Annotated in this window: 54 protein-coding genes and 1 pseudogene (1 of these 55 running past the window's edge); 54 read left to right on the top strand and 1 reads right to left on the bottom strand. The window is 47.2% G+C overall.

Annotation, left to right across the window (positions count from 1 at the left end; all coding sequences use genetic code 11):
* The 48 genes from QM657_RS16135 to QM657_RS15900 form a co-directional block, all read left to right on the top strand.
* Nucleotides 1-176: the 3' portion of a carbohydrate ABC transporter permease gene (locus QM657_RS16135; protein ID WP_415067722.1), read on the top strand. Its footprint begins 661 nt before the window's first position; the window shows 176 of its 837 coding nt (coding positions 662-837); the start codon falls outside the window, past its left edge; its stop codon occupies nucleotides 174-176.
* Nucleotides 177-258: 82 nt separating this feature from the next.
* Nucleotides 259-1,797 (top strand): glycoside hydrolase 43 family protein, encoded by a 1,539-nt coding sequence (locus QM657_RS16130; RefSeq protein ID WP_415067721.1) that lies wholly within the window; start codon nucleotides 259-261, stop codon nucleotides 1,795-1,797.
* On the top strand, nucleotides 1,748-3,529 hold the full coding sequence (locus QM657_RS16125; protein WP_415067720.1) for a family 43 glycosylhydrolase: 1,782 nt from the start codon (nucleotides 1,748-1,750) through the stop codon (nucleotides 3,527-3,529). Before QM657_RS16130 ends, QM657_RS16125 begins: the two co-directional genes overlap by 50 nt.
* Nucleotides 3,483-4,163 carry a rhamnogalacturonan acetylesterase gene (locus QM657_RS16120; protein WP_415067719.1) on the top strand — a complete coding sequence of 227 codons (681 nt, stop codon included), beginning with the start codon at nucleotides 3,483-3,485 and terminating at the stop codon, nucleotides 4,161-4,163. Before QM657_RS16125 ends, QM657_RS16120 begins: the two co-directional genes overlap by 47 nt.
* A gap of 8 nt (nucleotides 4,164-4,171) precedes the next feature.
* On the top strand, nucleotides 4,172-5,959 hold the full coding sequence (locus QM657_RS16115) for an ABC transporter ATP-binding protein (RefSeq protein WP_415067718.1): 1,788 nt from the start codon (nucleotides 4,172-4,174) through the stop codon (nucleotides 5,957-5,959).
* A 172-nt stretch (nucleotides 5,960-6,131) separates the two neighbouring features.
* Entirely contained in the window at nucleotides 6,132-6,281 is a 150-nt protein-coding gene (locus QM657_RS16110; RefSeq protein ID WP_415067717.1) for a hypothetical protein, read from the top strand.
* A gap of 51 nt (nucleotides 6,282-6,332) precedes the next feature.
* Nucleotides 6,333-8,939 (top strand): alanine--tRNA ligase, encoded by a 2,607-nt coding sequence (gene alaS / locus QM657_RS16105; protein WP_415067754.1) that lies wholly within the window; start codon nucleotides 6,333-6,335, stop codon nucleotides 8,937-8,939.
* A 145-nt stretch (nucleotides 8,940-9,084) separates the two neighbouring features.
* Nucleotides 9,085-9,261, top strand: a complete 177-nt coding sequence (rpsU, locus tag QM657_RS16100) for a 30S ribosomal protein S21 (RefSeq protein WP_008975787.1) — start codon at nucleotides 9,085-9,087, stop codon at nucleotides 9,259-9,261.
* A gap of 130 nt (nucleotides 9,262-9,391) precedes the next feature.
* Nucleotides 9,392-9,658: a YabP/YqfC family sporulation protein gene (locus QM657_RS16095; protein ID WP_415067753.1), complete on the top strand. Its 267-nt coding sequence runs from the start codon at nucleotides 9,392-9,394 to the stop codon at nucleotides 9,656-9,658.
* Between the two features lie 22 nt (nucleotides 9,659-9,680).
* On the top strand, nucleotides 9,681-10,910 hold the full coding sequence (locus QM657_RS16090; protein ID WP_415067716.1) for a sporulation protein YqfD: 1,230 nt from the start codon (nucleotides 9,681-9,683) through the stop codon (nucleotides 10,908-10,910).
* Entirely contained in the window at nucleotides 10,911-11,927 is a 1,017-nt protein-coding gene (locus QM657_RS16085) for a PhoH family protein (protein ID WP_415067715.1), read from the top strand. It abuts the gene before it with no gap.
* Nucleotides 11,917-12,414, top strand: a complete 498-nt coding sequence (ybeY, locus tag QM657_RS16080) for an rRNA maturation RNase YbeY (protein WP_415067714.1) — start codon at nucleotides 11,917-11,919, stop codon at nucleotides 12,412-12,414. The genes QM657_RS16085 and ybeY overlap by 11 nt, the downstream gene beginning before the upstream one ends.
* Nucleotides 12,411-13,565 carry a DUF3048 domain-containing protein gene (locus tag QM657_RS16075; protein ID WP_415067713.1) on the top strand — a complete coding sequence of 385 codons (1,155 nt, stop codon included), beginning with the start codon at nucleotides 12,411-12,413 and terminating at the stop codon, nucleotides 13,563-13,565. The genes ybeY and QM657_RS16075 overlap by 4 nt, the downstream gene beginning before the upstream one ends.
* Entirely contained in the window at nucleotides 13,552-15,228 is a 1,677-nt protein-coding gene (locus QM657_RS16070) for a putative polysaccharide biosynthesis protein (protein ID WP_415067712.1), read from the top strand. Before QM657_RS16075 ends, QM657_RS16070 begins: the two co-directional genes overlap by 14 nt.
* A 54-nt stretch (nucleotides 15,229-15,282) precedes the next feature.
* Complete coding sequence (locus QM657_RS16065; RefSeq protein WP_158376331.1) at nucleotides 15,283-15,669, top strand: hypothetical protein; 387 nt, start codon at nucleotides 15,283-15,285, stop codon at nucleotides 15,667-15,669.
* A gap of 71 nt (nucleotides 15,670-15,740) precedes the next feature.
* Nucleotides 15,741-16,961, top strand: a complete 1,221-nt coding sequence (locus QM657_RS16060; RefSeq protein ID WP_415067711.1) for an NAD(P)/FAD-dependent oxidoreductase — start codon at nucleotides 15,741-15,743, stop codon at nucleotides 16,959-16,961.
* Complete coding sequence (locus tag QM657_RS16055) at nucleotides 16,958-18,553, top strand: NAD(P)/FAD-dependent oxidoreductase (protein WP_415067710.1); 1,596 nt, start codon at nucleotides 16,958-16,960, stop codon at nucleotides 18,551-18,553. Before QM657_RS16060 ends, QM657_RS16055 begins: the two co-directional genes overlap by 4 nt.
* Before the next feature lie 70 nt (nucleotides 18,554-18,623).
* Nucleotides 18,624-19,487 carry a glutamate 5-kinase gene (gene proB, locus QM657_RS16050; RefSeq protein ID WP_415067752.1) on the top strand — a complete coding sequence of 288 codons (864 nt, stop codon included), beginning with the start codon at nucleotides 18,624-18,626 and terminating at the stop codon, nucleotides 19,485-19,487.
* A 9-nt stretch (nucleotides 19,488-19,496) separates the two neighbouring features.
* Nucleotides 19,497-19,718, top strand: a complete 222-nt coding sequence (locus QM657_RS16045; RefSeq protein ID WP_415067709.1) for a DUF896 domain-containing protein — start codon at nucleotides 19,497-19,499, stop codon at nucleotides 19,716-19,718.
* On the top strand, nucleotides 19,696-20,238 hold the full coding sequence (locus tag QM657_RS16040; protein WP_415067708.1) for a 5-formyltetrahydrofolate cyclo-ligase: 543 nt from the start codon (nucleotides 19,696-19,698) through the stop codon (nucleotides 20,236-20,238). Before QM657_RS16045 ends, QM657_RS16040 begins: the two co-directional genes overlap by 23 nt.
* A 33-nt stretch (nucleotides 20,239-20,271) precedes the next feature.
* Entirely contained in the window at nucleotides 20,272-21,516 is a 1,245-nt protein-coding gene (locus tag QM657_RS16035) for a glutamate-5-semialdehyde dehydrogenase (protein WP_415067707.1), read from the top strand.
* A gap of 96 nt (nucleotides 21,517-21,612) precedes the next feature.
* Nucleotides 21,613-22,398 carry a MotA/TolQ/ExbB proton channel family protein gene (locus tag QM657_RS16030; RefSeq protein ID WP_415067706.1) on the top strand — a complete coding sequence of 262 codons (786 nt, stop codon included), beginning with the start codon at nucleotides 21,613-21,615 and terminating at the stop codon, nucleotides 22,396-22,398.
* A gap of 11 nt (nucleotides 22,399-22,409) precedes the next feature.
* Nucleotides 22,410-23,216, top strand: coding sequence for a flagellar motor protein MotB (locus tag QM657_RS16025; RefSeq protein WP_415067705.1), 807 nt, complete (start codon nucleotides 22,410-22,412; stop codon nucleotides 23,214-23,216).
* Between the two features lie 326 nt (nucleotides 23,217-23,542).
* Nucleotides 23,543-25,054 (top strand): ribosomal protection-like ABC-F family protein, encoded by a 1,512-nt coding sequence (gene abc-f / locus QM657_RS16020; RefSeq protein WP_415067704.1) that lies wholly within the window; start codon nucleotides 23,543-23,545, stop codon nucleotides 25,052-25,054.
* 116 nt (nucleotides 25,055-25,170) lie between these two features.
* Entirely contained in the window at nucleotides 25,171-26,613 is a 1,443-nt protein-coding gene (gene miaB / locus QM657_RS16015; RefSeq protein ID WP_415067703.1) for a tRNA (N6-isopentenyl adenosine(37)-C2)-methylthiotransferase MiaB, read from the top strand.
* Between the two features lie 44 nt (nucleotides 26,614-26,657).
* Nucleotides 26,658-29,312 carry a DNA mismatch repair protein MutS gene (gene mutS / locus QM657_RS16010; protein ID WP_415067702.1) on the top strand — a complete coding sequence of 885 codons (2,655 nt, stop codon included), beginning with the start codon at nucleotides 26,658-26,660 and terminating at the stop codon, nucleotides 29,310-29,312.
* A gap of 26 nt (nucleotides 29,313-29,338) precedes the next feature.
* On the top strand, nucleotides 29,339-31,261 hold the full coding sequence (gene mutL / locus QM657_RS16005; protein ID WP_415067701.1) for a DNA mismatch repair endonuclease MutL: 1,923 nt from the start codon (nucleotides 29,339-29,341) through the stop codon (nucleotides 31,259-31,261).
* Entirely contained in the window at nucleotides 31,258-32,211 is a 954-nt protein-coding gene (gene miaA, locus QM657_RS16000; RefSeq protein ID WP_415067700.1) for a tRNA (adenosine(37)-N6)-dimethylallyltransferase MiaA, read from the top strand. Before mutL ends, miaA begins: the two co-directional genes overlap by 4 nt.
* A gap of 3 nt (nucleotides 32,212-32,214) precedes the next feature.
* On the top strand, nucleotides 32,215-33,510 hold the full coding sequence (locus QM657_RS15995) for an aminotransferase class I/II-fold pyridoxal phosphate-dependent enzyme (protein WP_415067699.1): 1,296 nt from the start codon (nucleotides 32,215-32,217) through the stop codon (nucleotides 33,508-33,510).
* Nucleotides 33,511-33,578: 68 nt separating this feature from the next.
* On the top strand, nucleotides 33,579-33,830 hold the full coding sequence (locus QM657_RS15990; protein ID WP_415067698.1) for a DUF4321 domain-containing protein: 252 nt from the start codon (nucleotides 33,579-33,581) through the stop codon (nucleotides 33,828-33,830).
* Between the two features lie 54 nt (nucleotides 33,831-33,884).
* On the top strand, nucleotides 33,885-34,580 hold the full coding sequence (gene radC / locus QM657_RS15985; RefSeq protein WP_415067697.1) for a RadC family protein: 696 nt from the start codon (nucleotides 33,885-33,887) through the stop codon (nucleotides 34,578-34,580).
* Nucleotides 34,581-35,480 (top strand): rod shape-determining protein MreC, encoded by a 900-nt coding sequence (mreC, locus tag QM657_RS15980; RefSeq protein WP_415067696.1) that lies wholly within the window; start codon nucleotides 34,581-34,583, stop codon nucleotides 35,478-35,480.
* 15 nt (nucleotides 35,481-35,495) lie between these two features.
* Nucleotides 35,496-36,014 carry a rod shape-determining protein MreD gene (mreD, locus tag QM657_RS15975; protein ID WP_415067695.1) on the top strand — a complete coding sequence of 173 codons (519 nt, stop codon included), beginning with the start codon at nucleotides 35,496-35,498 and terminating at the stop codon, nucleotides 36,012-36,014.
* The gene (locus tag QM657_RS15970) at nucleotides 36,007-38,871 is read left to right on the top strand and encodes a penicillin-binding transpeptidase domain-containing protein (RefSeq protein ID WP_415067694.1); all 2,865 of its coding nucleotides are present in this window, start codon (nucleotides 36,007-36,009) and stop codon (nucleotides 38,869-38,871) included. Before mreD ends, QM657_RS15970 begins: the two co-directional genes overlap by 8 nt.
* Nucleotides 38,872-38,892: 21 nt before the next feature.
* A complete protein-coding gene (gene minC, locus QM657_RS15965) occupies nucleotides 38,893-39,558 on the top strand; it encodes a septum site-determining protein MinC (RefSeq protein ID WP_415067751.1) in 666 nt (221 codons plus the stop codon).
* Nucleotides 39,559-39,621: 63 nt separating this feature from the next.
* On the top strand, nucleotides 39,622-40,413 hold the full coding sequence (gene minD, locus QM657_RS15960; RefSeq protein ID WP_415067693.1) for a septum site-determining protein MinD: 792 nt from the start codon (nucleotides 39,622-39,624) through the stop codon (nucleotides 40,411-40,413).
* An 11-nt stretch (nucleotides 40,414-40,424) separates the two neighbouring features.
* Nucleotides 40,425-40,703, top strand: coding sequence for a cell division topological specificity factor MinE (gene minE, locus QM657_RS15955; protein WP_415067692.1), 279 nt, complete (start codon nucleotides 40,425-40,427; stop codon nucleotides 40,701-40,703).
* A gap of 2 nt (nucleotides 40,704-40,705) precedes the next feature.
* The gene (locus tag QM657_RS15950; protein ID WP_415067691.1) at nucleotides 40,706-41,830 is read left to right on the top strand and encodes an FtsW/RodA/SpoVE family cell cycle protein; all 1,125 of its coding nucleotides are present in this window, start codon (nucleotides 40,706-40,708) and stop codon (nucleotides 41,828-41,830) included.
* Nucleotides 41,831-41,847: 17 nt separating this feature from the next.
* Entirely contained in the window at nucleotides 41,848-42,243 is a 396-nt protein-coding gene (mgsA, locus tag QM657_RS15945; RefSeq protein WP_158376309.1) for a methylglyoxal synthase, read from the top strand.
* A gap of 14 nt (nucleotides 42,244-42,257) precedes the next feature.
* Nucleotides 42,258-43,226, top strand: a complete 969-nt coding sequence (locus QM657_RS15940; RefSeq protein ID WP_415067690.1) for a D-alanyl-D-alanine carboxypeptidase family protein — start codon at nucleotides 42,258-42,260, stop codon at nucleotides 43,224-43,226.
* An 88-nt stretch (nucleotides 43,227-43,314) separates the two neighbouring features.
* The gene (locus QM657_RS15935) at nucleotides 43,315-43,734 is read left to right on the top strand and encodes a twitching motility protein PilT (RefSeq protein ID WP_367565677.1); all 420 of its coding nucleotides are present in this window, start codon (nucleotides 43,315-43,317) and stop codon (nucleotides 43,732-43,734) included.
* A 139-nt stretch (nucleotides 43,735-43,873) separates the two neighbouring features.
* Nucleotides 43,874-45,289: an HlyD family efflux transporter periplasmic adaptor subunit gene (locus QM657_RS15930; RefSeq protein WP_415067689.1), complete on the top strand. Its 1,416-nt coding sequence runs from the start codon at nucleotides 43,874-43,876 to the stop codon at nucleotides 45,287-45,289.
* Between the two features lie 12 nt (nucleotides 45,290-45,301).
* Nucleotides 45,302-45,997 carry a YggS family pyridoxal phosphate-dependent enzyme gene (locus QM657_RS15925; RefSeq protein ID WP_415067750.1) on the top strand — a complete coding sequence of 232 codons (696 nt, stop codon included), beginning with the start codon at nucleotides 45,302-45,304 and terminating at the stop codon, nucleotides 45,995-45,997.
* A 101-nt stretch (nucleotides 45,998-46,098) separates the two neighbouring features.
* On the top strand, nucleotides 46,099-46,620 hold the full coding sequence (locus tag QM657_RS15920) for a cell division protein SepF (protein WP_415067688.1): 522 nt from the start codon (nucleotides 46,099-46,101) through the stop codon (nucleotides 46,618-46,620).
* Between the two features lie 166 nt (nucleotides 46,621-46,786).
* A complete protein-coding gene (gene aroB / locus QM657_RS15915; RefSeq protein WP_415067749.1) occupies nucleotides 46,787-47,869 on the top strand; it encodes a 3-dehydroquinate synthase in 1,083 nt (360 codons plus the stop codon).
* Between the two features lie 10 nt (nucleotides 47,870-47,879).
* Complete coding sequence (lspA, locus tag QM657_RS15910) at nucleotides 47,880-48,398, top strand: signal peptidase II (protein ID WP_415067687.1); 519 nt, start codon at nucleotides 47,880-47,882, stop codon at nucleotides 48,396-48,398.
* Nucleotides 48,399-48,433: 35 nt separating this feature from the next.
* Nucleotides 48,434-49,312 (top strand): RluA family pseudouridine synthase, encoded by an 879-nt coding sequence (locus tag QM657_RS15905; RefSeq protein WP_415067748.1) that lies wholly within the window; start codon nucleotides 48,434-48,436, stop codon nucleotides 49,310-49,312.
* 104 nt (nucleotides 49,313-49,416) lie between these two features.
* The gene (locus tag QM657_RS15900; RefSeq protein ID WP_415067686.1) at nucleotides 49,417-50,064 is read left to right on the top strand and encodes an AAA family ATPase; all 648 of its coding nucleotides are present in this window, start codon (nucleotides 49,417-49,419) and stop codon (nucleotides 50,062-50,064) included.
* Between the two features lie 63 nt (nucleotides 50,065-50,127).
* Here the strand turns inward: QM657_RS15900 and glmS are convergent, their stop codons facing one another.
* Nucleotides 50,128-51,945: a glutamine--fructose-6-phosphate transaminase (isomerizing) gene (gene glmS / locus QM657_RS15895; RefSeq protein WP_415067685.1), complete on the bottom strand. Its 1,818-nt coding sequence runs from the start codon at nucleotides 51,943-51,945 to the stop codon at nucleotides 50,128-50,130.
* Between the two features lie 417 nt (nucleotides 51,946-52,362).
* Between glmS and QM657_RS15890 the strand changes: the two genes are divergently transcribed.
* From QM657_RS15890 to QM657_RS15865, 6 genes and pseudogenes are all read left to right on the top strand, one after another.
* A complete protein-coding gene (locus QM657_RS15890; RefSeq protein ID WP_415067684.1) occupies nucleotides 52,363-53,220 on the top strand; it encodes a Cof-type HAD-IIB family hydrolase in 858 nt (285 codons plus the stop codon).
* Between the two features lie 201 nt (nucleotides 53,221-53,421).
* Nucleotides 53,422-54,882 (top strand): annotated as a pseudogene (locus QM657_RS15885) (LCP family protein); the annotation flags it as partial.
* Between the two features lie 33 nt (nucleotides 54,883-54,915).
* Nucleotides 54,916-55,452 carry a dCTP deaminase gene (gene dcd, locus QM657_RS15880; protein ID WP_415067683.1) on the top strand — a complete coding sequence of 179 codons (537 nt, stop codon included), beginning with the start codon at nucleotides 54,916-54,918 and terminating at the stop codon, nucleotides 55,450-55,452.
* 99 nt (nucleotides 55,453-55,551) lie between these two features.
* Complete coding sequence (locus tag QM657_RS15875; RefSeq protein ID WP_415067682.1) at nucleotides 55,552-55,911, top strand: molecular chaperone Hsp90; 360 nt, start codon at nucleotides 55,552-55,554, stop codon at nucleotides 55,909-55,911.
* A gap of 307 nt (nucleotides 55,912-56,218) precedes the next feature.
* Nucleotides 56,219-57,163: a GNAT family N-acetyltransferase gene (locus QM657_RS15870; protein ID WP_415067681.1), complete on the top strand. Its 945-nt coding sequence runs from the start codon at nucleotides 56,219-56,221 to the stop codon at nucleotides 57,161-57,163.
* 299 nt (nucleotides 57,164-57,462) lie between these two features.
* Nucleotides 57,463-57,671: hypothetical protein (locus tag QM657_RS15865; protein WP_415067680.1), on the top strand; the 209-nt coding region annotated here is incomplete at its 3' end.

The raw sequence follows: 57,671 nt of genomic DNA, 5'->3' as shown, positions 1-57,671 counted from the left end.
TGAAGCTGAGAGCTCTTGTCATGGGAAGCGACCTGCCCACCGCAATCGGAGGCGCAACAGAGAACACGGTGAAAAATGCATCGGTTATTATTGCAATCCTTCCCTTTATGATCATTTATCCGTTCTGCCAGAAATATTTTATTCAGGGCGTAAACATTGGAGCCGTGAAGGAATAATAGCTTTCGGCATGGAAAGGGAGCAGTTTTCTGCTCCTTTTTCTTTTTATAATGATCCAGATAAAAAACGACTAAGGAGATCATGACTATGTATCAAAATCCGATTCTGTATGCGGATTATTCTGACCCGGATGTGATCCGGGTGGGAGATGACTATTATATGGTGTCCTCTTCCTTTGCCTATCTTCCCGGCATCCCCCTTCTCCATTCCAGGGACTTAGTGCACTGGGAGATCATCAATCACTGCGTCCCTTCTCTGCCCTTTGAGAAATACAACAATCCCTCTCACGGCTCCGGAACCTGGGCCCCGGCTATCCGCTACCGCAACGGGATGTTCTACGTTTTCGTGCCTCTTGCGGATGAAGGGATTTTTGTGGCCCGGTCCGCCGATCCTTATGGGGAGTTCACCTTAAATTGCCTTCACGAAGCGAAGGGTTGGATTGACCCCTGCCCATTTTGGGATGACGATGGGAAGGCCTATATGGTATTCGCTTATGCCAGAAGCCGCAGCGGCATCAAGCACAGGCTGGACCTGGTAGAGATTGATCCGGACTGCAGGAAGCTTGTGGGAGAGCCTGTCACCATCTTTGACGGGGAACAACTGGGGCCGACTACAGAAGGGCCCAAGCTTTACAAGCATCAGGGCTTTTATTACATCCTTATGCCCTCCGGCGGAGTGTATCCCGGCTGGCAGTCCGCTTTACGGTCTGAGTCTGTAACAGGACCTTATGAATATAAAATTATCATGCACCAGGGAAATACGGATATTAACGGGCCTCATCAGGGAGGCTGGGTTACGGGGCCTGACGGCAGACACTGGTTTATCCATTTCCAGGATGTGATTGAGCTGGGAAGAATCGTCCATTTACAGCCCATGTGTTTTCACGCGGGCTGGCCCTTTATCGGAAGCGAGCAAAATGGAGACGGCATAGGAGAGCCGGTAAAGGAGTGGAGCCTTCCGGTGGAAGGGCAGCCCCAATACCGGATCGCCCAGTCTGATGACTTTTCCGGCAGTTCTTTAGGGCTCCAGTGGCAATGGCAGGCCAATCCCAGAGCCTCATTCTTTTCCTTAAGCGGCCATCCGGGAATCCGTCTTTTCTGCCTTGCCAATCCTGTCAGGGAGAATCTTTTATGGTATGCGCCTAACGCGATGACTCAGATTCCCCAGCATCAGGCTCTTTCCGCTGTGACAAAGGTGAGGCTTCAGGGAGACAAGGCGGGGGATATGGCAGCTATCGGAATGATCGGCCATTTTTACGCCTATTTAGGCCTTGTGAAAGCAGAAGCCGGCAATGAGCTGGTGCTGTTTTCAGGAACCGTGACGGAAAAGGAATTTGAGGGAGAGGCAGAGGAACAGCCTTTTGCTTCCGTTCCCTATGACGGTGATACGGTTTATTTCAGGCTGGAACTCTTTAAGAACAAGACCTACCGGTTCGCCTGGTCCCCGGACGGAATCCGATACACCTCCATAGGAGGGGCAAATCCCCTTGCCAGGGCTACCTGGACCGGGGCGAAGCTCTGTCTCTGGAGTGCCAATAAAAGGAACTTTATTTCAGAAGGGTACGGAGAGTATGAATTTATACACATCGAAGACAGAAGCGGCTGCGAAGAAGGCCTTTGAGGCGGCCCAAAGAGGGGATAAGAAGGCGGTTCTTGGCCTGATTGACCATTCCTTTAACATTGAAGACTGTGACCAGGAAGGAAACAGCCTGCTTCACTATGCGGTAAAGGGAAAGAATTTAGACCTTGCGGCCTTTCTGGTGGAAACGTGCGGTATGGATCCGGCATGGGCCAATCAGGCCATGGTGACGCCTTGGGACCTGGCAAAAGGAAATGCCCCTTTTGAGGAATATTTCCAGTCGGTCTGCGGCTTTTCCAGAGAAAATTGCTACAGAAATCCGGTGCGCCGGGGCATGCATCCCGACCCCAGCATCCTGCGGGTGGGAGACGATTACTACATGGTCAATTCCAGCTTTATCTATTTCCCTTCTATTCCCATATCCCATTCTAAGGACCTGGTTCACTGGAAAGTCATCGGATACGGGGTGACGGACAGAACATGGGCTGAGGAATTTTTAGGAGGGCTGGAGGGAGGAAGGGGCTTCTGGGCTCCGGACATCAGCTATAATAAGGGAAGGTTCTATATATGTGCAACCCTAAGGAACAATGATGATGCACCTTACATCCAGACTCAGATGGTCACCAGCGCATCGAGGCCGGAAGGCCCTTACGATACACCTGTCATCCACAATGTTCTGGGAATCGACCCCTCCATCTTTACGGACGACGACGGAAAACGGTATATGCTCATAAACCGGGGAGCCAGAATAATGGAGATATCGGAGGACGGAAAGAAAATCCTTTCAAAGCCCTCTCTCATATGGTACGGTCATTCCGGCCACGCTCCGGAGGGCCCCCATATTTTAAAAAAGGATGGCTGGTATTACTGTTTTCTGGCAGAGGGCGGTACGGGAAAGGGACACATGATTTCTGTGGCCAGATCAAAAGACCTGCTGGGGCCTTACGAGAACTGTCCCTATAATCCCATTATGCATCAAAAAGACGAGATGGGCGCCATCCAGTGCTGCGGCCACGGAAAGCCGGTTCAGACCCCGGACGGAAGATGGTTCATGGCCTACTTGTGTTCCCGCTTCATTGACCACCAGTGGGGGATGCTGGGCCGGGAGACCTGTCTTGATGAGGTCACCTGGACAGCCGACGGCTGGCCCGTCATAAACAAAGGAAAAGGTCCCTCTTATATGGCAGCTTTGCCCTTTCCCGATATGGAGAGAAGAGAGTGGGAAATTCCGGATTCCGAAACCTGGCTGTCACCGAGAACAAAAGACCCGGAGCTGGTGGGGGAAGACCGGGATGGGACCTTGTGGATCAAGGGAGACGGCCAGGACTTAAATCAGAGGGAATGCAGAAGCCTTTTGGTGAAGTGCCAGCCGGATTTCCAATTTTCTATGGAATTTGAAATGAGTTTTCCTGATGAGGGAAAAGAGAAATTCACCTCTGATGCAGGGGTGACCCTTTATTACGATGAAAACACCTACATAAAATTCGGAGTGACGGAGACCTTTGTCTTTGTATCCGAATATGTGGACGACACCTATGTGAGAACAGAAACAAGCCCCTTCCGCTTTCATGGACCGGTAACCTTTCGGGTGGAGACGGACGGGCTTGTGAGAACTTTCTTTTTCAATAATAAGCTTCTGTGGCAATGGACGGATGTGACTTCTATCTGTTCCGAAGGCCTTTCAAAGGGCAAGCGCTTTACAGGAGCCATGTATGGAGTGTATGTAAATGGCAAAAATCTTTTACGCTGGAGACAGCACGGTAACGTTCAATAAGATATCCACCTATCCCCAGACCGGGATTTCCCAGGCAATGCTTCTGTATTTAGAGGATTCGGTGGAAATGAAAAGCTTTGCCCGGAATGGGCGCAGCACAAAATCTTTTCTGGAGGAAGGCCGTCTGGCTCTCATAGAAAAGGAGATAGGAGAAGGGGATTTCCTCTTTATCCAGTTCGGCCACAACGATGCAAAGGAGGACCCCCAAAGGCATACCGACCCGAATACCACCTACAGGGAAAACCTGATGCAGTTTATCTCTGTTGCAAGGGAAAAAGGGGCCTGGCCGGTCCTCATCACCCCTATTGCCAGAAGACATTTTGATGAAAACGGTGTGTTTCTGCCGGGAAGCCACGGTGCTTATCCGGAAGCCATGAGGCAGACGGGAGCAGCGGCAGGAGTGCCGGTGATCGACTTAACCTCCATGACGGAACGCTGTCTGGAGGCTTTGGGAGATGTGGCTTCCAAGGCATATTTCATGTGGCCAAAGGACGATACTCATTTAAAACCGGAGGGGGCGGTCCTTATGGCAGGTTTTCTCTGCCGGGAGCTGGAAAAGCTCGGTTCTCCCTACCGGGAGCTTTTGGAAGTCCGGGCGGAGCAGACAGAATACGCGGGACTTGATGTTTCTTAGGAGCGGCTATGGAAAAATATGAAGACATTGAGCGCCGGTTTGTCCGCAGCTATCAAAAGTACGGAGACCGCTCAGTCATGGTTCTTTTCAGCTTTTACAGGGGCCAGTACCATAAGTTTTTTATTTCCACCTTCTTTTTCGTCATAAAGCATGCGCCCAGCCTGCTTTCCGCCCTGCTGATCGCCAATGTGATAAATGGGGTCATGGAAGGAGGAGAAGCCGGAAAACACGCTATTTTCCTCAACGTGGCCATCTGGCTGGGACTTTTGGTTGTCCACCTGCCAGCCAACTGGCTTCATAATATGTATGTCAGCCGGGTCATAAGGAAAACCGAGGCAGGCCTGCGCGGGGCCCTGGTGAGAAAGCTCCAGGAGTTGTCCATCCCCTACCACACGGAGACCCAGTCCGGACGGCTTCAGTCCAAGATCATCCGGGATGTGGAGGCGGTGGAAACCTTATCTGCCCAGCTTTTCGTCAGCATGATGAATATCTTCATGAACCTGGTAATCACCTTGTCCTTAACGGCTGCAAAGAACCGGATCGTGCTTTTGTTCTTTCTTTTGGTGGCTCCGGTGAGCTCTATCACCATCATCGCCTTCCGAAAAAGGATACACAGAGAAAACCGGGCATTCCGCCGGGAAATGGAGGAGACCAGCGCAAAGGTTATGGAGATGGTGGAACTGGTTCCTGTCACAAGAGCTCATGCCCTGGAAAAAAAGGAAGTTGAAAAAATCCGGGAACAGCTTAGAGAAACGGCAGAAAAGGGATACCGTCTGGATATGATTCAGGCCCATTTCGGCGCAGTGAGCTGGTGTATATTTCAGGTGTTTCAGGCTTTATGCCTGGGATTTTCCGGTGTTATGGCCTTAAACGGACTTGTTAAGGTGGGGGATGTGGCATTTTACCAGTCCAGCTTTACGACTGTGGTCAACCAGTTCACCTCTCTCATAAACCTTCTTCCGATTCTAACAAAGGGAATGGAATCCGTCACCTCCATCGGTGAGGTTCTGGCTTCTGAGGATGTGGAGCGGAACGAGGGAAAGACGGAAATGAAGGAATTGAAGGGGAACTACGCCTTTCACAACGTGAAGTTCTCCTATCACGGTTCTGAGGAACAGGTGCTTCACGGTTTTGAATGGAAGGTGAAGGCGGGAGAGACTATCGCCCTGGTGGGAGAATCAGGTTCCGGAAAGACCACGGTGCTGAATTTAATCATCGGCTTTATCACCCCTACGGATGGAAGGCTGCTGATTGACGGGCTGGATATCAATGATATTAATTTAAGAAGCTATCGGAGGTTTATCTCCGTGGTGCCTCAGACACCGGTGCTTTTTTCCGGTACAGTCAGGGAAAATATTATATACGGCCTGGAGGATGTGACGGAAGAAGCCCTTAACCATGCCGTAGAAGCAGCAAATTTAAAATCAGTTATCGCAAAGCTTCCCCAGGGGCTGGATACCATGATCGGAGAGCACGGAGGCAATTTAAGCGGCGGCCAGAGGCAGAGAATCTCCATTGCACGGGCTATTATACGGGATCCCAAAGTGATTATTCTCGATGAGGCTACATCGGCTCTGGATACCATTTCCGAAAAAGAGATCCAGGATGCCCTGGACCGGCTCATTAAGGGCAGGACTACCTTTATTGTAGCTCACAGACTGTCTACCGTAAGAGGGGCGGACCGGATCGTGGTTCTGGACAAAGGCAAGATCCGGGAGGAAGGGAGCTATCAGGAACTTATGGAATTAAAGGGTGAATTCTATGAGATGGAACGGCTTCAAATGGCCCTGAGGTAAAAAAAAGCCGGAAATACTGTAAAAAGCGTCTTGATAAGGCTGTAAAAGCCATTTTCCAAGGCGCTTTTTGTTTGAGCAAAAAAAATTCCCAAGGTATATCTTGATAAATAAAATTCCTTGTGATAGGATAGTAAAATGAGTCGTACTATATAAACTTTCGGGAGGAAGAAATATGACAGCAATATTTGGAAGTTTTATGGAAACCGCAATCAAATTTCTGGTTTTTCTTGCCATTGCCCTGGGCGGAATTGTATGCGGAAAAAAATACAGAGATCACAAAGATGCAGGCAAGGCCGGCGATGTGATAGCAGAGACAAAATAGTAAACGGAGGACAGTAACGTGAAGAAGTACGGTGTAAATGAACTGAGGAAAATGTTCCTTGAATTTTTTGAAAGTAAGGGACATCTGGCGATGAAAAGCTTTTCCCTGGTTCCCCATAACGATAACAGCCTGCTGCTGATCAACTCAGGCATGGCTCCCCTTAAACCATATTTTACAGGCCAGGAGATTCCCCCCAGAAACAGGGTGACCACCTGCCAGAAGTGTATCCGTACAGGCGATATTGAAAATGTAGGCAAGACAGCCCGCCACGGCACTTTTTTTGAAATGCTCGGAAACTTCTCCTTTGGAGATTATTTTAAGAAAGAAGCCATCCAGTGGTCATGGGAATTTATGACCCAGGTGGTAGGACTGGAAGCGGACAGGCTCTATCCGTCAGTATATTTAGAGGATGATGAAGCCTTTGATATATGGAATAAAGAAATCGGCATTGCCCCTGAGAATATTTTCCGCTTCGGCAAGGAAGACAACTTCTGGGAGCACGGCGCAGGCCCCTGCGGCCCATGTTCTGAGATTTACTATGACAGAGGCGAGAAATACGGCTGCGGAAAGCCGGAGTGTACCGTTGGCTGCGAATGCGACCGCTATATTGAGGTGTGGAATAACGTATTCACCCAGTTTGAAAGCGACGGCAAGGGCCATTATGAAGAATTAAAGCAGAAGAATATCGATACAGGCATGGGTCTTGAGCGTCTGGCAGTGGTGGTTCAGGATGTGGATTCCATCTTTGATGTGGATACCATAAAGGCCCTTTTAACAAGAGTCGGAGAGCTGGCAGGCAAGACCTACAAAGAGGATTACCAGGTGGATGTTTCCCTGCGTCTGATCACAGACCACATCCGTTCCTGTACCTTTATGATTTCAGACGGAATCATGCCTTCCAACGAAGGCAGAGGCTATGTACTGCGCCGTCTGTTAAGAAGAGCAGCCCGTCACGGAAAACTCCTTGGAATCGAAGGAAAATTCCTGGCAGAGCTTTCTGAAACCGTCATCACGTTATCCAAAGACGGATATCCTGAGCTGGACGAGAAAAAGGCCATGATCTTAAAGGTTCTCACCCAGGAAGAGGATAAATTCAACAAGACCATTGACCAGGGACTTGCCATTTTAAATGATTTACAGGAGGAGATGGTAAAGAACGGCGAAACCGTTCTTTCCGGAGAAAATGCCTTCAAATTATATGATACCTATGGATTCCCTCTCGATCTGACATTGGAGATTCTGGAAGAGAAGAATTTCAGCGTAGATGAAGACGGCTTCCAGGCTGCTATGAAAAAGCAGAGGGAAACTGCCAGAAACGCCAGAAAGACCACCAATTACATGGGCGCAGATGTGACCGTATACCAGTCCCTTGACCCGGCTCTTACGACAGAATTTGCAGGTTATGACACATTAGTGCTGGATTCTTCCATTTCCGCTCTCACCACAGAGACAGAGGTGGTGGAAGCCTTAACTGACGGGGAACTGGGAACCATTGTAACGGAAAAGACTCCGTTTTACGGCACCATGGGCGGCCAGCAGGGCGATGTGGGCTATATCTGCAATGAAAAGGGAGAATTCAAGGTAGAAGATACCATTCACTTACAGGGCGGCAAGGTAGGCCATGTAGGAAAGATGGTGCGTGGAATGCTTCAAAGCGGAGATGCGGTCACCCTGCGTGTGAGCGAAGAAAACCGCCAGAATACAGGAAAGAACCACAGCGCTACCCACCTTCTTCAGAAGGCGTTAAGAACCGTATTAGGAAGCCATGTAGAGCAGGCTGGCTCTTTTGTGGATAAGGATAAGCTGCGTTTTGACTTCACTCATTTTTCAGCTCTGACACCGGAGGAGATTTTCCAGGTGGAGGCCCTTGTCAATGAAAAGATCAAGGAAAGCCTGGCTGTAAAGACTGAGGTCATGAACCTGGACGATGCAAAAAAAGCCGGAGCTATGGCTCTCTTTGGAGAGAAGTACGGGGAGACAGTCCGCGTGGTGCGGATGGGCGATTTCTCCACCGAGCTTTGCGGCGGAACCCATATTTCCAATACAGGAGTCATCGGCGCATTTAAGATTCTTTCAGAGACAGGAATCGCAGCCGGAGTCCGCAGAATCGAAGCCTTAACAGGAGACGGTCTGACACGTTATTATCAGGATACGGAAAGAGAGCTTCACGAGGCCGCAAGGGCAGCCAAGGCAACTCCTTCCACCCTGACTGCAAAGATCGAATCCCTTATGGAAGAAATCAAAGCCCTTCATTCTGAAAATGAGAAATTAAAGAGCAAGCTGGCAAATGATTCCCTCGGCAATGTGGCAGATCAGATCAGAGAAGTAAACGGAGTCAAGGTTCTTGCCACAAAGGTTCTCGACGTGGATATGAACGGCCTTCGCAATTTGGGAGACCAGTTAAAAGATCAGTTGGGAGAAGGCGTCGTTGTCATTGCCTCCATTCAGGATGGCAAGGTGAACTTAATGGCTTCTGCCACAGATGAAGCGCAGAAAAAGGGCGCTCACGCAGGAAACTTGATCAAAGCCATTGCCTCTTTCGTGGGCGGCGGCGGCGGCGGACGGCCTAATATGGCTCAGGCCGGCGGCAAGAATCCGGCAGGAGTTGACACGTGTCTTGAAAAGGTTTACGAAGTAGTTGCAGAACAGGTGAAATAACCGGTTCTGTGACGATAATTGAAAAAATAATAATTTTTTTCTTGACGAATGGCAAAATTATGCTATAATCATATCAGTGCTATAAAATACCCAAACAGTTGTATTATGCACAAGTACACAACTGGAGGGAGGTTAGGTGTGAGCTATGTCAAATGTAATCGTTAAAGATAACGAGACCTTAGATAGTGCTTTACGCAGATTCAAAAGAAACTGTGCAAAAGCAGGTATCCAGCAGGAAATTCGTAAGAGAGAGCATTACGAGAAACCAAGCGTAAGACGTAAGAAAAAGTCTGAAGCTGCAAGAAAACGTAAATATAACTAATTGTTAAAAGATGAATCCCTGGTCATGTTTCGGCATGACCAGGGGTTTTTTCGACTTTTGGAGGGCGATAGAATTTTCCCGCTTTTGTCTGCATATAGTGTAGGGAAGCAGAATGGAAAGGCGTATGGATATGTTGGAGGGATCAAAGGAAAAGGCAGCTTCCGCTTTAAGGCTTCCCAAGGATGTGGTCTTGGGCGAGGTGCTCATATCCTTTTTAGGACGCCGCAGCGTTGTCATTGAAAACTACCGGAGCATCATTCTCTACACGGATTGTTCCATCAAGCTTCAGGCCAAAAACTGCCGGGTGATTATTACCGGAAACCGGCTGATGATCGAATATTACACCGGGGAGGAAATGAAGATCACCGGCTACATAAAATCCCTGGAGTTTGAATAACAGGCAAAAGGAGGTGAGGCAAATGATTATGTGGCTGAACCGTTACATATTTGGATATCTTTTTGTGGAACTGACCGGATTTTCTCCGGAACGTTTCTTCAATATATGCAGCGTTCATGAAATTGAATTGTGGAAGATTGTAAATACGGGGTCCTCTTACCGTTTTTTCATGTCAGTGAAAGGGTTTCGAAAGATCAAGCCCCTGGTCCGTAAATCGAAGGTCAGACTTAGGATATTAAAAAAGTTTGGACTTCCTTTTTTTTTATACCGAAACCGGAAGAGAAAGGCGTACGGTGCGGGTTTTGCAGGCTTTTTTATCCTTCTTTACTGCCTCTCCCTCTTTATCTGGGACATTGAATTTGAAGGAAACCGGATGTATACCTATGACACCCTTTTGAAGTATTTTGAGTCAGAAGAAATCCATTATGGAATGAGAAAGTCGAACATTGACTGTGACGCCCTGGAGGAAGCTCTCCGGACGAATTTTCCGGAAATCACCTGGGTATCGGCCAGGGTATCAGGAACCAGGCTTTTGGTTAAGATAAAGGAAAATGAGGTGCTGTCTGAGATTCCTGCAAAGGATGAGACTCCCTGTAATATTGTGGCGGAAAAAGACGGGGTGATCACCTCCATGATCGTGCGAAGCGGCGTGCCAAAGGCGGCCATCGGGGATCAGGTGGTAAAGGGACAGGTGCTGGTCAGCGGCGTCCTTCCCATCATCGGAGACAGCGAAGAGATCATGAATGTTCACTATATCCGCTCTGATGCGGACATTACTGCCAGAACAGAATACCATTTCACAAAGCAGATTCCCCTTTTGCAGAAAATCGACGTGGAAACAGGAAAAACCAGAAGGGGCTTATATGGGAAAGTTTTTGACTATTCCCTTCTCCTCATCCAGCCAAGGGCAGAGGGAACCACATGGAAGATCACCATGGAAGAAGAACAGCTTCATTTGTTTCAGAATTTTTATCTTCCAGCTTATTTTGGAACAATAATCGGAAAAGAATACATTTCCTATGAACGCCCCTACAAGGAGGAGGAAAAAAAGCAGCTCGCTGATGAGATGAATGAAAGACTGAAAAAAAAATTATTGGAAAAAGGGGTACAAATTCTGGAAAATCATGTTAGAATACTAGATAACGAATCTCTATGCCAGGCTGCCATAGATTTTGTGGCAGAGGAGCCTATAGGCAGGCGGGAAGGGCTTGAGATACAAAGAACAGAGGAGCCAAAGGAGACCAGTCAATAGATGAGCGTAATTGAGACAATCATAGATATTCCGGTGGAACACGAAAAAAATGTCTGCGGACAATTCGACAGCTATTTAAAGAAGATTGAAAGAACTCTTCACGTCACCATGATCGGACGGGATGGGGCTCTTAAGATCATAGGACCGGAGCAGATGGTCCAGAGAGCAAAAAGCGTATTCAGCAACTTGATCGAGCTTTCCAAGCGGGGAAATGTCATCACTGAGCAAAACGTGGACTATGCCCTTTCCCTGTCATTTTCCGACAGTGAAGGCCAGATTCTGGAAATTGACAAAGATATTGTATGCAGGACTGTGGCAGGAAAACCGGTAAAGCCAAAGACCATGGGACAGAAGCATTATGTGGATCAGATCCGCAAAAAGATGATCGTTTTCGGCATAGGGCCGGCAGGAACCGGAAAGACCTACCTGGCTATGGCCATGGCCATCCAGGCTTTTAAAAACGGAGAGGTGAACCGGATCATCCTGACCCGGCCTGCCATTGAAGCGGGAGAGAAGCTGGGCTTTCTTCCGGGAGATTTACAAAGCAAGATCGATCCGTATTTGAGGCCCTTATACGATGCCCTTTATCAGATCATGGGAGCGGAGAGCTACCTTCACAATTCGGAGAAGGGGCTGATCGAAGTGGCTCCCCTGGCTTATATGAGGGGCCGGACTTTAGATAACGCCTATATCATTCTGGATGAGGCCCAGAATACCACACCGGCCCAGATGAAGATGTTCCTGACCAGAATCGGCTTTGGATCAAAGGTGATCGTCACCGGAGACCAGACCCAGAAGGACCTGCCTGCAGGCGCTACATCAGGTCTTGATACAGCCGTGCGGGTGTTAAAGAGAATTGACGACATCGGCTTTTGCTATTTGAGCAGCAGCGACGTGGTCCGTCATCCTCTTGTCCAGAAAATCGTACAGGCATACGATTCTTATGAGTCCAAGAAAAAGCCGGAAGAACGAAAGACAAAGACCGTGACAGGCAGAAAGGCGCGCAATGACAATTAATATTGAGTACGAGGCGGAAAAAAAGCTGGACATTCCTTATGAAGATATTATAACGAAAGTGGTGGAAGAAGCCATGGATTATGAGGAATGCCCTTACGAAGCGGAAGTCAGTGTACTGATTACGGACAACCGGGAAATCCAGCAGATCAACCGGGAATTCCGCAATATAGACAACCCCACCGATGTCCTCTCCTTTCCCATGGTGGAATACGAAACCCCTTCTGATTTCGATTTTCTGGAGGAAGAGGGCGGAGACTGGTTTAATCCTGAAACAGGAGAGCTGATGCTTGGAGATATCGTCATATCTGTGGACAAGGTGGAGGAGCAGGCGGAGAAATACGGTCATTCCCAGACCAGGGAACTGGCCTTTCTCACGGCCCACAGCATGCTTCATCTCTTCGGTTATGACCATATGGAGGATGAAGAGCGGATTCTGATGGAGAAAAAGCAGGAAGAAATACTGGTCAGGGGAGGATACGAAAGATGATAAAAAAAGCGTGGTTTTGGTTTGCAGGCCTGATGATGTGTGCTCTGCTGTTATCGGGATGCGGCAAGAAGTATCAGGAAGTGTCTGCCAGTGAGGCATCGACGGAAACGGCTGCTTCCCAGGAGACAAAGGAAATCAAAATTGACAGCGATACAAAGGCGGAAAGCTCTGAGGAAGAGGGCCCCGGTGATTACTATACCTTTGAAGAACGTACGGAAAAGGATGGAAAAATCCGCAGCTATTTAACGGGAGAACTGGTGGACGTTTCCAAAGGAAACCGCAGGCCGGTTGCCGTTATGATGAGCAACGACAAAGAGGCCCTTCCCCAGTACGGAATCAACCGGGCTGATGTGGTTTACGAAGCGCCTGCGGAAGGCGGCATGAACCGCTATATGGCGATCATGGAAAACTACGACGATTTAAATCGGATCGGTTCTGTCAGAAGCTGCCGCACCTATTATACATACTTTGCCCGCGAATTTGATGCCATCTATGCCCACTTTGGGCAAAGTACCTTTGCAAAGCCTTACTTATCCAATTTAAACAACATCAATGGTCTGGATGGTATCGGCTCTGTGGCCTATTTCCGCACCAACGACCGGAAGGCACCCCATAACGCTTATACGAGCGGAAGCCGCCTTAATGAGTCCATTGAGAAGCTGGGTTATTCCGGCGCCTATGATTCCTCTTATCAGGGACATTACCGTTTTGCCAAAACAGGGCGTGAGGTCACTTTAGAAGGCGCTCCCGGCGTTTTAGATGCTTACAAGGTCTATCCGGCCTATGTCATTAATAAGCCCTGGTTTGAGTACCATGAGGAGGACGGACTTTACTACCGATATCAGTATGGAAAGGCTCACATGGGGGATGAGGGACAGGTCAAAGTCAAAAACATCATCCTGCAGTACTGTCCTTCCGGCCATTACGCCTCCACAGAGTATTTAAATATCAATGTGGTGGATGATTCCTATGGCTGCTATGTGACAGAAGGCCGGGCCATTCCTGTCAAGTGGACAAGGGATGGAGAAGGCGGGCCCACACATTATTACGACATGGAGAATAACGAGATCATCCTGAACCAGGGAAAGACCTGGGTTTGCATCATTTCTGCACAGGATTCTCCCAATGTAGAATTTTATGGAAAACAATAAGTTACAGAGAAGTACAACGAAAAAGAAATCTTCAAATTTTCTCATTCAGGGAGTCATCCTTGCGGCGGCGGGCATTATTGTCCGGGTGATCGGAATGTTTTACCGCATTCCTTTGGCGGATATTTTAGGGGATGAAGGAAATGGCTATTACAGCTCCGCTTTTTCCATTTATTCCATTTTGCTGATCGTGTCCTCTTACAGCCTGCCTACCGCGGTTTCCAAGATGATTGCCACCAGACTGGCCCGAAAGGAATACACCAATTCCTTCCGGGTTCTTCGCGTGTCACTGCTCTACGGAACTGTGGCAGGAGGAATCGGGGCCGCTGTGCTCTGGTTTGGGGCCGATATTTTTGCAAACCATTTTTTGAAGATGCCTTATACCAGTTATGCGCTGAAAACGCTGGCTCCAACCATCTGGGTCATCGCTTACTTAGGCGTGTTCCGGGGATATTTCCAGGGAATAGGCACCATGCTTCCTACGGCCATATCCCAGATTTTTGAGCAGATCGTCAATGCGGTGATCAGCATTTATGCTGCTTCCAGGCTCTTTCAGGCAGGGTTTCATTCCAATCTGGTCTACGGTTCATCGAAATATTCCTTTGCCTTTGGAGCGGCAGGCGGCACCATAGGAACCGGGGTGGGAGCAGTGGCTGCCCTCTTATTCCTGCTGTTCATTTTTCTCAGCTACCGCCCGGTTATGAGGCGTCAGAGGAGAAAGGACAAAAGCAAGCACTTGGAGTCTTACGGGGAAATTTCCAGCATCCTGGTTATGACGGTCCTGCCCATTGTCTTAAGCAGTGTGGCTTATAATATCAGCACAGTCATTGATAACAGCATTTACGGAAATGTCATGGCTTCCATGGGCATGGCGGATTCTGCGATTGCCTCCAACTGGGGTGTTTATTCCGGCAGATACCATCTGCTGTTCAATATTCCGGTGGCTATTGCCAATTCCCTGTCCTCAGCCCTGATCCCTGCCTTATCAAGGGCCGTGGCGGAGAGAAACCGGGGCCAGGTCACAAGCAGGGTTTCCATGGTCATCCGTTTTTCCATGATCATCGCCATCCCTTCCACAGTCGGCCTGACTGTTCTGGCAGGTCCCATCTGTAATCTGCTTTTTGGCGGAAGTGACAATGGAGCCCTGATTAAGATGATGATGTACGGGTCCACAGCAGTGGCCTTCTTTTCCCTTTCCACAGTCACCAATGCGGTGCTCCAGGGAATCAACCGAATCCAGACGCCCCTTAAGAATGCAGTCATCTCCCTGGGGCTTCACGTAGTCATCCTGCTGGTCATGCTCTATGTGTTCCGGATGGGCATTTACAGCGTGGTGTATTCCAACATCCTGTTTGCACTCACCATGTGCCTTTTAAATGGGGCCTCCATCAGAAAATTTTTAAATTACAGACAGGAAATGAAAAAGACCTTTATCCTGCCCACTCTGGCCGCAGGAATCATGGGAGGTCTGGCTTACGGCGTTTATTTCCTGGTTCACATCACCTTAAAGCACAATGCTTTGGGGGTTTTAGCAGCAATCGGGGCAGCGGCTGTCATCTACGGCATCCTGCTCTTAAAATTAGGCTGTGTGGATGAAACAGAGCTTTTAAGCCTGCCGGGAGGCAGGAAACTGGCCCGTATAGCAGTAAAATTCCATTTATTGTGATTAAAATGGTAAAAGAAAGCAGATACTATACTTACTTGAAGGAGGTATCAACTCATGAAGAAGTATATGTTCTGCTTTCTTTTGTTTGTGGCGGCTTCGGCCGTCTGCTTAGGGATCGGTTTTGCCATTACAAAGGACAGCGTACGGCCTGAGGAGGCTCTTCCCGGAGCTACCATAGAAACGGAAACAGTGACGGAAGCACAGATCGTCATTAACCAGGAAGAGGTGGAGCCGGTCAATGCCAAGGGCAAGGAAAAATTTTATCTCGTTGCAGAAGACGGATATCTGCTGGTTCTTTATCAGGACAAGACCACCATCTGTCTTTATACCCATATGCCCATTGTGGATTTTCCGGAGGAGGAACGGGGAAAGCTGATGGAGGGCATATGGTTTTCCTCCATGATTGAGGTGTTTAATTATCTGGAATCCTATACGAGTTAAAGAAAAGTATTGCTTGAAATAAAAGGACAAACTGGATACAATAGATTTGTCTGAATACACAGGAGGAATCTATGAAACCAAAGGTAATCATTGTGGGAGGGGGCGCCTCCGGTCTGGCGGCAGGAATTCAGGCAGCCAGGCTAGGGGCGTCCGTCACCATGTTAGAACATACAGCCAGGCCGGGGAAAAAGCTTCTTTCCACTGGAAATGGAAAGTGCAATCTGACCAATCTGGCCGCTCCTTTCGGCGCCTACCGGGGTGAAAATCCTGACTTCGCAAAAATGGTTCTGGAAACAGTGTCTGTCCCTCAGACCCTGGAATTTTTTAAAGGCCTGGGAGTTGTGCTCACAGACCGGAACGGATATGTGTATCCCAACACAGGGCAGGCTTCTTCCATAGCGGATGCCCTCATGTTTGAGGTGGACCGCCTGGGAATTACCTTGATCTGTGACTGCCATGTCAGGGAAATTAAAAGGGATTTGACTCTTATAACTTCCAATGGAAAGATGAAAGGGGATGCAGTCATTCTGGCTGCCGGTTCCATGGCTGCGTCTAAGACAGGCTCTGACGGAAGCGGCTATGAGCTGGCCGCTGCTTTGGGTCACACGGTCATAAAGCCCCTTCCCGCTCTCGTTCAGCTCAAGTGCAGGGAAAAGTGGTATAAACAGGCAGCCGGTGTGAGAACAGAGGCTCTTGTAACCTTAAAGATAAACGGAAAAGCAGTTGCAGAGGACCGGGGAGAGCTCCAGTTTACCGATTACGGAATATCGGGAATCCCTGTATTTCAGGTCAGCCGGTTTGCTTGCAGGGCTCTTGATAAGGGGCAGACTGTGACGGCAGAACTGGATTTGCTGCCTTCTCTCGATTATAAGGCTGCGGAAGAGCTTTTGGCAGACCGGGTAAAGCGCTTTGCTTACCGTCCGGCTGAGGAGTTCTTAAACGGAGTCTTAAATCAGAAGCTGGCCCGGATTTTATTAAATGAAACCGGAATCGCCAAAATGTCCAAAACCGGGGAAATCAAACCCGCCCAGATCAAAAAGCTGACCGCAGCCATAAAGGGACTTGAAACAGCAGTCGTTTCTTCCAATTCCTTTGATCAGGCTCAGGTATGCAGCGGCGGAGTGGATACAAGAGAGGTCGATCCTTGTACCATGGAATCGAAACTGATAAAACGGCTTTACTTTGCCGGAGAAATCCTTGATGTGGACGGCATCTGCGGAGGCTACAATCTGCAGTGGGCCTGGTCCAGCGGGATTTTAGCAGGTACTTATGCAGGAAGAGAGAACATATGATCCGAATCAATCAATTAAAGCTGCCGGTGGACCACACGGAAGAGTATTTATGGAATAAAGCAGCAAAGACATTAAAAATTCCGGTGAGCGAAATACGCTCCCTTAAAATCATAAAACAGTCCATTGACGCCAGAAAAAAGGAAGAAATCCATTTCACCTACTGCGTGGAGGTGGAAGCCTTAAGGGAAGAGTCTGTTGTACATAAAGCTAAAAACGTCAATGTGAGCATTGCCGAAAAGAGAGAATACGTCTTTCCAAAGCCGGGAAAGGAAAAGCTGTCTCACCGCCCCGTCATCATCGGAACAGGTCCGGCAGGGCTTTTTTGCGGTGTCATGCTGGCGAGAAACGGCTATAACCCCCTGCTTTTAGAGCGGGGAGAGGATGTGGACCGGCGCCGGGAAGGGGTGGACCGCTTCTGGGAGGGTCAAAGGCTGAATCCTGACAGCAACGTGCAGTTTGGCGAAGGGGGAGCCGGAACCTTTTCCGACGGAAAGCTAAACACCCTTGTAAAAGACCCTTTTATGAGAAATAAAAAGGTGCTGGAGCTGTTTGTGGAGTTTGGGGCAGACCCCTCTATTCTCTACGTCAATAAGCCTCATATCGGAACCGATGTGTTAAGCGGTATTGTAAAAAATATGAGGGAAGAAATCATAAGACTTGGAGGAGAAGTCCGTTTTCAAAGCCATGTGACCGATTTTATAACAGAAGGCGGGAGGCTGAAGGAAATCGTTGTGGGAGAAGGAGAGAGGATTTTGACCGATGTCCTGATCCTTGCCATCGGGCACAGCGCAAGGGATACCTTTGAGGTTTTGGAAAAGAGAGGTGTTCCCATGGAGGCGAAGGCCTTTGCCATGGGACTGAGAATCCAGCATCCCCAGGAGACCATCGACCTTTCCCAATACGGAACCCCAGACCAGTCCCTTCTCGGTGCGGCGGATTACAAGCTGACTCACTCCTGCACAAACGGAAGGGGAATTTACACCTTCTGCATGTGTCCCGGCGGATATGTGGTCAATGCTTCTTCTGAAGAGGGGCGGCTGGCTGTCAACGGGATGAGTTATCACAAACGGGATGGGAAAAATGCCAACAGCGCCCTGATCGTTACCGTAACGCCGGAAGACTTTGGAGGAGAAGGGCCTCTTTCCGGAATCGCTTACCAGAGAAGGCTGGAGGAAGCTGCATTTTTACAGGGGAATGGAAAGATTCCGGTTCAGCTTTACGAAGATTTTAAGAAGGGCAGAATAAGCCGGGAATTCGGCAACGTGGAGCCGGCATTTAAGGGCTTATACGAATTTGCCGATTTAAGGGAAATTCTTCCGGCATATATGACGGAGTCCATCATAGAGGGCGTAGAGGCTTTTGAACGGCGGATTCGCGGTTTTGCAAGGCCTGACGCGGTTTTGGCGGGGATTGAAAGCCGTACCTCTTCTCCGGTGCGCATTTTCCGGGATGAGACGTTGGAAAGCAGCGTGAAGGGAATGTACCCCTGCGGAGAGGGCGCCGGATATGCGGGAGGAATCACTTCCGCAGCCATGGATGGATTGAAAGTGGCAGAGGCTGTCGCTTCCAGATTTCAGATGCAGGGATTATAAATTGACGAATACACGAAAATGATGTAAGATATGAGACAAAAAGAACATCAGAAAGCAGATGAAAAAGATCATGAACGTTGAAGAACGAGTAAAACTGAGGGATAAGAAGAGGATCGTCATTAAGATCGGGTCTTCTTCCTTAACCCATACCTATACAGGAGATTTAAACCTGATGAAAATTGAGAAGTTGGTCCGGGTGATCAGCGATTTAAAGGGTCAGGGAAAAGAAGTGGTGCTGGTATCCTCCGGTGCCATTGCGGCAGGGCGCCAGGCCCTGGGGCATCACACCAGGCCGGGAACTCTGGCAGAAAAGCAGGCCTTTGCCGCTGTCGGCCAGGCCAGGCTCATGATGGTGTATCAGAAGCTCTTTGCAGAGTACAACCAGATCGCCGCACAGGTGCTTTTGACCAAGAATAATATGGTGGATGACAGCACCCGCTACAATGCCCAGAACACCTTTGACGAGCTGTTAAAGCTGGGAACCATCCCCATTGTCAATGAAAACGATACCGTGTCCACCTCTGAAATCCCTTTTGTGGACAATTTCGGAGACAATGACAGGCTTTCCGCCATTGTGGCCGCTCTCATCGGAGCAGACCTTCTGATTCTGTTATCGGATATTGACGGGCTGTATTCCGACGATCCCAGGCAGAATCCGGATGCAGAATTCATCGGCCTGGTAAGGGAGATCACACCGGACCTTCTTGAAATGGGGAAATCCACTTCCGGAAGCGATGTGGGCACCGGAGGCATGGCGGCCAAGCTGGCTGCAGCCAGAATTGCCACAGACAGCGGCTCTGATATGGTCATTTCCAACGGAGAGGACATAGACGGAATCTGGCAGATCGTGTCGGGAGAGGCAAAGGGAACCTTGTTCCTGGCCCACCAGAACCACGATTTTGATTTAATGGATTATATTAACAGGGAATATTAAGGAGAAATAATGAATCAAGAGAGAATAGACAGAATCAATACACTTTATCACAAGTCAAAATCCGTAGGGCTTACAGAAGAGGAAAAGGCAGAGCAGCAGACTCTGCGCCAGGAATACATCCTTGCAATCCGCAACAGCCTGAGGGGAAATTTAAACAATATATCAATTCAGGAAGCAGACGGTTCCATTACGGACCTGGGTAAGAAGTATGGAGATGTGGGAGAAGAATGAAATCCGTAAATGGGTGAAGGAGCAGAGAGAGGCCTTAGATGCAGCCACCCAGACCTTGTGGGATGAGTCCATCTGCCGCCAGATTTTAGATACAGACGAAATTCAGCGGGCTTTCTGTGTATTCTGCTACGCCTCCTTTGGCAAGGAAGCAGGAACCTGGAGGATGATGAAGGCCCTCTGGAACCAGGGAAAATACATAGCGCTTCCTAAGGTTTCCGGAAAAGCCCTGGAGTTTTATGCCATTTCCGGAAAAAAGGATTTGGAAGAGGGGGTTATGGGAATTATGGAACCCAAGTCCTCCTGCTTGAGAATCTGGGATGAGGGAGCGCCGGTGATAGTTCCCGGCCTTGCCTTTGATAAGTCAGGAAACCGGATCGGATACGGCGGCGGCTATTATGACCGCTTTTTTAAGCAGGAGCCCGATCATTACCGGCTTGCCATTGGATATGGCTTTCAGTTGTTTGACCGGATTCCGGCAGAACCTCATGACGTACCGATGGACCGGATTATCACTCCTTAGGGAAATATAAGGAAAAGATTGGAGGATTTCATTATGACGATTACAGAAATTGGAAAAAAGGCAAAAGAAGTGACAGCTTTCATTGGAATTCTGGGCACGGAAAAAAAGAACGAAGGGCTGAAAGCTGCCGCAGCCGCCCTTTTGGAAGGTGAGGCGGAAATCCTCGCAGCCAATCAGGATGACGTGATTAAAGCCGTTGCAGCCGGTATGAATCCCGGACTGGTGGACCGGCTGGAGCTGACTCCCGGAAGAATTGAGGCCATGGCAGACGGCCTTTTATCCGTAGCGGCTTTAGATGACCCGGTGGGGGAAGTTCTTTCCATGAAAGTCCGGCCAAACGGCCTCACTATAGGCCAGAAGCGGGTTCCCATGGGTGTGGTGGGCATCATCTATGAAGCCAGACCCAACGTGACCGCAGATGCCTTCGGCCTTTGCTTTAAGTCCGGCAATGCAGTGATCTTAAAGGGCGGAAGTGATGCTTTAGAGTCTAATAAAGCTATTGTTAAATGGCTGCGGGCAGGGCTTAAAAACTCCGGCCTGCCAGAGGATGCCATCCAACTGATCACCGATACAGACCGGGAAGTTACAAAAGAGTTTATGCGCATGAGAGAGTATGTGGACGTTCTGATTCCAAGAGGAGGAGCAGGGCTTATTAAGAGCGTGGTGGATAACAGCAACATTCCCGTCATCGAAACGGGAACAGGAAACTGCCATATCTTCGTGGATGAATCCGCTGATTTTAACATGGCGCTGGATATTATATTCAATGCAAAGACCCAGAGGATCGGAGTCTGCAATGCCTGTGAAGCTCTGGTCATTCACCGGCGCATTGCCCCTGCCTTTCTGCCCCTTTTAAAGGAACGGCTTTCTCTTAAATCCGTTGAAATACGGGCTGACGAGGCTGCCTGCGCCATGACAGAGGGCCTGGTTCCTGCTTCGGAAGAGGACTGGGGAAAGGAATATCTGGATTATATTTTATCCTTGAAGCTTGTGGATTCCTTAGAGGAAGCCATTGCCCATATCAACCGCTACAGCACAGGACATTCGGAGGCCATCATCACCTCGGATTATGACCATGCGCAGAAGTTTTTAAATGAAATCAACTCAGCCGCCGTTTATGTCAATGCCTCCACCCGGTTTACCGACGGGTATGAATTCGGCTTTGGCGCTGAAATCGGCATCAGCACCCAGAAGCTTCATGCCAGAGGGCCTATGGGGTTAAAAGAGCTGACTACCACCAAATATATCATTTACGGAAACGGACAGGTGCGTCCATAAAAGAGCCGGAATATTAACGTTTTTTTAACGTTCCTAAGCTTCAATATGTGCTAGAATCAGAAATGTTAAATACATTGCTGTTACAAAGGAGGCTTTATGGAGTTAACTACTATTTTAGGCATTATAATGGGTATTGTGGCTGTTGTGGGTGCGATGTTTTTTAAGCATATTGAGTTTTCAGTCCTCATAAACCCTGCTGCTATCTTTGTTATCATCATTGGCACCATTGCTACTGTTTTGAACTCATTTCCCGGTCAGAATATTAAAAGCATCGGTTCCCTGTTTAGAGTCCTGTTCACAAAGCCAAAGGGAAACACAGAAATTGAAGTCATAGAACTATTGGTAGAGCTCTCCAAAAAAGCCCGCATAGACGGGCTTTTATCATTAGAGGCCAAGGCAGAAGAAATGAAGGACCCCTTTATCAAAAAGGGCCTCCGCCTTCTCGTTGACGGTGCAGGAGAGGAGATCATCGAAGAGCTTTTGGAAAGCGAGATTTCCGCAATGGAAAAACGGCACGAAATCAATGCCAGCATTTTTTCCTCTGCCGGTACATATGCCCCCACCTTAGGCGTTTTGGGCGCGGTATTTGGCCTTATTGCCGCCATGTCCTCCATCAATGATACGGAAAGAATGGCGGAAGCCATTGCTGCAGCCTTTATTGCGACCATCCTTGGAATTTTTACCGGATACGTCCTTTGGAATCCTTTTGCGAAAAAACTCAAAGTAAAAAGCCAGCAGGAGGTCATGGTGAAGCAAATCATTGTAACAGGTATGCTTTCCATACAAAAAGGTGATTCCGCCTTTATGCTCAAGGAAAAGCTGCTTGCCGTTCTTCCCCCATCCATGCAGAAAAAAATATCTGAGCGGACAAATAAGGAATAAGGTGATCATGTATGTCAAAAAAGAAAGTGCAAGCACATCAGGAAGAAGAAGCCGGGGAAGCATGGCTTCTGCCTTATTCAGATCTGATGACCCTGCTGTTGGCGGTTTTTATTGTCCTCTTTGCTGTCAGCAAGATCGATTCTGAAAAGGCTCAGAAAATTGCCGAGCAATTCTCTGGAGTTATGATGAATGAAAACTATGGCGGTTCCTCATCAGGCGGCATTTCCGTCGGAAGCGGAAGTGGAGGCGGAAACGGAAGCGGGGGCCAGTCAGGCGGTCCGTTGAGTGTGGAGAACCGAAGCGAGCTGGAAAGCTTTATGGGAGAATATGAGTTTGAAAAGATGGAGAAATTAAAGGAAGATCTGGATGAATCGCTGCACGAGCAGGGAATGGACCAGTCCGTATCGACTGTCATTGATATGAGGGGCCTTGTAATCCGTCTGAACAACGCCATATTATTTGACTCAGGAAGCGCAGAAATCAAACCGCAGAGTGAAGACACCCTGCTCCATGTGGCGGGCCTCTTAAACACGGTTGACAATTATATCCGTATTGAGGGACACACGGACAATGTTCCCATACGGCGAAGCACTTACCCTTCCAACTGGGAACTTTCCACGGCAAGAGCGGTCAGTGTTGTAAAGCTTCTGATCGACAAATGCAATTTTTCGCCGGACAAGCTGATTGCCGTCGGCTATGGAGAATTCAAGCCCATTGCAGATAATGATACAGACAAAGGCAGGGCCCAGAACCGGAGGATTGATGTCATCGTCCTCAGCACAAAGTATGACAAGCTGGAAGAACAGCTTGTAAAGTGATGGGAAAGCAGACTGCGGTTTGACAATGGCCCGGTTTTATGATAGACTACCAGCATATTAAGGAAAGGGGTGAAAGGATGAAGTAATGATTCTTGCTTAAGTAACTGCATAATGAAAAAGGAGTCTTCTCCTCTTTTTGTTGTGCCTGTTTTGCAAGAATATTATTTCATTCCCACACCCTTTTTTTCGTGCCATCAATGGACATGGAAAGACATTTGGACTGCCTTAAGGGGGAGTTTTCAATGCAATGCGGCTGTGAGAAAACATTCTTGCAGCCGTTTTTGTGTGCAGAAAGAAAGCTTTTCTGCCTGAATGGAGGAATGTCTATGTCATTGATACAGGTTACAGATTTATCATTTACCTATGAAGGAAGTTATGATCCGGTGTTTGACCACGTTTCGTTTCAGATTGATACGGACTGGAAGCTGGGGTTTACGGGAAGAAACGGAAGGGGGAAGACCACCTTTTTAAGCCTTTTGATGAAACGGTTTGAATATTCGGGCACCATTTCTTCCAGCGTTATATTTGATTATTTTCCTTTTCCGGTGCCGGACCAGGAAAGGGATACCCAGGAGATTTTAGATTCCCTGCCTGGAGATTATGAGTACTGGGAATTAAAAAGAGAGTTGAATAAGCTGCAGGTTTCAGAGGATGTGCTGTACCGCCCCTTTTACACGCTGTCAAACGGGGAGAGGACCAAGGTCCTTTTAGCCGCACTTTTCCTGCGGGAAGGTCACTTTCTTTTGATCGATGAGCCCACCAACCATCTGGACCGGGAAGGAAGAAGGCTGGTGAGCCAATATTTAAGCGGTAAAAAGGGCTTTATTCTGGTATCCCATGACAGGAAGTTTTTAGACGATTCAGTGGACCATATTTTATCCATAAACAAACGGGATATAGAGGTGCAGAAAGGGAATTTTACTTCCTGGTATGAGAATAAGCAGAGGCAGGACCAATATGAGATGTCTGAAAATGATAGGCTGAAAAAGGATATCCGCCATCTGGAGGAAGCTGCCAGACAGTCCGGCCAATGGGCGGATCAGGTGGAATCCACGAAAATCGGGAAGAAATCCTTAGGCCAGGAAAAATCCATTGACACACGGGCCTATGTCGGTGAAAAATCCAGGCGGATGCAGATGAGAAGAAAGAATCTGGAGAGGAGACAGGGCCGTGCCATTGATGAGAAAAAAGGGCTGCTCACCAATGTGGAGGAAGCGGAAAACTTAAAGCTTTATCCGTTAAAGCATCATTCCCAAAGGCTTATTTCCTTAAAGGACGCAGTTCCTTATTATGACGGCCCGGTCTGCGAGCCTGTCAGTTTTGTCTTAGAGCAGGGGCAGCGCATTTCCCTCCAGGGGAAAAACGGCTGCGGAAAATCCAGCATTGTAAAGCTGATTCTTGGAGATAAGGAAGCAGAGGGCCTTTCCTATGAGGGAACGGTGGAGCTTGCTTCCGGGCTTAAAATCTCCTATGTGTCCCAGGATACTTCCTTTTTAAAGGGCAGTTTAACGTCATATGCCAGAGAAAGCGGGGTGGAGGACTTTCTTTTTAAGGCGCTCCTGCGCAAGCTGGACTTTTCCAGGGAGCAGTTTGAAAAGCCCATGGAATCCTATAGCGAGGGGCAGAAGAAAAAGGTTCTCATTGCCCGCAGCCTTTGCCAGAAAGCCCATGTCTACATCTGGGATGAACCGCTTAACTTCATCGATGTTTATTCCAGAATCCAGATTGAAGACCTGATTCTCAAGTTCCAGCCTTCCATGGTGTTTGTGGAGCATGATGAAGCGTTTACCGGAAATGTGGCGGATAAGACGGTGCAGATTCATAGGGATTGGGTGTAGAAAAGTCCGCGGTTAAAAATAAAGGGGAGGTTTTTTGGTATTTGCAATAAAAGGGATTTATGATATACTGTTCACTGCGGATATATGCTATAATAAAAATTTAAGAGGTTATGCAAATGAATGATATAAATATGACTTATGAAGAAGCCCTCAGCCATGCGCCGAGCGAAGAACCGGCAAGACAGTATTTTTTTATAGAACGCTGCCAGGATATGCTGGAAAAATTAAAGGAATCCTCAGGAAAAGAAACATTTACCTTTCATATCGCCACATTCGGCTGCCAGATGAATTCCAGAGATTCGGAAAAGCTCCAGGGCATTTTAGAGGCAATCGGCTTTGTAGAAACCGATACCGAGGAAGCGGACTTCGTTCTGTATAACACCTGTACGGTCAGGGAAAATGCCAATGACAGGGTTTATGGCCGTCTGGGCTTTTTAAACAGTTTAAAAAAGAAAAATCCCCATATGATGATCGCTTTATGCGGCTGCATGATGCAGGAAGAAAAGGTGGTTGCCAAGATCAGGAAAAGCTACCGCTTTGTGGATATTATTTTCGGCACTCACAATATTTTCAAGCTGGCAGAGCTGATTCATGAACGCCTGGAAGCGAAAAAGATGGTTGTAGACATCTGGGAAGGCACGGACCGCATTGTGGAAGACCTCCCGACGGAACGGAAATACGCCTTCAAATCCGGCGTCAATATTATGTTTGGCTGCAACAACTTCTGCAGCTACTGTATTGTGCCTTATGTGCGGGGCAGGGAGAGAAGCAGAAGCCCGAAAGACATCGTGGAAGAGGTAAGGCAGCTTGCAGCGGATGGCGTTGTGGAAATCATGCTGCTGGGACAAAACGTCAACTCTTACGGAAAATCCCTTGAAACGCCGGTCAGCTTTGCAGAGCTTCTGACGCAAATCGATGATGTGGAAGGCTTAGAGCGGATTCGCTTTATGACCTCTCATCCAAAGGATTTGTCAGATGAACTGATCGAAGTCATGAAAAATTCCAAAAAGGTGTGCAGCCATCTTCACCTGCCCCTCCAGTCCGGCAGCAGCCGGGTTTTAAAAATCATGAACCGGAAATATACCAAGGAACGGTATCTGGAGCTTGTGGAAAAGATCAAGGCAGCCATGCCGGATATTTCCCTGACTACGGATATTATTGTAGGCTTTCCGGGGGAGACAGAGGAAGACTTCCAGGAAACCCTTGACGTGGTGAGAAAAGTGCGGTTTGACAGCGCATTTACCTTCATTTATTCCAAACGTACCGGAACTCCGGCGGCGGACATGGAAGAGATTCCGGCTGAGGTGGTAAAGGACCGCTTTGACCGCCTGCTTTCTGAAGTCCAGAAAATATCGGCTGAGGTCTGCGGACGGGATGAGCATACGGTGCAGAAGGTTCTGGCAGAGGAAGTCAATGACCATGAAAAGGGCCTTTTAACCGGACGCATGAGCAACAATACGACTGTGCATTTTAAAGGAGACCCTTCTTTGATTGGAACAATCGTGGATGTACATCTGGATGAGTCCAAAGGCTTTTATTATATGGGAACCCTGGCTTAAGAAACCGTGGAAACGCAAGCATAAGAAAAGAGGAAGTACAAACCATGGCCGGATTATCACCAATGATGACCCATTATCTGGAAACAAAAAAAGAGTACCCGGACTGTGTTCTGTTTTACAGGCTGGGTGACTTTTATGAAATGTTCTTTGAAGATGCGATTACCGTATCCAGAGAACTGGAAATCACACTGACAGGAAAAGAGTGCGGACTGGAGGAACGTGCGCCTATGTGCGGCGTTCCTTACCATGCCGTTGACGCATATTTAAACCGCCTGGTGCAAAAGGGCTATAAGGTCGCCATTGCAGAGCAGATGGAAGACCCTAAGCAGGCAAAGGGCCTGGTGAGGCGTGAGGTCATCCGGGTGGTGACTCCCGGAACCATCACCAGCGCCCAGGCCCTTGATGAAACAAAAAACAATTATCTCATGGGTATCGTCTACATCGGAGAAACCTTTGGAATCGCAGTTGCCGACATCAGCACCGGGGATTTTCTGGTGACTGAGGTGGAATCCGAGCGGGAGCTGGTTGATGAGATCAATAAATTCACCCCTTCTGAAATCATCTGCAACGAAGCCTTTTACGTTTCAGGAGTGGATATAGAGGAAATCAAAAACCGCTATCATGCGGTTATTTCATCTCTGGATCATCATTTCTTTTCCGATGAAGCTTGCCGGAAAATTCTGAAAGAACATTATAAGGTGGGCACTCTGGCCGGGCTGGGTCTGGAGGATTACGACACGGGAGTGATCGCTGCCGGCGCTGTTATGGAGTATATGTATGAAACCCAGAAAAACAGCTTATCCCATATCACCGCCATCACCCCTTATTCCACCGGGCAATTCATGATCATTGACACCTCTACCAGAAGGAATTTAGAGCTTCTGGAAACCTTAAGGGAAAAGCAGAAGAGGGGAAGCCTTCTCTGGGTCCTGGACCGGACGAAAACGGCCATGGGAGCCAGAATGCTTCGCACGTATATCGAACAGCCATTAATACATAAGTCTGAAATCATAAAACGCCAGAATGCCATTGAAGAGCTGAACATGAATTACATATCCAGGGAAGAGATCTGTGAGTATTTAAATCCCATTTACGACCTGGAACGGCTCATTGGCCGGATCAGCTATAAAACTGCCAATCCAAGGGATTTGATCGCATTTAAGAACTCTCTGGAAATGCTGCCCTACATCAAAGACATTTTAAAGGAGTTTACCAGTGATTTACTGAAAGAATTGTGGGAAGAACTGGATGCCCTGGAGGATGTCAAGGAGCTGATAGACCGGGCTATTATCGAAGACCCGCCTATTACGGTCCGGGAAGGCGGAATCATCCGGGAAGGCTTTCATGAGGAAGCGGATAAGCTGCGGGGAGCCAAGACAGAGGGAAAGACCTGGCTGGCAGAACTGGAGTTAAAGGAAAAGGAAAAGACGGGAATCAAAAACCTGAAGGTGAAATTCAACAAGGTCTTTGGTTACTATTTTGAAGTGACCAATTCCTCTAAAGACCTTGTGCCGGATTACTTTATCCGTAAGCAGACCCTTGCCAATGCAGAGCGTTATACCACCGATGAACTGAAAGAACTGGAAGAGGTCATCGTGGGAGCTGAGGACAAGCTGTTTGCCCTGGAATACGAACTGTTCGGCCAGGTGAGGGATTCGGTTGCAGGAGAGGTTTTGAGAATCCAGAAGACAGCCAGAGCCGTTGCAGGAATCGATGTCCTGACGTCCCTTTCCTCTGTTGCCTCTAAAAATAATTACGTGAAACCCGCCATCAATGAAAAGGGAATCATTGATATTAAAAACGGACGCCATCCGGTTGTGGAAAAGATGATGCGGGATGACCTCTTCGTTTCCAATGATACCTACTTAGATAACGGAAAAAACCGGCTTTCCATCATTACAGGCCCTAACATGGCAGGAAAGTCTACCTATATGCGCCAGACGGCCCTCATTGTCCTAATGGCCCAGATCGGAAGCTTTGTGCCTGCTCAGGAGGCCAATATCGGCATCTGTGACCGTATTTTCACCCGTGTAGGCGCTTCTGACGATCTGGCATCCGGTCAGAGTACCTTTATGGTGGAAATGACGGAGGTTGCCAACATCCTTCGCAATGCCACCAAAAACAGTCTGATTGTCTTAGATGAAATCGGACGGGGCACCAGCACCTTTGACGGGCTCAGCATTGCATGGGCCGTAGTCGAGCACATCAGCAATTTAAAGCTTTTAGGAGCAAAGACCCTGTTTGCGACTCACTACCATGAGCTGACCGAGCTGGAAGGCACCATGAGCGGCGTCAACAATTACTGCATCGCAGTGAAAGAACAGGGCGAAGATATTGTATTTTTAAGAAAAATCATCAAAGGCGGAGCGGACAAGAGCTATGGCATCCAGGTGGCCAAGCTGGCAGGAGTGCCGGATACGGTCATTGTCAGGGCCAGAGAACTTTTAGAGGAGCTGAGCGATGCGGATATTGCCACCAGAGCCAGAGAAATTGCAGAAGGAAATGGAAACGTTCCCCGCAGAAAGGCTGTTCCAAAGCCTGACGAAGTGGATTTGCAGCAGATGACTCTTTTTGATACGGCAAAGGATGATGACATCATCAGGGAACTGGGCGAGTTGGAACTTGGAAATATGACTCCCATTGATGCCCTCAACACCTTATACCGCTTACAGACAAAGCTGAAAAACCGCTGGCAGTAGGGTGTGTTTAAAAAGGAGCTGATACCATGCCGAATATAACCGTACTGGATCAAAATACGATCAATAAAATAGCCGCAGGAGAAGTGGTGGAGCGGCCTGCCTCAGTGGTAAAGGAGCTTTTGGAAAATGCCATTGATGCGAAGGCCACGGCAGTTACTGTGGAAATCAAGGATGGGGGGACCACCTTTATCCGGGTGACCGACAATGGCTGGGGGATTCCAAAGGAAGAGGTTCCCCTGGCTTTCCTGCGCCATTCCACAAGCAAGATCAAAACCGTAGAGGATTTGTTTACCGTGGCTTCCCTGGGTTTTCGCGGGGAAGCTCTTGCCAGCATTGCGGCAGTTTCCCAGGTGGAGCTGATCACCAAGACCAGCACCGGTCTGACCGGAACCAGATACCAGATTGACGGGGGAGAAGAGCGGTCCTTAGAAGAGATCGGAGCGCCGGAGGGAACCACATTTATTGCCAGAAACTTATTTTACAATACTCCGGCCAGAAAGAAGTTTTTAAAGACTCCTGCCACCGAAGGGGCCCATGTGGCTGATCTGGTGGAAAAGCTGGCCCTGTCCCATCCGGAGGTATCCATCCGTTTTATCCAGAACAACCAGAATAAGCTTCACACCTCTGGGAACCATAATTTAAAGGATATTGTATACACGGTCTTTGGAAGGGAAATCGCTTCCAATCTTTTAGCGGTTTCGGTGAAAAAGAAAGAGGTTTCCATTGAAGGCTATATCGGAAAGCCGGTCATTGCCAGAGGAAACCGGAATTATGAGAATTACTTTATCAACGGACGGTATATTAAAAGCAGTGTTATTTCCAGGGCGATTGAGGAAGCTTATAAGCCCTTTATGATGCAGCATAAATATCCCTTTACCATGCTTCACTTTTCCATTGAACCGGAGCTTTTGGATGTGAATGTCCATCCTACCAAGATGGAGCTGCGTTTCAGGGATGGGGAATTGATTTACCAGACGGTATATCAGGCTGTTTCCGGGGCTTTGGCCCATAAGGAACTGATACCGGAGGTGGAGCTGATCAAAAGGGAGGAAGAAAAACCGGTATTTGCAGCAAGGAAACACGAGCCTGCGCCGGAACCCTTTGAGAAGCGGCGGATCATGGCCATGCAGCAGGCGGCCACGGAGGAGAAGCAGGAGGGAGGTTCCCTCTTTCCAAAACGTCTGGTTCCGCCCAAGCCGTCTTTTGTCAGGGAGGGGAATGACCTTCTGGAAAACTGGCTGAAACCGGAACCAAGCTCTGAACCAGTCATAAATCCAGCCGCTGATAGAGGAGAGCCTTCTCCGGCAGTGAAGGAAGAAAAACCGGAGCAGATGGACTTATTTGACGGAAAGCTGCTGGAGCCAAAAGCCCGGTCCATGCACAAGCTGATCGGACAGCTTTTTGATACCTACTGGCTGGTGGAATTTAACGGACAGCTCTATATTATTGACCAGCATGCTGCCCATGAAAAGGTTTTATATGAGAAAACCATGGCAACACTGAAAAGCAGGGAGTATTCTTCCCAGTTGGTGAGCCCTCCTATTATTCTGACTTTAAACCGCAACGAAGAGGTGCTTTTAACCCAGCATTTAAAGTATTTTACTGACATCGGATTTGAGATAGAGCCTTTCGGCGGAAGAGAGTACGCGGTCAGAGGCGTTCCGGCCAATCTGTTTTCCATTGCAAAAAAGGAGCTTCTGATTGAAATGATCGACGGACTGTCGGAAGAAGGTTTTTCCCACAATCCCGATGTGATTTACGAAAAGGTCGCTTCCATGTCCTGTAAGGCTGCGGTAAAGGGAGGACACAAGTTGTCTGCCGCAGAGGCAAATGAGCTGATTGACCAGTTATTAAGCCTGGAAAACCCTTATGCCTGCCCTCATGGAAGGCCCACCATCATCTCCATGAGCAAGTATGAACTGGAGAAAAAATTCAAGAGGATTGTATGATGAAACCACTTATTATTTTAACCGGACCGACGGCCGTGGGGAAAACAGCCCTGTCAGTCCGCCTTGCAAAAGCGGTGGGAGGAGAAATCATAAGCGCTGATTCCATGCAGGTTTACCGCCATATGGATATCGGCTCCGCAAAGATTACAGAGGAAGAGATGGAGGGGATTCCCCACCATTTAATTGACGTGTTAAATCCCGATGAGGAATTCAATGTGACGACCTTTCAGCATCTCGCAAAAAAGGCAGTGGAAGAGATTTATTCCAGAGGTCATATTCCCATTGTGGCAGGAGGGACTGGTTTTTATATCCAGGCCCTTCTCTATGATATTGATTTCACGGAAAACGGAGGGGACACCTCCATCCGGGAAGAATTGGAGGCCTTAGGAAGGGAAAAAGGAGCAGAATTTCTCCACAATCTGTTAAAAGACATTGATCCGGAATCAGCAGAGGAGATTCATGCTAACAACCAGAAGCGGGTGATCCGGGCCATTGAATATTACAGGCAGACGGGTGAGCCTATTTCAGAACACAATAAGCGGGAGAGGCAGAAAAAGTCCCCTTACGACTTCCTCTATTATGTGGTGAATACAGACCGGGATATTCTCTATGAACGGATTGATTGCCGGGTGGATTTAATGGTTCAGCAGGGCCTTGTCAAAGAGGTGGAACAGTTAAAGGCCATGGGCTGCACCAGGGACATGGTTTCCATGCAGGGTCTGGGTTATAAGGAAATTCTGGATTATTTACAGGGAAATATTACCCTTGAAGAGGCGGTCTATATCCTGAAACGGGATACCAGACATTTTGCCAAGCGCCAGCTCACCTGGTTTAAGCGGGAACGGGATGTGAGATGGTTAAACCTTCCTGACTTTAACAATAACCGGGAAAAGGTTTTGGAAAAGATGTTACAGGACATAAATGAGATGTACGGATTGGAGAAAAAATAGATCATGGATATCAATGCAATGTACGAAGCTCTTGGAATCAGCCGTCAGGTGCTGGATTTTGGAAAAGAGATCGAGGAAGCTTTAAAGGACCGTTTTAAAGAGATTGACGAAACAGCGGAATATAACCAGATGAAAGTCATAAAGGCCATGCAGGATAATAGAGTCAGCGATATCCATTTTGCAGCGACGACCGGTTACGGCTACAATGACCTGGGCCGGGATACTTTAGAGGATGTATATGCCAGCGTATTTCACACGGAAAGCGCCCTTGTAAGGCCGAACCTGATCAGCGGAACCCACGCCCTTTCCATCGCACTTTCCGGAAACCTCCGTCCGGGAGATGAGCTTCTTTCTCCGGTGGGAAAGCCTTATGACACTTTAGAGGAAGTCATCGGTATCCGGGACAGCGTCGGTTCTTTAAAGGAATACGGAGTCCTCTACCGCCAGGTGGACCTGCTTTCCGACGGGACCTTTGACTATGAATCCATTGAAAAGGCGGTCAATGAAAAGACAAAGCTGGTCACCATCCAGCGTTCCAAGGGCTATGACACACGGCCTACCTTTTCCGTTACCAAGATCGGTGAGTTGATTGCTTTTATTAAAAAATTAAAGCCTGATGTGATCTGCATGGTGGACAACTGCTACGGGGAATTCGTGGAAAAGATTGAACCCAGTGACGTGGGGGCAGATATGGTGGTCGGCTCCCTGATCAAAAATCCGGGAGGCGGCCTTGCCCCCATCGGCGGCTACATTGCAGGCCGGGCAGACTGCATTGAACGGGCTTCTTACCGTTTGAGCGCTCCGGGCCTTGGAAAAGAGGTGGGAGCCAGCTTAGGGCTTAACCAGTCCTTTTACCAGGGATTGTTTTTATCCCCGACCGTGGTGGCGGGAGCCTTAAAAGGGGCTGTTTTTGCGGCCAATGTCTATGAAAAGCTGGGCTTTCCAGTGGTTCCAAACGGTTCGGAGTCCCGTCATGACATCATCCAAGCCATCACTTTTGGGACGGCAGAGGGAGTGATCGCATTCTGCCAGGGAATCCAGGCGGCTGCCCCTGTGGACAGCTTTGTGACCCCGGAGCCGTGGGATATGCCTGGTTACGATGCGCCTGTCATCATGGCAGCAGGAGCCTTTGTCCAGGGGTCTTCTATTGAACTCAGCGCCGACGGTCCCATAAAACCGCCTTATGCCGTTTATTTTCAGGGAGGGCTTACATGGTATCATGCAAAGCTGGGAATCCTTAAATCCATGCAAAGGCTTTTGGAAGCCGGAGTCCTCAAAAAAGGCTATACACAACTGTAAATATATGCTAAAATATTTTGATAGGCATAGAAATTTCTGCCATAATATCAAAAGGGGTAGCAGAGCAGATGAAATACAAAAACTGCTGGGTACTGCTTCTTCTCATGCTTGCCGGTGTTGTCTTAGGAGGATTTATCGGAGATCTGGCCAAGGGGATATCCTGGCTGTCCTGGCTGAATGCAGGACAGTCCTTTGGATTTGACACCCCGCTGGTGGTCAATTTAGGTATCCTGGTCATTACCTTTGGGATCAACATCAAAATAACCATGGCAGGCATCATAGGAGTGGCAGCAGCCCTCATCACATATCGGTTTATTTAAGGATTGAGACGTATGTCTTTTTTTCGTACCTGGAGAGTAACGGTCAGGAGGCATATGGAACGTATAACAATGAAACACATTCCGGCACAGGAAAGGCCCTATGAAAAATGCTTGACGGATGGGCCGGAGGCTTTGAGCGATGCGGAGCTTTTATCCATTATTATCCGCACCGGTTCCAGGGAGGACAGTTCCCTGGCTCTGTCACAAAAGATACTGGCCTTAAATTATCCGAAAGAGGGTATTTTAGGGCTTTTGCACCTTTCCATACCGGAGCTTATGGCTGTTAAGGGAATCGGAAGGGTCAAGGGCGCACAGCTTATGTGCATCGGAGAGCTTTCCCGGCGCATCTGGAAGAGAAATGCTCTTTCAGGGACAATTTCTTTTCACAATCCCCTTGAAATCGTCAATTATTTCATGGAAGACATGCGCCATAAAGAGCAGGAGCAGGTTTTTATTCTCCTTCTCGACACAAAAGGAGCTTTAATCAGGGAGGTTTTAATTTCCCAGGGCACGGTAAATGCTTCGGTGGTTTCTCCCAGGGAGATATTTATTGAAGCGGCCAGATACCATGCTGTGAGTCTGGTGATGGTACACAACCATCCCAGCGGAGATCCCTCTCCCAGCAAAGCGGATATCGACCTCACCAGGCGGGTAAAGGAAGCCGGGGAGTTAATGGGAATCCGGCTGCTGGATCACATTATCATAGGAGACAATTCCTATATCAGTTTGAAGGAACGGGGAATTTTATAGATGGAATCAAAGCGCAGCAAATATGTTCTTATCGCTTTAACAGTATTTTGTGTCCTGCTGATCGGGCTGACCTCCATTCGGGATGAATGGCTGACGCCTCTTCGGACCGGAGTCGGCTATTTTCTGATTCCGGTGCAGTCAGGAGTCAATGCGGTAGGGTCGTCTCTTTACGACCAGATCGTGGACTATACGAAGCTGCGGGATGCGTTAAATGAAAATAAAGAGATGAAAGAGATCATCACCCAGCTTACGGAGCAGAACACCAAGCTTCAGGCTGAGGAATTCGAATTGAAGCGGCTCCGCCAGCTTTACAGCCTGGATCAGGAATACGGCCAGTATGAAAAGGTGGGGGCAAGGGTCATTGCCAATGACTCCAGCAACTGGTTCCAGGTCTTTCGTATCGACAAAGGCTCCAAGGACGGAATTGCCGTGGACATGAATGTGGTGGCCGGAGGCGGTCTGGTGGGCCTTGTGACGGATGTGGGGGCCAATTATGCCACGGTCCGCTCCATTATTGACGATTCCAGCAGGGTCAGCGGAATGGCCATGCAGTCCGGTGACAGTTGTATCGTGGCCGGAGATTTGACTCTGTTTAAGGAAGGCAGGCTCAGAATCACCAATGTATTAAAGGAAAGCGATTTAAAAGACGGTGACAAGATCGTGACTTCCAACATCAGCTCCGTGTTTCTTCCGGGGATTTTGATCGGCTATGCCGCTGATGTGACAAACGATACCAACAATGTGACCAAATCAGGATATTTAATTCCGGCGGCAGAGTTTGACAGCCTGCAGGAGGTTCTGGTCATTACAGAGCTTAAGGCTGATATGATGAAGGAAGAAGAGCCTTCCCGGGCACCGGAGGAAGAGACGACTTCTGAAGAAGAGAGCGCTTCCCAATAATAAAAAAGGAGAAAAATGAGACGGATTTTTATTAACGTATTGCTGATTCTTCTGGCATTTACCATTCAAAACTGCATATTTCCCCTTTTGCCGTTTTTATCGGCTGCTCCCAACCTGCTTTTGATCCTGACCTTTTCCTTTGGCTTCATCTATGGAACAGAAGCGGGGATGTACTACGGACTCATATCAGGGCTTATGATGGATTTGTTCTATAGCGGTCCCTTTGGTTTTTATACCCTGATCTTTGTCCATGTGGGCTATATCAACGGTATTTTCCGGAAATATTATTACGAGGACTATATCACTCTGCCCCTGATTTTAAGCATATTAAATGAGCTGGCATATAACATGTATATCTATGTTTTCCGGTTCCTGATCCGTCAAAAGGTCCGGATCGGATATTATTTCACCAACCTGGTGCTGCCTGAGATCATTTTTACGGTTGTGACGACCCTGCTTTTTTACCGTCTCTTCCTGATCTTAAACCGCCGGCTGGAGGAAATTGAAAAAAGAGGTGATTCTTCCATTGTTTAGAGATTTATTAGATACACTGACAGAATTTTTAAAGAAAGCAATTTCTTCCAGGCTTTTTGTACTTGGGAGCATTTGTTTTGCCATGTATGCAGGATTAGTGAGCACTCTTTTTGACATGCAGATCATTCATGGGGAGGAAGCTCTTAACGAATATATGCAGATCACGGAGCAGACCATCACAACTGCCGGAACGAGGGGCAATATTTACGACCGCAACGGAAAGCTTCTGGCTTACAACAAGCTGGCTTATTCCGTGACCGTACAGGATACAGGTGCCTATAAAAAGGCGGAAGAAAAAAACAGGATGTATTTGAGGCTGGTGAAAATTCTTCAAAAGCACGGAGAAAAAATTCAGGGGAAGTTTGAAGTATCCCTGGATTCCAATGGGGATATGGTTTATACCTCCTCCTCGGAAACTTCAAGAAAACGTTTTCTCCGGGACTATTACGGCGTGAAAAAGGTGGAAGACTTAGATGATGAAAAAGGGCAGTATCCTTCCAATCTAAGCGCCAGAGAATTATTCCAGAAAGCATATAAAGATAATGGCTTTGACAAGTTAAAGGATGAAGAGGGAAATCCGGTTTCTCTCACAGACCAGGAGGCACTTGATATCATCAATATCAAGTATGCCCTTCGTCTCATGTCCTTTCGAAAATACGAATCAACCACTGTGGCGACCCAGGTTTCCGATGAAACCGTTGCCGATATTTTAGAGCATACCGGTGATTTACAGGGCGTCAATGTGGAAGAGACCACCATCCGGGCCTATAATGACAGCATTCCCTTTGCCCCTGTCATCGGCTATACGGGAAAGGTGCCTGAGGACCAGTTAGAGGAGCTTCAGCAGAAGAAATCCGACTATGATATCAATGATATCGTAGGCCGGACAGGCATTGAATACACCATGGAACAGGACCTTCAGGGAACAAAAGGGAAAAAGACCATTTATAAGGACAGCATGGGCCGAATCCGGGAAACAAAGGATGAGACCGATTCTTCTGCCGGCCATGACGTATATTTGACCATGGATGCGGACCTTCAGAAGGGTATTTACCATTTGATTGAGCAGTCTTTGGCCGGAGTTCTCATAAAGACCATTGTCAACGGAGATTATGAGGCAGGAAGCACGACAGACGGTTCCAACATGAAGATACCTGTCAAGGACGCCTATTATCAGTTGATCAACAACAATGTGCTTTCCTTAAAAGGAATTGAGGAAGAGGACGCTTCTGAAACAGAGAAAGAGATATACCGCAAATATATGTCCTCCCAGGAAAAGATTTTTACCAATCTCACCAATGAACTGATGAGCCCTCACGCTACAGCCATGAAGGATCTGCCGGAGGATATGAAGGCTTATATGTTTTATATTTACGCTTATCTTGCAGGGCCTACGGTGGGAATCATCAAAGAAGATGCCATCGATACCTCCAGCCAGGAATATCAGGCATGGAAAGCCGATGAAATCAGTTTGAGAAACTATTTATATTACGGAATTGCAAACGGCTGGGTGGACACCACCAAACTGGAAACAGGAGCCAAGTATTCCAATGCGGACGACACTTTTGAGGCTCTGACCAGCTATACCCTGGAAAGCCTGAGAGAAGACCGTAATTTTACCAAGAGAATCTACCGCTACCTGATTAATGACGACGTGGTCACTGGGCAGGAGCTTTGCCTCGCCTTATACGATCAGGGAGTCCTGGTGGACAAGGGGCAGGATGCCGCAGAGCTTCGGGCCTCCGGTGACGCTTATTCCTTCCTGCTGAAAAAACTTTCCACCCTGGAAATCACCCCGGCCCAGTTGGCCTTATCTCCCAGCAATGCGGGCGTGGTTGTCACCAATGACAAGACGGGAGAGGTTCTCGCCCTTGTTTCCTATCCGGGATATGACAACAACCGGATCGGGGATGGCACTTATTTCAGCCAGCTTCAGGCAGATTTATCCCTGCCTTTATATAACAATGCGACCCAGACCAGAAAGGCGCCGGGTTCTACCTTTAAGCCCATCACCGCCGTGGCGGCTCTGGAGGAACATGCGGTCAACACGGAAGAAACCATCAACTGTACCGGTGAGTATGATGAGATAGCCCTGCCTATCAAGTGCTGGATTTATCCCGGATATCACGGGCCATTAAATCTGGCAGGAGGAATTGCGCATTCCTGCAACGTCTTTTTTGCCGATTTAGGACACCGCCTTTCTACGGATGCTGCCGGGAATTATTCCCCGGATGCGGGTCTTGAGGTCTTAAGAGAATACGCCTCCAAATTCGGGCTGGACCACAAGTCCGGAGTGGAAATAGCAGAGCTGGAGCCTCAGATATCCAAGGAGGACCCGGAGCGTTCCACCATGGGACAGGGAAGCCACGCTTACACCAATGTTCAGCTTTCCAGATATGTGGCGGCTCTTGCAAACAGGGGAACCGTGTTTGAACTCAGTTTATTGGATAAAACAACGGATTCTGAAGGTAATCTGATTAAAGATTATACCCCTGAGATTTCTTCTCATATTGACGCGGCGGGCTTAACGTGGGATACTGTACAACAGGGGATGAGAGAGGTGATAACAAACGGTTCCTCAAAAAGGCTGTTTGCAGACCTTGAAGTGGAAATTGCCGGAAAAACGGGTACTGCCCAGGAGGCCAGAAACAAGCCGAACCACGCATTTTTCATTTCTTTTGCGCCGTATAATGATCCGGAAATCTGTGTTACAGTGAATATTCCTTTTGGATATTCATCCTCCAACGCCGCCAACATTGCGAAGAACGTCTATAAATATTATTATGGATATACAGACTTGGAATCCATTGTAAACGCAGGCGCCCTGGATGCAGCACAGGTCAATATTCGTGATTAACTAGGATTAAGAGGTGATATGATGCAAAATACCGTAGTGATTAAAAGCAACCGAGCAGGTATGACTGTCATCCTGGATCCGGACATCCCTTTCCCTCAGCTTCTTTCTGACATAGGGAAAAAATTTGGGGATAACGCAAAGTTCTGGGGATCTGCACAAATGACCCTGACCCTTGAGGGGAGAGAATTAACAGCGGAAGAGGAATTTGCGGTGATCAACCGGATCACGGAAAACTGCAATGTGGAGATCGTCTGCATTGTGGACAAGGATTTAAACCGTATCCTGCGCTGTGAAAAAGCACTGAATGAAAAACTGATGGAGCTGTCCTGCCAGACGGGTCAGTTCTTTAAGGGAAATTTACAAAGCGGAGAATCTCTGGAATCAGAGGCCAGCATTGTCATCATCGGAGATGTGTGCAAGGGCGCAAAGGTTCTGGCAAAGGGGAATGTAGTCGTCCTTGGAAAGCTGGCCGGAACCGTGTGTGCGGGAGTGGCAGGCAACGGGGAAGCCCTTATTACGGCACTTGATATGGCCCCCATCCAGCTTCGGATCGCAGACTGCACCTCCGGCCTTGACGGACGGGGAAAGCGCCTGGGACACGGCCCAATGAAGGCATATCTGGAGAATAATAAAGTTATTATTAAACCAATGAAAAAAAGTGTGGAAATATTCCGAAAATTAAGGTAGAATAGAGACTGAAAGCACTAACAATGTAATTTCAAGTAATTTCAAGTTTCAGGAGGATATGATATGAGCGAGGTCATCGTAATCACTTCTGGAAAAGGCGGGGTAGGCAAGACGACAACCTCTGCCAATGTAGGTACCGGCCTGGCAATTCTGGGTAAGAAGGTAGTTCTGATTGATACCGATATCGGACTGCGCAACTTAGACGTTGTCATGGGACTGGAAAACCGCATTGTCTACAATTTAGTGGACGTGGCAGAAGGGAACTGCCGTATGAAGCAGGCCCTGATAAAAGACAAAAGATACCCGAACCTGTTTTTACTTCCCTCGGCACAGACCAGGGACAAGACTGCCGTGAATCCGGAACAGATGGTTAAGCTGGTGGATGATTTGAGGGCAGACTTTGATTTTATTCTGCTGGACTGTCCGGCAGGAATTGAACAGGGATTTCAAAATGCCATTGCAGGCGCTGACAGGGCCATCGTGGTGACCACACCTGAGGTTTCCGCCATCCGGGATGCAGACCGCATCATCGGGCTTTTGGAGGCCGCTGACATGGGAACCATTGAACTGGTCGTAAACCGCATCCGGGCTGATATGGTAAAGAGGGGAGATATGATGTCCTTAGACGATGTCATGGACATCCTTGCCGTGGATATGATCGGCGCCATCCCCGATGACGAAGATGTGGTCATTTCCACCAACCAGGGAGAGCCTCTGGTAGGAATGGGTACCCCGGCCGGACAGGCTTATATGGACATCTGCAGGAGGATTATGGGGGAAAGCATTCCCATTCATACCCCCGCGCTGCGTGGAGGCTTGTTCTTTAAACTCTCCAGTCTCTTAAAGAGAGCATAGGAGGGTAGAATATGAGCCTGTTTCCTGTATTCCGTAAGAAGAATTCAGGAGAAATTGCAAGAAATCGTCTGAAACTTTTGCTGGTTGCGGACAAGGCTGATTGTTCTCCTGAGATCATGCAGATGATAAAAGACGATATGATCCGCGTCGTTTCAAGATACTTAAATATAGATTCTGACAGAATAGAGATACAGATGAAAAAGCAGAAGCAGGAGGATTGTGAACGTTTCACACCGGTGCTTTATGCAAACATCCCTATTCGCGATATACCTGACAAGGGGATATACTGATTATGTTTTCTGACTATAATTTTAGATACTACAATTACCGATTGGTTTTATACATGCTTTCGTTGTCCGTTATCGGAATTCTGGTGGTGGCAAGTGCCTCCAACCAGGATTCCACCATAGTGAACAAACAGATAACAGGCGTTATGGTGGGCTTTGCCCTGGCCATAGGGCTTTCTATTATCGATTATCGAAAAATAATCAGGCTTTATGCTTTGGACTATGGCGGCTGCATCCTTTTACTGGGTGCAGTTTTAGTCGTGGGTCATACGGCCGGAGGCGCAACCAGATGGATCATCATTCCCGGCATCGGCCAGATACAGCCGTCTGAGTTTGCAAAAATAGGCTTGATCGTATTCTTTGCCTGGTTCTGGAACAAATATGAGGAAAAGATTGATACGCCGGTTATGGTAGCGCTTGCAGCCATACTTGCGGCTGTTCCCATCGGTCTTATTCTTGCAGAACCCAATTTGTCCACCAGCCTTGTGGTCACCATCATTATTTTATGTATGGTGTTCGCCGCAGGCATCAGCTACAGATGGATCGGAGGCGTTCTTGCCGTGGCAATTCCGGCAGGCGTACTTTTTATATTCCTTTTGACCAAGGGATTGATCCCATTCATTCACGGATATCAGGCCCGTCGTATTCTGGCCTGGATTTATCCTCATGCAGAACAGTATGCAGAAAACCTGTATCAACAGAAAAACTCCATTATGGCAATCAGTTCCGGACAGCTTCAGGGCAAGGGACTTTTTAATACAACTATTGCATCAGTCAAAGACGGTAATTTTTTATCAGCCGGAGAAACCGATTTTATTTTCGCCATCATCGGCGAAGAGATGGGATTCCGGGGCAGCGTCATCGTCATCCTTCTTTTTGGCCTGGTTGTATTTGAGTGCCTTTATATGGCTTCAAAAGCCAAAGATATGTCCGGCAGACTGATATGTACCGGCATGGCGGCCTTAATCGGCTTTCAGGCCTTTGCCAACATCGCAGTGGCGACACAGATATTTCCCAATACTGGTCTCCCTCTGCCCTTTGTCAGTTCGGGAGTCAGTTCCCTTGTCAGCATTTTTATTGGCATGGGATTTGTTCTGAATGTTGGACTGCAGCGCAAAATCGGTAATTAATAAGGAGGTATATCGTTATGAATATAGGTTTAGTGGCCCATGATTCAAAGAAAAAACTGATGCAGAATTTCTGCATCGCCTACAGAGGAATTTTAAGCAAGCATATGCTTTACGCCACCGGCACAACCGGACGCCTGATTGAAGAGGTGACCAATTTAAATGTCCACAAATATCTGGCCGGACATCTGGGCGGAGAACAGCAGTTAGGATCTCAGATTGAGCACAATGAAATCGATCTCGTAATCTTTTTAAGAGACCCGCTGACGCCGAAATCCCATGAACCGGATATTGTAAATATTATGAGTACGTGTGATATGCACAATATCCCTCTTGCGACCAACCTGGCTACAGCAGAGCTTCTCATCAAGTCCTTAGAGCGCGGGGACCTTGAATGGCGTGAAATGTATAAATAGCAGAGGTAAGTTCAGTGAATAAAAAAGTTTTTGTAAAAACAGGGTGCATCTTTTTGTGTTCCCTGTTTCTGACAGGCTGCGCCGGTCTGGGAAAACTGGAGAGTCCCTATGAATTTTCGGAAAGGACTGCTCTTTACCAGTCCGGTACAGCCGCCGGCAAAGCGGAGCCCTTTGCAAACGATCTCTGTGTGGTGTCGGAAGACACCCCTTTTTCGGATGGCAGGGTGACAGCAGAAGCTGCGGCAGTTTTTGATATCAAAGACAGAGAGGTTCTGTTTGCAAAGAATCCCTTTGAACGGCTTTATCCGGCCAGCGTCACCAAGGTCATGACAGCTCTCGTGGCTCTTGAGCATGGAGATTTGACGGATGAGGTCACAGTGACCAGGGATGCCGTCATCACGGAGGCCGGTGCTACCTTGTGCGGAATCAAGCCGGGAGATAAGCTGAGTATGGAACAGCTTTTATACGGTCTTATGCTTCCGTCGGGCAATGATGCCGGAGTGGCCATTGCCATCCACATGGCAGGAAGTGAAGAGGCCTTTTCTAAGATGATGAATGAAGAGGCGTTAAAGCTGGGAGCCACAGGCTCTCAATTTGTCAATCCTCACGGACTTCACGATCAAAACCATTACACCACGGCCTATGACTTATATCTGATTTTTAACAAGGCCATGGAATATCCCAAATTCCGGGAGATCATCGCTGCAAAGGAATTTACCGCTTCTTATAAGGATGCAACAGGAAGCCCGGTCAGCGCTGCCTGGAAGGCGACCAACTGGTACATGACGGGAGAGAAAACCATGCCATCAGGCCTTACAGTCTCAGGCGGAAAGACAGGCACCACCCAGGCGGCAGGAAACTGCCTGATTATGGGAAGCTCTGATTCTTCAGGCAGGGAATATATTTCAGTGGTTTTAAAAGCGCCGGGACGTCCGGGGCTCTATGACAATATGTCAAATATATTAAATAAAATTGTAGAATAGCATTGCGTTTTTTAGAGATTTGTACTATAATTATTTTAATCCGAATAGACTTTTTATACAAATCATATAACGCAAGGAGGAGATTGCTATGGTGCAGATAATAGCAGGTAAAAAGGGGAAAGGTAAGACAAAACATTTGTTGGACAGAGCCAACGCCGCTGTAAAGGAGTCCGCAGGCTCTATCGTATACCTGGACAAAAGTTCCAAGCACATGTACGAATTAAGCAACAAGATCCGCCTCATTAATGTTAATGAGTATCCTATCACATCCAGTGAGGGATTTATTGGTTTAATCTGTGGTGTCATATCCCAGGATCATGACTTGGAAACCATGTTTTTTGACAGTTTTTTGAAGCTGGCCTGCCTGGAAGGCGAAGACATATCTGAGACCATTGCGACCTTGGAAAAAATCAGTGAAAAATATCATGTAACCTTTGTTCTCAGCGTATCCATTGATGCAGAGAATATGCCTGAGGATGTTAAGGCTCATGTGGTTGTTTCATTATAATCATACATAGAAGTTAATTTTCCTCTAAAAGGGGGCTGCAGGGCGGCCTCCTTTTTATATGTCAGGAAATTTTTCTCCTCTGACTTGAATTTTTTGGTAATTCCTTTTATAATAGCTAGAAGGGAAGGGAGGCGTCAGGTTGGCAAGAAAAAAAGCAAAGAAGCCAGGAAAGAGCAAGAAGATCATCCGTTACCGACGGCCTCTGAATATCAATGTAGGTATGATTATCTTTGGCCTTATTTTTGTTTATATGGTATTCAGTGTATCCGCTTACGTACGCAGAGATAAAATCAGATTCTACGAGGTACAGGAAGGCAGTATTGTAAATAACAAAAATCACACAGGCATCATCCTCCGGCAGGAGGAGGTAAAGCACGCGGATAAATCCGGATATATCAACTATTACGTGAGAGAAGGAAAGCGGGCGTCTGCAGGAACCCGTGTTTATTCCATTGATGAAACGGGAAGCATTGCGGCCTTTCTGGCAGAAAATGCAGAGGAAAGCGTTTCTTTGACACCGGAAAATTTGTCCGAATTAAAAAAGCAGCTTACTGCATTCAGCCTCACTTATGACAGCAATCAGTTCCGCACCGCCTATGACACCAAATTCTCCTTAGAGGCTGAGGTCATGGAGTGCGTGAATTTCAATGTACTGGACAACTTAGGAGGAGTGATGGACCAGGCGGGCATTAATTTTCAGCAGGTAAAAGCGGATCAGGCAGGAATCGTATCCTATGGAATTGATTCTTATGAAAGCCTGCAGCCGGCAGCGGTTTCAGAGGCCGTATTTGACTTGAGCAGCTATACAAAGACAGCCGCAAAGTCGGAGCTGATTGAAAAGGGGGCTCCTGTCTATAAGATCATCACTTCTGACCAATGGTCTGTGGTATTTCCCCTTACAGAAGAAGAACAGACGGCTTACGGGGATAAGACAAGCCTTACGGTGGAGTTTACCAAGCAGGATTTAAAGACCTCCGGCAGCTTTTCCATGTTTAACGGAACTGACGGAAAGCCTTTTGGAAAGCTGGATTTTGACAAGTATATGATTCAGTTTGCTTCGGACCGGTATGTGGATTTTGAAATCATTTCTGACCGGACGGAAGGGCTTAAGATTCCTGTCACAGCGGTGACCACAAAGGAATTTTTCCTGGTTCCCACGGATTACTTAACCCAGGGCGGAGACAGCACCGTAAGCGGCTTTCATAAAGAGGTGTATTCTGACTCCGGAACCTCCGTTGTATTTGTTCCTGCGGATATTTATTATTCAGAAGGGGATAATTACTATATCGAAATGGGCGGAGACGATGGCTTTAAAGCGGGAGATTATATCGTAAAGCCTGATTCCAAAGAACGGTATCAGATCGGGGCAAGTGCCTCTCTCCAGGGAGTGTATAACATAAATAAAGGATATGCGGTATTTAAGCAGATCGATGTACTGGCCTCCAACGACGAATACTACACTGTGAAAAAAAATATGACCTATGGCCTGGCTGTATACGACCACATCGTTTTGGAAGCAGCCACAGTCATGGAAGGACAGCTAATTTATAAATAAGAGGTGATAAATTTGGTAAGGGAAAACCTGGAGGAAGTGAGAAAGCGGATTTTAGAGGCCTGCAAAAGAGCGGGAAGGAATCCGGAGGAAGTGACTCTCATAGCAGTCAGCAAGACAAAGCCTGTGGACATGCTCACCGAGGCATACAACAGCGGCGTCCGGGACTTTGGAGAAAATAAGGTGCAGGAGCTGACGGAAAAGTGCTCAGTTTTGCCGGAGGACATCCGTTGGCACATGATCGGCCATTTGCAGCGCAACAAGGTGAAGCAGGTCATTGACAAAGCGGCCCTCATTCACAGCGTGGATTCCATACGGCTGGCAGAACAGATTCAGGAGGAAGCGGCCAAAAAAGCGGTGATCGCGGACATTCTTTTAGAGATCAATGTGGCGGAAGAGGAAAGTAAATTTGGCTTTAAGCTGGAAGAGACGGAAGCGGCCATCCGTGAAATCTCCACTTTTCCTCATGTTAAGATAAAAGGTCTCATGACGATTGCTCCTTTTGTAGAAAATTCTGAGGAAAATAGGCCTGTATTTCAAAAATTAAATCAATTTTATGTTGACATGCAAAGGAAAAACATTGATAATGTTAATATGACCGTGCTCTCAATGGGCATGACCGGAGATTATGAAGTTGCAATCGAAGAGGGAGCTACTCTGGTAAGGGTCGGTACCGGTATTTTTGGTACAAGATATTATATGAACACCTGAGGGATGTCAAGACCAGGCATCCGGACCGGTGAGAATATATACCTGGAGGCTGGGAGGGTTTGAGTATGGCCTACATGGTATAAGATTGGAGAGAATGAAGTATGAGCATTTTAGGCAAACTGATGGATAGCATGCGCTTGAATGATACGGATGAAGATGACGATTACTACTTAGATGACGACTACGAGGATGAGGGTGACAGACCTGTCAGAAAGCCTCTTTTTTCAAAGAAGGCGGAAGAAGACTATTACGATGAGGAAGAGGACTATGATCAGAAACCCCGTTTTCTGTCCCGTTCTCCGAAGGTAGTTCCTATGAAGCAGCAGCGTACCATGGAAGTATCCATGATAAAACCTACATCCATTGAGGATGCAAAGGAAATCTGCGATTACATGCTGGCAGGAAAAGCCGTTGTTCTCAATATGGAGGGAATCCATACTGAGGTAGCCCAGCGAATTATTGATTTTACTTCCGGTGCCACATACTCCATGAATGGAAATTTGCAGAAAATATCAAACTACATATTCATAGCAACTCCGGAATCGGTAGAATTGTCCGGTGATTTTCAGGACTTGTTAAACAGCGGAGGCCTGGATATGGGCGGGATGAATCTTCGCCTGTAACAGTTAGTTTTACTTAAAAGGAATAGCGAATTTATTTGAATGGTACAAGCAGACAACTCATATCCCTGGCATACTCTGCTTAGGGAGCGCAGTTGTTTGCTTTCTTCCGTCATGGAGGAAAAAAGATACAATAATACAATGGAGGAATGACGCCGTGGGAAATCCAATGACCGTACACAAAGACGGAACCCCGATTTATGATATCGTTATGGAGACCTCGTTTGAGGGATTGGCAGAGGAGTTAAAAAAGCTGAAGCTGGATGGGCGAAAGGTCTGCATTGTCACGGATTCAAAAGTTGCCTCTCTTTATCTCGATGAGGTGGAGAGCATTGCTGCCGGCTGCTGTAAGCAGACGGAGCGGTTTATCTTTCCTGCCGGGGAAGAGAATAAGAACCTGGACACAGTCCGTAGCTTATATGAAGCTTTGATCAACATGAAGTTTGACCGCCATGACTGGCTTCTGGCTTTGGGCGGAGGAGTGGTAGGAGATTTGTGCGGCTTTACGGCTGCTACTTATTTAAGGGGAATTTCCTTTATCCAGGTGCCCACAACCCTGCTGTCCCAGGTGGATTCCAGCATCGGAGGAAAGACCGGCGTGGATTTTGATGCCTACAAAAATATGGTGGGCGCATTTCATATGCCAAAACTGGTTTATACAAATATCGGAACCTTAAAAACTCTTTCTGATGAGCAGTTTTCTTCCGGCATGGGAGAGGTCCTTAAGCATGGTTTGATTAAGGACGCCTCTTATTACGACTGGCTGATTGATCATGCAGAGGAAATTCAGAGCAGAGATTTAAGCATCCTGGAGGAGACGGTGCGCATAAGCAACCGGATCAAAAAGGATGTGGTGGAAAAGGACCCTACAGAGCAGGGAGAACGGGCGCTTTTAAACCTGGGCCACACTTTGGGCCATGCCATTGAGAAGCTTTCTGACTTTCAACTGGTTCACGGCCACTGCGTAGGCCTTGGCTGCATCGCTGCCATGGGGATTTCTGTAAAAAGGGGCATGATAAAAGAAGAAGAACTTTCCCGACTCATATCTGCCATGAAGCAGTTTCACATGCCGGTTACCGTCAGCGGGCTTTCGGCAGATGATATTATTGAAACTACGAAAAGTGATAAAAAGATGGATTCCGGCACGATCCGTTTTATACTCTTAGAACAGACAGGAAAAGCCTTTGTAGACAAGACCGTCACAGCAGATGAGATGGCAGAAGGGCTTAAATACATTTTAACCTTAGCATAAGGAGATTTACATGAATCAGAAAACAAAACTGACCCTTGGACTGATCGCCGGCTTTTTTATCGCCATAGGTCTGGACCAGTGGACCAAGCGCCTTGCAGTACAGCATCTCATGAACCGTCCGCCCTACCAGATCTGGGAAGGTGTATTTGAATTTTTTTACCACGAAAACAGGGGAGCAGCTTTTGGAATGCTTCAGGGAAAACAGACCTTTTTCCTGCTGATCGCCGTTGTTGTATTATCCTTTACGGTTTACGGCGTGTTCCGCATGCCTGCAACCAGAAAATACCTGCCACTGCATCTCATCGCCATGTTTTTGTCCGCCGGTGCGGTAGGCAATATGATTGACCGTTTCACCCAGGGATATGTGGTGGATTTTCTGTATTTCAAACTCATTGACTTTCCTATTTTCAATGTAGCCGACTGCTACGTTACGGTTTCCATGTTTATCTTCATGATTCTGTTCCTGTTCTATTATAAGGAAGAGGATTTATCCTGTCTTTCCCTCAAACAAAAGGAGGGACAGGCTTGAATCAGCAGTTTACAGTGACAGCAGAAGATGCTGGAATGCGAATTGATAAGTATTTATCAATGTACTGTGAAGAATTGTCCCGTTCTTATTTGCAGAAGCTTTTAAAGGAACAGGAGGTTCTGGTCAATGAAAAGGCAGTTAAAAGCAATTACAAGGTGAGTCCGGGAGAAATTGTCCAGTTGTCTCTGCCTGAAGCCGTGGAACCGGAAATTGAGGCTGAGGAAATGGAGCTGGACATCCTTTATGAAGATCAGGATATCATCCTCATTAACAAGCCGAAGGGAATGGTCGTCCATCCGGCTGCCGGACATTACAGCGGAACTTTGGTCAACGGCCTTATGGCCCACTGCCGGGACAGTTTATCAGGCATCAACGGCGTTATGCGCCCTGGGATCGTTCATAGAATCGATATGGACACCACCGGGGTCATTATTGTATGCAAGAATGACCTGGCCCACAATTCCATTGCAGAGCAGCTTAAGGAGCATTCCATTACCAGAAAATACTATGCTGTGGTACATGGGGCTTTAAAAGAGGACGAAGGGACCGTAAACGCCCCCATTGGCCGCCATCCTGTGGACCGGAAGAAAATGAGCATTAATGAGAAGAACGGAAGGGAAGCAATTACCCATTACCGGGTTTTGGAGCGGTTTAAGCAGTTTACCTATGTGGAATGCCAGCTTGAAACAGGGCGGACCCACCAGATCAGGGTCCATATGGCCAGCATCGGACACCCCATATTGGGCGATCAGGTTTACGGCCCTGCAAAGTGTCCTTTCCGGTTAAACGGACAGACTCTTCATGCAGGAGTTCTGGGCATTGTCCATCCGGAAAGCGGAGCTTACATGGAATTTACGGCTCCTCTTCCTGAATATTTTGAAGACCTGTTGAGAAAATTGCGGGGAGCCTTATAAAGGCTCCTTTTTCTTAGAAAACTGTTAAGTTGAGAAAAAATATGGATTTTTCTGAAACTTTGATGTATAATATAGCTATAAGACAATTGGAAGGAGTGATTTTCATGAGCGGAAATTTAGTGATTACCATAGGAAGACAATGCGGAAGTTCAGGAAAAATCATTGGGCAGAAATTAGCAGAGGAATTAGGCATTAAGTGTTATGATAAGGAACTGCTGGCTCTGGCAGCCAAGAAAAGCGGGTTGAGCGAAGAGTTGTTTCAGACACATGATGAAAGGCCCACCAACAGTTTTTTATATTCCCTTGTAATGGATACATATCCCATGGGCATGGCCGCTTCCGGCCACCTGGATATGCCCATCAACCATAAGCTGTTTTTAGCCCAGTTCAACACCATAAAACAGCTTGCAGAGGATGAATCCTGCGTGATTGTAGGGCGGTGTGCGGACTATGCTCTGGCAGAAAATCCCAACCTTGTATCGGTTTTTATCAGTGCCACCGATGAAGACAGGATCACTTCCTTAAAAGAGCTTTACCAGATTGACGAAGGAAAAGCCAGGGACATTATGATCAAGACCGACAAAAAACGTTCCAGCTATTATAATTATTACTCCGACAAGAAGTGGGGCGATGTGAAGAGCTATGATTTATGCATCAACAGGAGCGCAGTAGGCGTGGAAGGAGCGGTGAAGATCATCCGCAGCTTTGCCGATGCAAAGATGAAGTGGAACGAAGAGAAGAAATCAAAGTAATAATCTCCATAAGAAAACGGACATTTCCATTTTACAGGAAGTGCCCGTTTTTTATTGTATTAATTATTCCACTGTTACGGATTTTGCCAGGTTTCTTGGCTGATCCACATCGAGATTTTTCCCTACGGAAGCGTAATAAGCGATGAGCTGGAGGATGACAGCCACCGGGAATACGGCAAACCGGTCATCCACTTCAGGGATAGGGATTATAACATCTGCAATGCCTTCCTCCACCGGGGAATTTTCTCCAACCAGCAGAATTACGAATGCGCCTCTGGCTTTGACTTCCCTGATGTTTGAAATGGTTTTTGCGAAAACCTTTTTCTGTGTTCCGATGGCAATGACAGGAACCTGATTCGTTATGAGGGCGATAGTGCCGTGCTTTAGTTCTCCGGCAGCATAGGCTTCGGCATGAATATAGGAGATTTCCTTTAATTTTAAGGCTCCTTCCAGAGAAAATGCGTAATCCAGCCCGCGTCCGATGAAGAATGCATCAGGCTCATTGATCAGGTGAGTGACCAGAGCTTTGACAGAATCCCTCTTTTCAATCATGGCTTCCATGGCGGGAATGGCGTCTAAAAGCTCCTTCATGAAGTTCTCCGCTTCCTCATGCCCGTATGCGCCCCTTACCAGGGCCATCCTGCAGCATACCATATAAAGGGCCGCCAACTGTACGGAATAGGCTTTTGTGCTGGCAACGGCGATTTCCGGGCCTGCATGGGTGAAAAGAACGTAATCGCTTTCTCTGGCAATGGTGGAGCCCTTTACATTGACCACTGACAAGGTGGAAGCTCCATAGCTTTTGGCAAGTCTCAAGGCTGCCAGAGTATCGATGGTTTCTCCTGACTGGGATATGATGATGACCAGAGTCTTGCTGTCAATGAGCGGTTCCTCGTACCGGAATTCAGAAGCAATGGAAACTGTGACCGGAATCCGCAGAAGAGGCTCCATAAGGGCTCTTACCACCATCCCTGCATGCATGGCAGTTCCGCAGGCCACAATGTGAATCTGATTGCACTGCTCTAAGAGGGAATCCGGAATCTGGTCGTCGGTAAAATCAGGCAGACCCCGGACCATGCGGGGCAGTATGGTATTTTTCAGGGATTCAGGCTGTTCATGAATCTCCTTCAGCATAAAGTGAGGGAAACCGTTTTTCATGGCAGCGTCTGTATTCCAGCTCACTTCCATCAGCTCAGGGATGGTTTCCTTCTGGTGAAGGTCATAAAGATGAACCTTATAGGAGGTAAGCTTTACGATGTGGTTTTCAGGAACCACAAAATACTGTTTTGTATAGGGAATGAGGGCAGTCAAGTCTGAGGCCACAAAAGAGCCGGAGCGAGTGTAGGCCGCCACCAGAGGGCTTACACTTCGGATGGCATAAATCTCTCCGGGATGATCCTCAAACATCATACAGAAGCTGTATGAGCCCTTTAAATAAGATACAAATTTGCTTATGGCCTCTAAAGGTCTTCCTTCATAAAGGCTTTCAAGAACCCATGCAGCCACTTCACTGTCAGTCTCAGACTGAAGCCTGCCTTCCAAATGAAAGTCAAGGGTGAGCTGATGATAATTCTCAATGATGCCGTTATGGACCAGGGTGATCTGTCCGGCCTGATGGGGATGGGTGTTTTCCGTGGTCACTCCTCCGTGAGTGGCCCACCTGGTATGTCCCAGTCCGCAATGGGAGGTCTCGGCAATTTCTCTGCACCCTTCTTTTAAATTGGAAACTTTTCCTGTATGTCTGATGAGACGGATGCGGGAGTTCTCCATGCACAGGGCAATTCCTGCGCTGTCATAGCCCCTGTATTCTAATTGAGACAAGCCTTCCAACAAAATTCTCTTTGAGTCCAGAGGACCTGTATAACCAATAATTCCACACATAATTTACGTTCTCCTTAATTTTTCACATGATGTCTGCCCTTTTTTCCAGAAAAAAGGTACACAAAAAACAGGCTCCGGTTCCAGCGCGCTTGTTTTGCAGTTACCTGCATATTTCACACTGGATACACGCCCGGAACGGCATGGAAGGGCATCCGCCGAATATTCGATAAACCCTTCACCTCGTTAACCTCTGACGCCGTTTTCTAAAGAAAACGTTCACGGTCGCATCAGCAGGTGCATGGCGCTTAGCTTAGCTTTGCTATTGATATTTATGCCTCCTTCATAAATCTAGTTTATTATAGCCTTTGTTTGTTTGTGCGTCAATACCATGATTTACATTGATTTTACCGTAATCCTCTTTTTCATTTTACATTCATCCGTTAAAATGAATTTAGAATACGAAGAAAGGAAGAATATATGATAAGATTAGTAGCATCTGACATGGATGGAACACTGTTAAATCCATGGGGGAAGATATCCCCACTCAATGTCGCAGCCATTAAGGCTCTCAGACAGAAAAACATCAATTTTGTGGTATGTACGGGCAGGGGCTTTGCAGACGCTTTTACGCCTTTAAAAGAAGCAGGAATTTCCTGCGATATCATCTGTATGAACGGCGCCGCTGTTTTTGACAGCAGCGGAAAGCAGATCAGGAAGCAGCCTATGTCCAGGGAACAGATCCGGCGCATTCTGGATATCTGCCGTTCTTTTCCGGTTCTTTATGATTTCATGACGGAAAACGGAAGCTATACCACCTCGGATAAGGAAACGTTCCGGAAAAGCTTTGAGGATGGAACCTTTCTCCCCATGGTTTCCAAAGAACATACTTATGAAACCATAGCGCAGAGATTTCAGTTCACTACGGAGGAGGAACTTCTGAGTTCTGCACTGGATATATATAAAATGTCTGTGGTTCATGAAAACCCGGAGGTTTTAAAGCACCTTCGCCTTTTTCTGGAACAGGAAGAGGAGTTATCTGTCGCTTCCTCGGATTCCTCCAACTTGGAACTGACCCATATCGGGGCACAAAAGGGGGCCGCTCTTTTGGAATATGCCCAAAATGCCGGAATCCGTCCCAGGGAAATACTGGCAATAGGAGACAGCGAAAATGATCTCTCCATGCTGAAGCTGCCCTTGGGATACACCATTGCCATGGAAAATGCTTCGGAGGCAGTGAAACGGAAAGCCCGCCTCATAACCAGAAGCAACAGTGCCGACGGTGTGGCCGCAGCTATAGAAGCCCTGATTCTTTCCGATGCAGCCGCAGCGGGCTGATTATAAAACCTTTCTCTCTGTATTTTGACCCCGGTTTATGAAAAGTGGTCAGAGTACAGTTTTTTGTTATGTGGGGACCCATTATAGAAAGCTGATTGACTGATAAAATCTTTTCTGGTAAAATGGATAGGATCTGCCAAAGTATTGATTGGAAGGCCCGGAAAATCAGGGCTGTAAATAAGAAAGGACAATGGTTCAGTTATGAATTATGAGGACGAATTAGACCGCATGAGAGCCCGCAAAAACAGAAAGAGCGGCAAAGAATCAGGACATGCAGACAGGAATCCGGACAGAAAGCAGACATCGGAAAGAAAACAGCAGGAGCATACTGTAAGAGGGGACAGGACCTATTACAATGCAGGAGACGGAAGAAACCCCAGAGTCCGCCGCAATGACCAGCAAAGCAGCGCAAAGCTGAAAGCGGACAAGAAAAGAAAGCGGAAACACAAAAGAAAGGTATTTCTCATAGAGCTTGCCGTTCTGGCGCTGGTGCTGCTGGGCGTATTTTTCATGTTGAAGCAGCGCACTGGACAGAAGGGCTATTGGACCATCGCAGTATTTGGCGTGGATTCCAGGGATGGCAATCTGGAAAAAGGCGCCTTATCTGATGTGGAAATGATCTGCAACATCAACAAGGCTACCGGAGAGATCAAGCTGGTATCTGTTTACAGAGATACATACTTAAAGATCAACAGCAAGGGAACTTACCATAAAATCAACGAAGCCTACTTTAAAGGCGGCCACAAACAGGCCCTTGAGGCTTTAAATGAGAATCTGGACCTTAAGATCGATGATTATGCCACATTTAACTGGAAGGCCGTTGCCGATGCTATCAACATTTTAGGCGGCGTTGATGTGGAAATCACAGATTCAGAATTTGCTTATATTAACGGTTTCATCACAGAAACCGTCAATTCCACCGGCGTAGGTTCCCACCATTTAAAGAGTGCGGGAATGAACCATTTAGATGGGGTACAAGCTGTATCCTATGCCAGACTCCGCCTCATGGATACGGATTACAACCGTACGGAGCGCCAGAGAAAGATCGTATCCCTGGCTATGGAAAAGGCCAAGAGCGCTGATTTTGCAACCTTAAAGACTCTGGCTACAGCCGTACTTCCTCAGATATCCACCAGCGTCGGCATTGACGATGTTCTGCCCATGGCGAAGGGAATCAGCAAATACCATATCGGAGAAACAGCCGGTTTTCCATTTTCCAGGACAGCCATGAAGATCGGAAAAATGGACTGTGTCATTGCCACCACCTTAGAAAGCAATGTGGTTCAGCTCCACCAGTTCCTCTATGACCAGGAAAATTATTCTCCGTCTGCAACCGTTAAAAAGATCAGCGCCAAGATTTCTGAAGACAGCGGCCTTTCAGAGCCTGGGGAAAATGCACCTTCCGGCGGTTCAGGGGGAAAGAAAAAAGGCAATGCTTCAAAAGAGACGGCACTTCCTCAGACAGAGCCTTCTGTTGAGCCCAGTACAGAAGAAACCACGGCTGAAAGCACGGAAGAGGTGGTTTCTGAAACAACGGAGGAAGAGAGCGATGCTCCCACCAAGGAAGATGGCGGTCTCGTAGGCCCAGGTGCCAACTTGCCGGAATCCCAGCCGGAAACACAACCCCAGGAGGGACCGGGAACGGGAGAAGTGGGACCAGGAGTATGATAAGCCAAAAGGAAAAGGAGATTATTTATGATATTATCTGATAAAACTATCCTTGAAATGATCAGTGAAAAGACGCTGACCATTTCCCCTATTGAAGAGCACCAGATTCAGCCGGCCAGTGTAGACATCCGGCTGGGAAATACATTTTGTATCGTGGAAGACACAAGCAATGGAATTATTTCCTTAAATGATGAAATCAAATACAAAACCATGGTGACAGACCGCTATTTACTCCTTCCCGGCCAGTTTGTATTGGCCACTACCATGGAATACGTTTGTCTTCCTGACAATCTGACCGCTTTTGTGGAAGGGAGAAGCTCTCTTGGCAGACTGGGGCTTTTCATTCAAAATGCAGGCTGGGTTGATCCCGGATTTGAGGGAGAGATTACCCTGGAACTTTTTAATGCCAACCGGTGTGCCATTGAGCTTTGTGCCGGGCGCCGTGTGGGGCAGCTTGTATTTGCCCAATTGGACGACTATGCTTTAAATCCCTATCGCGGCAAGTATCAGGGCCAAAGAGGGGCAACTTCTTCTAAAATCTTTTTGGATACGGACCATCAATAACAGGGCTTAAAACCTTATTATTGGACATCTTTAAATTGCAAAGACTGAATAATTATGGTAAAATATAGATAAATTCCAAAAGAAAGAAGGAATATCAATATGGATAAAGAATTATTAAATTATACCGTTGAAAAAACACACGAATTAATGAATGCCCCATCATGCAGCAAAGAGGCAAAAACAGCAGCTCAGACCTGGTTAGATGCAGTTGGAACTGAAAAGGAAGCTGCAGAAACAAAAAACTATATTGATGAGCTGGCAGCGGATATTATGCCCATTGACGGTCTGATCGGTTTTGCAGAATCTGATACCGGAGTTCAGATCTTTGGAGCGGATACAGCTAAGCATATTGCAGCACATGCAAAGGAAATCAAGTCTGCCGGAGCAAACTACTGTGATTGTCCGGCTTGTGCAGCCGCGGCTGCGATTCTTGATAAGAAAGAGGAGCTTCTTAAATAGGAGATTAACGGCTGTAAAAAATGAAAACAAATGACTAGATGAAAACGACAAAACCAGATGATGGGTTTTGTCGTTTTTTTATAAAAAGAGAAGATATTATTTAATTGGTAAATTAAGAATACAAAAAAGCTTTTTAATATATTTTATATCAATGTTATATATAAACTTTGTATGATTACGCATTTTGCGTTATTATAAATATCCGGTAAAGGAGTGACTGCGTATGATGGAGAAATATTCAGCTATAAAAGAACGTGTAAGGAGGGATCACGAAAAATAACCCTCCACATTAGAATGGAGGATTAATATGAATTTTTTAGATTTCGAGAAGAATCATGTGGAAAGCGCAAAGCGAATTGCTGTTGAGAACTACTATGAAGAGCGTGAATATGTACCAATTCTGCCGGACATAGATGTGCTTCCCGATTTAGAGTATTTTGCAAACAATGGACTTGGAATTGCAGCTTTTGATGATGACCGGTTAATAGGGTTTTTATGTTGTTACAACCCATGGGATAATGCATTTGGTTCAAATGCCAAGGGAACATTCTCACCCATTCATGCCCACGGTGCTGTAAAAGAGAATAGAAGATTCATATATCAAAAAATGTATCAAGCCGCTGCTGAGAAATGGGTTAAACGTAGTATAACGTATCATGCCATAGCACATTATGCACATGATACAGAATCAATAAATGCATTTTTCACTTATGGATTTGGTCTTCGATGTATAGATGGTATTAGGCCAATGGAGGAATTTGAATGCCCCCCATGTGATGGCGTTTACTTTGAAGAACTTGCTAAAGCAGATGTAATCAGAGTAAGACAAATGCGTCAAATGCAGTCTGAACACATGGGAAATAGTCCTTGTTTTATGCATTCTTCATCAGATGATTTTCAATCCTGGCTGGCTTGTGCAGAGGAACGCAGCTCAAGGATATTTGCTGCCAATGATGGTGAAAAGCTGATTGCATTCGTTGAACTAAAAAGTAGTGGTGAAAATTTTGTTACTGAAACAGAAAATATGTGTAACATTTGCGGAGCTTTCTGTCTTCCTGAATTTCGGGAAAAAAACATCTATCAGGATTTATTGAATTTTACGATACGGAAGTTAAAAGGAGAAGGATATACGATTCTGGGAGTGGATTTTGAGAGTTTTAACCCTACGGGATACGGTTTCTGGCTCAAATATTTTACCGCATATACGAACAGTGTGGTTCGTAGAATTGATGAATGTGTATTACATGATTAATGCGTGGTGTCAAATAAATATTAATTTATAATTTACAATGAACAAAATCGCTATGAATAGTATAGCGATTTTGTTCATTTACCAGATAAAAGATAGAAGAGGAGATAGGGTAGGGAAAGAAAAACGATAAAACTGCTTGATGTTATGTGCGACACAGAAATTAAGATCAACAGCTAGAATCCAGCACCGCCTTCATTTTGAAATCGGACGCTGTCTAAGAAATTTCAATAAATAGTATTGTATATTAATTGAAAAAATGGATTTATTATGATATTATGTAAAAAAAGGAGGTTTTATATATGAAAGGTTTTTTTAGGGTTATATTTACAGCAATATTAATGGCTGGTATGTTGATTATTCCTGCAAGCGCCGCTGAAGACCAGGCTGTTAACTGGGGCGACACAAATTATCAGATAATGGTGCCAGGTTTTATTGAAGGAAGAGATATTACAATTAACGGCCAAACCACACCTGCAATTGTTGTTCAAAAGCCAGAGAAAAATAGTGA

It is taken from the genome of Lacrimispora sp., from assembly GCF_047605665.1.
Lineage (GTDB): Bacteria > Bacillota > Clostridia > Lachnospirales > Lachnospiraceae > Lacrimispora.
The sequence above is the reverse complement of the archived record's forward strand: the minus strand, read 5'-3'. Positions and strand labels throughout refer to the sequence as shown.

Bases quoted from the DNA above. Each gene is read 5' to 3' on its own strand.
- QM657_RS16130 (WP_415067721.1), top strand. From the start codon at position 259: ATGACTATGTATCAAAATCCGATTCTGTATGCGGATTATTCTGACCCG.
- QM657_RS16125 (WP_415067720.1), top strand. From the start codon at position 1,748: ATGAATTTATACACATCGAAGACAGAAGCGGCTGCGAAGAAGGCCTTT.
- QM657_RS16120 (WP_415067719.1), top strand. From the start codon at position 3,483: ATGGCAAAAATCTTTTACGCTGGAGACAGCACGGTAACGTTCAATAAG.
- QM657_RS16115 (WP_415067718.1), top strand. From the start codon at position 4,172: ATGGAAAAATATGAAGACATTGAGCGCCGGTTTGTCCGCAGCTATCAA.
- QM657_RS16110 (WP_415067717.1), top strand. From the start codon at position 6,132: ATGACAGCAATATTTGGAAGTTTTATGGAAACCGCAATCAAATTTCTG.
- alaS (WP_415067754.1), top strand. From the start codon at position 6,333: ATGTTCCTTGAATTTTTTGAAAGTAAGGGACATCTGGCGATGAAAAGC.
- rpsU (WP_008975787.1), top strand. From the start codon at position 9,085: ATGTCAAATGTAATCGTTAAAGATAACGAGACCTTAGATAGTGCTTTA.
- QM657_RS16095 (WP_415067753.1), top strand. From the start codon at position 9,392: ATGTTGGAGGGATCAAAGGAAAAGGCAGCTTCCGCTTTAAGGCTTCCC.
- QM657_RS16090 (WP_415067716.1), top strand. From the start codon at position 9,681: ATGATTATGTGGCTGAACCGTTACATATTTGGATATCTTTTTGTGGAA.
- QM657_RS16085 (WP_415067715.1), top strand. From the start codon at position 10,911: ATGAGCGTAATTGAGACAATCATAGATATTCCGGTGGAACACGAAAAA.
- ybeY (WP_415067714.1), top strand. From the start codon at position 11,917: ATGACAATTAATATTGAGTACGAGGCGGAAAAAAAGCTGGACATTCCT.
- QM657_RS16075 (WP_415067713.1), top strand. From the start codon at position 12,411: ATGATAAAAAAAGCGTGGTTTTGGTTTGCAGGCCTGATGATGTGTGCT.
- QM657_RS16070 (WP_415067712.1), top strand. From the start codon at position 13,552: ATGGAAAACAATAAGTTACAGAGAAGTACAACGAAAAAGAAATCTTCA.
- QM657_RS16065 (WP_158376331.1), top strand. From the start codon at position 15,283: ATGAAGAAGTATATGTTCTGCTTTCTTTTGTTTGTGGCGGCTTCGGCC.
- QM657_RS16060 (WP_415067711.1), top strand. From the start codon at position 15,741: ATGAAACCAAAGGTAATCATTGTGGGAGGGGGCGCCTCCGGTCTGGCG.
- QM657_RS16055 (WP_415067710.1), top strand. From the start codon at position 16,958: ATGATCCGAATCAATCAATTAAAGCTGCCGGTGGACCACACGGAAGAG.
- proB (WP_415067752.1), top strand. From the start codon at position 18,624: ATGAACGTTGAAGAACGAGTAAAACTGAGGGATAAGAAGAGGATCGTC.
- QM657_RS16045 (WP_415067709.1), top strand. From the start codon at position 19,497: ATGAATCAAGAGAGAATAGACAGAATCAATACACTTTATCACAAGTCA.
- QM657_RS16040 (WP_415067708.1), top strand. From the start codon at position 19,696: ATGGAGATGTGGGAGAAGAATGAAATCCGTAAATGGGTGAAGGAGCAG.
- QM657_RS16035 (WP_415067707.1), top strand. From the start codon at position 20,272: ATGACGATTACAGAAATTGGAAAAAAGGCAAAAGAAGTGACAGCTTTC.
- QM657_RS16030 (WP_415067706.1), top strand. From the start codon at position 21,613: ATGGAGTTAACTACTATTTTAGGCATTATAATGGGTATTGTGGCTGTT.
- QM657_RS16025 (WP_415067705.1), top strand. From the start codon at position 22,410: ATGTCAAAAAAGAAAGTGCAAGCACATCAGGAAGAAGAAGCCGGGGAA.
- abc-f (WP_415067704.1), top strand. From the start codon at position 23,543: ATGTCATTGATACAGGTTACAGATTTATCATTTACCTATGAAGGAAGT.
- miaB (WP_415067703.1), top strand. From the start codon at position 25,171: ATGAATGATATAAATATGACTTATGAAGAAGCCCTCAGCCATGCGCCG.
- mutS (WP_415067702.1), top strand. From the start codon at position 26,658: ATGGCCGGATTATCACCAATGATGACCCATTATCTGGAAACAAAAAAA.
- mutL (WP_415067701.1), top strand. From the start codon at position 29,339: ATGCCGAATATAACCGTACTGGATCAAAATACGATCAATAAAATAGCC.
- miaA (WP_415067700.1), top strand. From the start codon at position 31,258: ATGATGAAACCACTTATTATTTTAACCGGACCGACGGCCGTGGGGAAA.
- QM657_RS15995 (WP_415067699.1), top strand. From the start codon at position 32,215: ATGGATATCAATGCAATGTACGAAGCTCTTGGAATCAGCCGTCAGGTG.
- QM657_RS15990 (WP_415067698.1), top strand. From the start codon at position 33,579: ATGAAATACAAAAACTGCTGGGTACTGCTTCTTCTCATGCTTGCCGGT.
- radC (WP_415067697.1), top strand. From the start codon at position 33,885: ATGGAACGTATAACAATGAAACACATTCCGGCACAGGAAAGGCCCTAT.
- mreC (WP_415067696.1), top strand. From the start codon at position 34,581: ATGGAATCAAAGCGCAGCAAATATGTTCTTATCGCTTTAACAGTATTT.
- mreD (WP_415067695.1), top strand. From the start codon at position 35,496: ATGAGACGGATTTTTATTAACGTATTGCTGATTCTTCTGGCATTTACC.
- minC (WP_415067751.1), top strand. From the start codon at position 38,893: ATGCAAAATACCGTAGTGATTAAAAGCAACCGAGCAGGTATGACTGTC.
- minD (WP_415067693.1), top strand. From the start codon at position 39,622: ATGAGCGAGGTCATCGTAATCACTTCTGGAAAAGGCGGGGTAGGCAAG.
- minE (WP_415067692.1), top strand. From the start codon at position 40,425: ATGAGCCTGTTTCCTGTATTCCGTAAGAAGAATTCAGGAGAAATTGCA.
- QM657_RS15950 (WP_415067691.1), top strand. From the start codon at position 40,706: ATGTTTTCTGACTATAATTTTAGATACTACAATTACCGATTGGTTTTA.
- mgsA (WP_158376309.1), top strand. From the start codon at position 41,848: ATGAATATAGGTTTAGTGGCCCATGATTCAAAGAAAAAACTGATGCAG.
- QM657_RS15935 (WP_367565677.1), top strand. From the start codon at position 43,315: ATGGTGCAGATAATAGCAGGTAAAAAGGGGAAAGGTAAGACAAAACAT.
- QM657_RS15920 (WP_415067688.1), top strand. From the start codon at position 46,099: ATGAGCATTTTAGGCAAACTGATGGATAGCATGCGCTTGAATGATACG.
- aroB (WP_415067749.1), top strand. From the start codon at position 46,787: ATGACCGTACACAAAGACGGAACCCCGATTTATGATATCGTTATGGAG.
- lspA (WP_415067687.1), top strand. From the start codon at position 47,880: ATGAATCAGAAAACAAAACTGACCCTTGGACTGATCGCCGGCTTTTTT.
- QM657_RS15905 (WP_415067748.1), top strand. From the start codon at position 48,434: ATGCGAATTGATAAGTATTTATCAATGTACTGTGAAGAATTGTCCCGT.
- QM657_RS15900 (WP_415067686.1), top strand. From the start codon at position 49,417: ATGAGCGGAAATTTAGTGATTACCATAGGAAGACAATGCGGAAGTTCA.
- glmS (WP_415067685.1), bottom strand. From the start codon at position 51,945: ATGTGTGGAATTATTGGTTATACAGGTCCTCTGGACTCAAAGAGAATT.
- QM657_RS15890 (WP_415067684.1), top strand. From the start codon at position 52,363: ATGATAAGATTAGTAGCATCTGACATGGATGGAACACTGTTAAATCCA.
- dcd (WP_415067683.1), top strand. From the start codon at position 54,916: ATGATATTATCTGATAAAACTATCCTTGAAATGATCAGTGAAAAGACG.
- QM657_RS15875 (WP_415067682.1), top strand. From the start codon at position 55,552: ATGGATAAAGAATTATTAAATTATACCGTTGAAAAAACACACGAATTA.
- QM657_RS15870 (WP_415067681.1), top strand. From the start codon at position 56,219: ATGAATTTTTTAGATTTCGAGAAGAATCATGTGGAAAGCGCAAAGCGA.